This is a genomic window from Ruegeria sp. AA3, from assembly GCF_056542905.1.
On record NZ_JBQGAQ010000010.1, the window covers coordinates 57,248 to 113,757 of the forward strand.

Consider the following 56,510-nt stretch of genomic DNA (forward strand, 5'->3'; position numbering starts at 1 on the left):
TTGACTTATGATGACCGCTTTTTGCGCCGCAAGGTTCTTACCTGCGAAAGCGGCGAGCAGATCCTCATCGATCTGGCACAAACGACCTCATTGAACCACGGCGGCGCGTTAATCTTGGATGACGGCCGCGAAGTAGAAATACAAGCTGCACGCGAAGCTTTGCTGGAGGTAACTGCCCCGGACCTGACGCGCATCGCATGGCATATCGGCAATCGCCATACGCCTTGTCAGATCGAAAAGGATCGCCTGATGATCCAGGTCGATCACGTTATCCGAGACATGCTTCTCAGAATAGGGGCTACCGTGCGAAAGGTGCACGAGCCGTTTACCCCCGAAGGCGGGGCCTATGGCCACGGCAGGACCCATGGCCACACCCACTGACGCCGATGTCCTGACACTGACCCAATGGTTGTCACCCGCCTATCCTGTGGGGGGGTTTGCCTACTCTCACGGGCTTGAGGCAGCGATTGACCGGGGAACTGTCGCGAATTCTCAGGATACCGAAGCCTGGATTTCAGATGTGCTGGAATATGGCTCTGGGTGGAATGATGCTCTGTTCGTTGTGGCGGCCTTCAATGCGCTGGACAAAGATGAATTGATCAACGTCGATGTCACGGCGAGGGCTTTTTGCGCGACATCCGAAAGGCTCATGGAAACCAATTTGCTGGGACAGGCCTTCGGGAATGTCACCAAAGGTGTCTGGGGATTGGACCTTAAGCGGTTCACTTACCCCGTCTCGATTGGTCGGTCTGCAAGACTACAAAACCTTCCATTGCTGCTGACGACCAAGATGTTTCTGCAAGCATTCGCAAGCAACCTTGTCGCATGTGCGACGCGCCTTGTGCCACTGGGACAGACTGATGCTCAAAGGCTGATCCGCCAACTGACGCCGCTGTGTTCCCAGATTGCTGAAAGAGCACAAAAGGCAAGTTTGGACGAGTTAAGCTCTACCACGTTTTTGGCGGACATCGCGTCCATGAAACACGAAACACAATATTCGAGGATATTTCGCACATGACGAGTATGCACGGCCCGCTTCGCGTAGGTATTGGTGGTCCGGTAGGCGCCGGAAAAACCACTTTAACCGCCGCCTTGTCTGAGGCGTTGCGCGATGTCTGCTCGGTGGGCGTTATAACCAACGACATTTATACGCAGGAAGATGCCGAAGCGCTAATGCGCATGCAGGTCCTGCCGCGGGACAGGATCATCGGCGTCGAAACGGGTGGTTGCCCGCATACAGCAATTCGCGAAGACGCCTCGATCAATTTGGCCGCTGTCGCGGAAATGCAGACACGCCATCCGGATCTCGACGTTGTTTTGATTGAAAGCGGAGGCGACAATCTATCGGCCACATTCAGCCCGGAACTGGCGGATCTGACCATCTACGTGATTGATGTCGCCGCAGGCGAAGAAATCCCCAGGAAAGGCGGGCCGGCGATTACGAAATCGGACATCCTTGTTATCAACAAGACCGACCTTGCGCCGCATGTTGGCGCTTCGCTGCAGGTTATGGAACGTGATGCGCAAAGAATGCGTAAAGGACGGCCCTTCTTGTTCTCGTCACTTCGCCACAGAAGCGGGGTCGACGAAATTGTGGATCTGCTCGTGAAAGGGGGAGGTTTAAAGATTTCGGAAGCGAATTTGTCCCAGGGACGAAGAGGCCAAGATTGCTCGCCAATTAGCCCAATCCCAAGTCCTTAAAACCAGTGCTTTGTTAAGGCGACTTGGACAGCGTCATCAAAAACGCAACTAAGTCTGCAATCTCTTGCTCAGACAAATTCAATTGCGAGAGAATGGCTTCACCGTCGGCGTGCAGCCTTTCCGTATTGATTTTGCTGTAATGCCGGATGACTGCGTTCAGATCACTTAGGCTGCCGTCATGCATGTACGGAGCGGTTTCAGACACTCCCCGCAAGCTGGGCGTGCGGAAGGTTCCAAAATCAGAATGGTTCCTTCGTACATTTCGAACCGCCCAAGCACCTTGTCTCTTCGGATCATCATTCCAGTTGCCGTCCAGTGTGTAGGGGCTTGAGAATAAAAAGTTCAGCCCAGCGAACCGCCCTTCGTCAACCTCGATTTCATTCAGAAAATATGGCACTCCAGCGTCGTGGAACTCGTTGTTGGAAAATCTCGGACCATTGTGGCACAACACACAGTTTCCACGCCCTATGAACAGCTGAAGACCTCGCTGTGCAGCTTCGGGGTAGCTCGCAGCCGCTGCTAGATCTTGATTCTCCAATGCATCGCGGAAATCGTCAAACTGTGTCCGGTCCGTAGCCAAAGTTTCCAAGTAGGCGGATAGAGTTTTGGCAATGTTCACCAGCACAAGCTCTGAATCTTGAACCTGAATGTCGCCAAACGTGGCTTCAAATTCATCAATGTAGGTACTTTCTGAGATAGCAGTTTTTAGGCTATCGGCACTGTGGGCCATCTCTTGTTTTTCAATGATCGGATGCAGGCTAGCTGCCCAAAGGTTATCGCTTTTGCCACCCCAACCATACCAGCGGAGTCCGGCCAGGTTCCGCAGCGATGGAGTGTTTCGATCTAACAGTACACGGCCGAGCGCACGCGCCTCTGGCGTTGTAAATGCCTGTTCAGGATCATGACAACTTGCACAAGAAAATGCACCGTCGACGGACAACACCGGATCGTTGAATAAGGCCTCTCCAAGCGCGATCGCTCTGGCATTGTTCGAAACCCTATTGCTTGGGTCCGAATGGAAGGATGGTGGCCAAGGCCCAAAGGAAAGCGTTTGTTCAATTTCGTCTACAGATAACAAGACCTCTGCACGCACTGCACCTGTCAGGGCTATTAACGCAGCTGTAAACCACAGTTTCATTTCAGCGTAATTTCTGACGTATAGAAAATTGATTGGCCATTGATGTCGACATCGGCCTGCAGCTCCCACAAACCCGGCATGTGAAACAGCATATCATCAACGCGGAACGCTCCGCCGCCCAAGGCGGTAACTTTGGGGGTATAGTTCATACCATGTCGATGTGCGGGCATGGTTGCATCCACACGCATCTGGCCCACGTCAGTTTCACTACAAATAGAAACCAGTACGGAAAACGGTCGAGCCAACGGGATTTCATCGACGGACAGATAAACCTCGGGTGCGTTTTGAACTTCCGAATTCATACGTTGCCCAGTTACGTCACAAGCAAAAGCCGTGCTGGACCAAATCATAAACCAGACAGCGCTGCGGATCATTCTGATGCCAGCAAACGTTCTGCGTTGGCATAGGCGATGTTGTCCGCAATCTGGTCCGGCAGCAAATCCAGCCATTCACGCGAAAAATCGGCATGAGGTCCTACGTAATACCAACGTTCCGGCGCAAATGTGTCCGTGCCGACCATGAAACGATCCGGATGGGCTTCGAAAGCCGCCTTCCAATCCGGGTCGATACGGCCTCGTGAGGTCATGTCGGAACGAAACGCCAGATCGGCCCAAAGCCTGGGATAGGTGTCCAGCGCGTCAACAACGCTCGCTGGATCATCAAAGCCAGAGTGCGCCCACAAGACCCGAGCTTCAGGCCAGGTTTCGAAGATCAGGTCAACTGCCTCTCGATCACCATGGTGATGCAGGATGAGGTTCCGCTCTTTGGCTAGTGCAATCATACGTTGGATGACCGGCGTTTTGATATCGTCGCCGTAAGCGTGAAACTCACCGATGGCTTCGTACTTGTTCATTGCCAGATTTGCTTCCAGATACTCGATTACGGTTTCATCGTGCATCCAGGTGCTGATTTCACCGCGACGCCGGTAAGGGCGCAGTGCCGGAACAACAATGTCCGGTGCCGCGGCCAACAACAGCTGAGTACCATTGTCATCAGAGCTGGAGACCAGGGCTTTACGAACGCCCGCATCTCGAAGGATTTTGGCCACCTGTTCGGGAGGAACCAGTTTGACGGCATCGTGGCTGTAATGAATATGCGCGTCAAAGATCGGGCGCTCTTCTGCGATAGCACTACTGCAAATCAGCGCGGCACCAAATATGAAGATATGTTTCAGCACCTCAAGCCTCCTCAATATCGTTCAGACTTTGGCAAGCTTCACATCGAACTTCACGTGCAAGAAAGGTTCAGTGATCTTACCAGAAAGCTCCATGCCATCAGGAAATTCTGAAACTGGCCTTTCAATATAGGTCATCACCAGATCATCCCGAACACCAAACACTGTATCCTGATCCAAATAAGGATCGTCGTCGGGGAAAATCTCAGTGACCAAAGAACGGAAGCCAGGAGCTTTGACGATATAGTGCAGGTGCGAAGGTCGCCAGGGATGGCGGCCGCAGGCGCGCAGGATATCCCCGACCGGCCCATCTGACGGTACCGTGTATTCAACTGGCTTGACGGTCGTGAATGCATACTTACCGTCGTCACCGGTAGTCATCAGGCCGTGAAAAGAATAGGTGTCCTGTTCTTCGTCCTGGCTTGCATACATTCCATTCGGTGCGGTTTGCCAGATATCCAGCTCAGCACCGGAAATCGGATTACCATCGATGTCCCGGATCACGCCTTCAGCAAGCAGCACAGGCCCACCGTAGTGGCGCTTCATATCCCCGCCGAATGGCAGAGGCGGCGCGCCAGAGACATGGAAAGGGCCAAGTACGGACGAACTTGTTGCATCAGAACTTGAATGCAACATATCCACCAATGACGACAGGCCCAGCACATCCGAGGCGAGCACGAACTCATGCCTGTCCTCTGATTCCACGGCAGCGCATCCCTCCAGAAACGCAATCCCGGCGCGCCATTCGTCATGTGTCAAGTTGGTTTCTCGCGCGAAGTCGTGGAGGTGTTTGACCAGTGACCCCATGATTTCTCTCATCCGCGGATCGGTGTCCTTGGACAGGTATCCCATGAACACGTCGGTGATATTGTCTTTGGTGACAGAGCGCATCTGGGCCTCCTTAAATCAGGGCAAGGCTGAGGATCGGGAACTCGATCAGAATAAACAGAACGATCAGCATCACGAACGCAAAGGGAAGTGCGCCCATAAACACATCCTTGAGCGATATTCGGTCATCGTTGATCGTCGATTTGATGACGAAGCAAGATATGCCCAAAGGCGGGGTCAAAAGCCCGATTTCGGCGCCGACCACAGTGATTATGCCAAACCAGATCAACGACATGTCCAGGGCTTCGGCCATGGGCAGGAACAGCGGGACGACGATCAGAATGATGGACGCCGTATCGAGCAAAGTTCCCAGAAAAAGCATCAAGAGAACGTAGAGCAGCATGATCGACCAAAAGGACGCGGAATTTCCCGCGAGCAAATCCTGCAACTGATTGGGCAGCCCGGCCAGCCCCAGCATGCGACTATAGATCGAAGCCGCCGTAATCAGGAACAAGATCGCCGCTGTAATGTGACCGGTTTCCAGCAACGCGTCCCAGAACGCTCTTGGTGTCATGGACTTGCGCACGACGGCGATCACGAGCGCAACCAGTGCCCCGGCGGCACCCGCCTCGACAGCGGTTAGCCATCCTGTGTAAATGCCACCGAGCACTACCGTGATAATGAACAATGTGGGCAGGGTCTTGGATGCGATCTCGCGTCTGGACATCCATTCGGTGTCTTCAACGACCCGGCCGCCCACAAATGCAGGTGTGAAGCGGCCCATCAACCAGATCGCGCCCACATAAGCTATCGCCAGCATGATACCGGGTATTACCCCCGCCAGAAACATGTCCCCTACGGACTGCTCAGCGACAAAGGAATAGATGATCAGCATCGCCGAGGGTGGAATAATCATCCCCAAAACCGACGACCCGGCCACCACGCCAACAGCAAAACGTGGATTATATGCCTGCGCCATCATCTGCGGGACCGAGACCTTGGTGAACACTGATGCGGACGCAATGGACGACCCGGTAACGGCCGCAAACACGGCATTGGCTCCGACGGTCGCCATTCCGATACCGCCTTTGACCTTGCGGAACCGCATGGTCATGACTTCGTAAATGTCCCTGCCTAGTCCCGCTTTTGAAACGATGAGCCCCATAAAGGTAAACAACGGGATGGTCGCGAAACTGTATTCCATCGCGCTGTCGCCCACCGCAACCTTCAGCAGATTGAGCGCAAGCGTGAAGTTATCTCGCATCAGCCAGATCGACACGAAGGAGACCACGCCCAAAGCAATCGGAATGTAGACGCCAGCGTAGATCAGGAAGACGATTGCAACGACCGAGATCAGGCCAATCTCAATCGGCGTCATTCTGCGGCCTCGTCATGTTCAGGGGTGCGGACAAGCTGCGGGCGGTCCTGCGCCGTGACGACCTTAAGCAGGAAGATCACGCAGGCAAGCGCAGTACCGCACGCGATGACCAGTTTGACCGGCCACCATGGCAATGTGAAAAGACCGGGTACCCCGAAGTAGTCCTGCGTCTCCCACATATGCAGGAACTCTGGGAAGGTCACATACGCAATCAAGGCCATGAAGATTGCAGATATGGCGTTGATGATGCACCTCAGGCTGGCTGTCACACCCGGGCGGCGATGGTGCAGCAGGTTCAGGAACCCGTCTGAGCGCGTCAGCCGATCCACTCTGACGACGTCGGCCAACTGCAAGAAAACGATCATCACGACCGAAAACTGGACCATCTCGTAGGTCCCGCGCAGAGGGGCTGAAAACAGGCCACGCGCGATGACGTCAATATTCAGAATGACCACCAACGCAAGGACAACGATAGTACCCAAAGCGTTGGCAGCGATTGCAAGCGAATTGGCGACCCGAGACAAGCCAGCAACTGCGGTCTTCAGCATGAAAGGCCCCTTTCGTGGATCGCCAACCGGTTATTTAGCCGTCCAGTCACGCACACCGGTAAATCCGGCATCCTGAAGCTTGCCGAGGTAAGCGGCCAGCATCTCTGTGCCCTGCTCGCCGTTATCGTTCAGCGTCGCGGCCCATTCCTGCGCGACATTCGGCATGGCGTTTGCCCAAGCGGCACGGTCTTCGTCCGAAACCTCAACGATTGTTCCACCCGCTTCTACATACGCATCCCGCGAAGCAGCGGCGCGGTCCATCGCGATGCCGGCGACATGGTCACGGTAGTCGATGGCGACGGCCTTTAACACTTCTTTGACTTCGTCCGGGAGGCTAGCCCAGTAGTCGGCATTGACGGTGATGGTCTTGGAATTCACTGCTCCCAGATCAGCCTTGAGCATGTACGGCGCTACTTCCGCGATCTTAAACGTCTTTGCGGCTTCGGGCCAAAGCATGCCGCAGTCGACCAGGCCGGTTTGAAGCATGTTGTAGAAATCGGTTAGTCCCCCGCGTACACCAGCGGCATCCTTGATCCCTTCAAGATAACGCAGGTTCAGGCCTGCTCCCGCGATTTTGCGGCCCTCAAGATCGGCAACCGAAGAAACAGGTTCCGTGCAGAAGATTTGATAGGTGTCGAGCACAACGCCGGTAGCAAGATAAACTTGGTTCTGTGCGGCGAACTCGTTTTGCATCGCCGGGTATTCACGAGCGATTTCATCAACAGCCTTGGCGACGGCGCGGGAATCCGATGCCACAAAAGGTGTCGAGCCCGATATTCCTTGGCTGGGAAGCTTCGAAGAATGGAAGATTGTGGTAACGATGCCAATGTCTCCTAATCCCAGCTGAATACCTTCCAGAACACCCTTGGGCTTGACGATCGAACCGCCGTAGTTCTCTTGCCAGCTCATCTTGTAGTTGCCGGAATCGGCCAACCGCTTGTCCACTTCTGGAATGAAGAAGTTGGTGAATTCTTTCACCCACAACGCGCGGTCGGGATAGCCATCAATTACGACAGCAGAGATGGTCTCTTCTGCCGCGAGGGGCATCGCCATGGCGCCCGCCAGAGCAGCGCCCACTAGGCTGCGTTTGGTCCAGTTTTTCATTTCTCTCCTCCCAGAAAGTTGGGTCTTTTGTCTTTATTTGTTTGTTTTGACCCAGTTGACGGTCAGGTCAGTGCCTGCCGCTTCGAACAGTTTTGCAATGGCGCAATACTTGGCTGACTCCTCGCCCACGAGTGTCAGCTCCTCCTGACTGGCGGGTGTCTCACAATTCACGGTGAGTTCGATTTCCGGAAACGGAACATCAATCTCCTCTTCCATCAGGACACCGCGCCGATCCAGCCTGCATTTCGCGTCGATTGTCACAGCGCCGAGGTCGACCCCCAACCGATGTGCGTTCTTGTGCCCGATGACATTCGTACAGGCGATCAGCGCGGCCATGGCGGTTTCCGTCGGAGAGGGCCCTTGATTGGTGCCGCCGCGCTCGACGGGTTCGTCGATTGTGACGTTCAGATCGCGGATGGGAATTTCGGTGCGCGCATGTGTCGGGCACTGGGCCGTTGTCCGATAGGTCACGACGGGTTTTACATTCATGGCCATTGCGTCACCTCCTCATGCATAAGTGCAGACCTTTTCGAAGGGAAAACGTGGAAGCTTCTGGAACAATCCGGTCTCGTCCGCGTAGCCCAGATTGCAAAGAAAATTGGACTTGAGCGTCGTACCCGCGAAGAACTCCTCATCGACGATCTTGTTCAAAAAACCTGACATGGCGCCGACGTCCAACCCGACCGCCCGGGCCGCAATCATGAAGTAAGCGCCCTGAAGCGTGCCATTTCGAAAGGCCGTGTCTGCCACGTAGTCGGGCTTGTTTTCGAACAATGGCCGACGGTCTTCGTGCGGGAAAAGAAAGGGCAGTTCCTTCCAGAAGTCCATGTCATAGGCAATGATCGCCGTGACCGGAGCATCCATCATCTTTGGCACATTCTTCGGCTTTAAAGACTTTGCAAGCCGCTCTTTCCCTTCAGAACTTTTCACGAAAACGAAGCGCGCGGGCAACGTATTCATGCTGGTCGCGCCGTTGATCGTGATGTCGTAGATCTCTTCAAGTATTTCGTCAGAAACAGGCTTGTTGGTCCACGCGTAGTGCGATCTGGATTCGCGCAGGATCAAGGCGATCGCGTCATCCGACAAGCGTGGAATGCGCGCGCGCAGATCGCGGTGATCTTGCTGCGCCTTAGCGCGAAGTGCCTCCAGCTCTGCTCCGGTTGGTGCGCTCATGCTGCAGCCACCTTGGACTTGGCGTCCTTTTCGTCAATGATTGGGCTGGCGCAGATTCCGATGCCTTCAATCTCGACCTCAACGGTTTCGCCGGGCTTCAGCCAACGGGGATTGGGCTTTTTGGCGTGTCCGACACCGGGCGGCGTACCCAGCGCAATCAGATCCCCCGGCTCCAGAGTAGTATATTCCGAAATCGTCGCGATGACCTGACAAACCCCCCAAATCATGTTGGCGGTATTCGAGCTTTGAAGGATTTCATCACCCACACGGCTTTCGATCTTCAGACCTGATGCCCCTTCGGGCAACTCATCCGGCGTTACGGTGAAAGGGCCGATCGCGCCCGTGTCATCAAAGTTTTTGCCGGGTGTCCACTGAACGGTTTTGCGCTGATAGTCCCGCAGCGAACCATCGTTGAATACAGTGTAGCCAAAGACATAATCCAGTGCGTCCTGCTCCGAGATATGGCGGCCGCGTTTTCCAACGATCAGCATAAGTTCGGCTTCGTAGTCGAGCTTCTGGGAACAGGCAGGCCGTACCATAGGTTGCCCTGCCGCCATGATCGAATTCTTCCCGCGCATGAACAGCGTCGGATATTCCGGGATGTCATACCCGCCTTCCTTGATGTGGTCCGTGTAGTTCAACCCCATGCAAATAATCGTTCCGGGAGCAGCAACGGGCAATGCCGGAGTGATGGAAGACACGGGCACACTGTCTGCCGCGTCAATTTTGCTGGCAAGTGAGTCGGCCAGTTCAGGCTTGGCTATCAAACCCATCAAATCCGAACCGACGGCAGGGTCCAAAGCCGTTAGATTCACTGCGTTTTTACCGTCTACAGCAAAAACCGCCGTGCCTTCCGAAGTCTCTCCCACCAGGTATTTCATTTTCACCATCCATGTCAGTTCGCTTGATTTTTGCCGACTATTTTGCCATATGTCAAATAATATCGATATTTTTGGAGATAGCAAATGGTTACTTGGGCAGACTACAAATCAGAAGCAAAAAGCCGCGGTGCGCTTGCTTTGGAGCTTTACGTCGCGCTCAGCACGCCAGCCAAAGCGCCGAATGATGTAAAGGCGTCACTGCCAGATCACTTGGCGTATCAGACGCAGCTGGAACGTTTGGGGCAGCTGGCTTTTGCAGGCCCCATGTCGGATGAAACTGGAGAGCATATGCAGGGGATGGGACTGATCATCTATCGCGCCGACAGCCTTGAATCCGCCCGGAAGCTGGCCGAAGACGATCCTATGCACAAAAGTGGGGCACGTAGTTTTGTACTTCGGCGCTGGTTGATCAACGAAGGCTCGCTGAACATTTCAGTTGGTCTATCGACTGGAACGAGTGCCTTCAGTTAAGTGCACTCAAGAGTATTTGCCGCGAAATAGGAACAGTCGGATATGGACGCCATGCTTGATACTGAGGGCAAAGAGACATCAGCCACTCATGGAGCGTATCGAAAGCTGCGCGAATTAATCCTGACCGGCGAATTACCTCCGGGTCAAAAACTCAAGATCGAACAGCTTCGCGGGCTTTTGGACACTGGCGCTAGTCCAGTTCGGGAAGCGCTTAGCCTTTTGACTTCGGACATGTTGGTCGAGCGGATTGATCAGCGCGGATTTCGGGCAGCGCCAGTCAGCAAGTGTAACTTTGAGGAAATCCTTCTGCTTCGATGCAACCTTGAAGAAACCGCATTGCGCGCTTCCATCACCAATGCGGATGCGGCCTGGGAAGACCGGCTTGTCTTGCGTCACCATCATATGAAAAAGGCCAGCCAGAACGGGGCACAAGACTTTGAGGACGCTCACAAGGCGTTTCATATGGCCTTGTTGGACAATTCGAAACTGCCGTTGCTGCTGCGGTATTGCTCGCAGCTTTACGACCTGAACATTCGCTACCGCTATCTGGCAGCCGGCGGGTCGAGTTACAAAAAACGAGACATCGCCGCCGAACATCAGCAAATCTTGGACGCCGCATTAAATCACGACGCAGACGGCGCAACTCGGCACCTAATCGATCACTACCGCCGAACAGGTGAGTACCTTAGCAGCCAGATGGAGCCCTGAAATGCAGCAGAATTGGTTTCTGGGTGATCTACTAAACCAATTGCTGGACCGCCCTGACAAAAGGCGTGGCAAGGATGACAAACGGTCCATTTCCGAACTATGTGAGGCGCTTTTATCTGCGGAAGGTGAAGTTTCAGGATTCACGCTCGCGTCTACGATCCTTGAGCGCTACCACACTCTGAATGATGCAGAGAAACTAGACTTTTTTGTCTATTTGAATGACCAACTTGAGTTGGACGCAAAACAGCTTTCTGAAGCAGCCCGCCTCTACGCCAGCGACCAAAGTGTCAAACTTTATCAAAGGCTTAGTGAAGTTTCAGAGCCACGGCGGCAAGAGTTATTGCGACGGCTGAACCAGCCGTCTGGTGCGACACAGGAACTTGTAGCCATGCGCGTTGATCTGCTGCGCTTTCTCAAATCCAAACCGGAACTCAAGCGAACGGATATCGATTTCGTCCATTTATTGCGCAGCTGGTTCAACCGAGGCTTTCTGGTCCTCAAGCAAATTAGCTGGGACACCCCTGCCCGCGTTCTGGATAAGATCGTCGCCTATGAAGCGGTGCACCAGATCAACGATCTGGACGACTTACGGCGACGGCTCTACCCACCGGACCGTCGATGTTTTGCGTTCTTCCACCCCTCGATGCCAGATGAGCCACTGATTTTTGTTGAGGTCGCTCTGACCGCTGAAATCCCGAATGCAATAGATACGCTTCTATCCGAAGCACGAGAACCGATCGAAACCGAGCAGGCAAAGGTCGCGGCGTTCTATTCCATTTCAAACTGCCAAAAGGGTTTGGCGGGCATCAGCTTTGGGAATCTATTGATAAAGCAGGTTGTGACCGAGCTTTCGCGGGAGCTTCGCGGGCTTGATACCTTTGTGACATTGTCGCCGATACCGGGGCTAAACCGGTGGCTGTCTCGTGAAACAGACAACCCGGAACACGGGCATGCCGCCGAGGCCGTGCTTGCAGAAACAGCAACACCGCAGGACGTGCGCGCGATGGCCGCCCGGTACTTGATTTTCGCCAAGCGCGAAGATGGAATGCCGCTTGACCCTGTGGCGCGCTTTCACTTGGGAAATGGTGCCGAGCTTCATGAACTGCATGCCCAGGCAGATCAGTCGCCAAACGGACGCGCCCAGTCCGGAGGTGCGATGGTCAATTACCTTTACGATTTGAACAAAACAGAACGTTACCACGAAGAATTCGCGACACGTGCCACGATCCAAGCCTCGCGTTCAATTCGCGCGGCTTCAACTGCGACGCTTGCAGTAAAGCCTAGGGAAAATACAGCGTGACTAATACACTTTACGACAGTTTGTTTGCCCGCCATGAGGGCAACACGGCTCCATTCCTGCAACTCGATAATGGCCAGGTGGTTACTTATGATGCGTTTCTGCAGCGCACCGCGCAAATCGCGCATGTCTTGCAGAACAGCGGAGTTTCCCCCGGCGACCGCATCGTTGTGCAAGCGCCCAAGCAGGCTGACACGATTGCGCTCTATGCCGCTTCGGTTCAGGCAGGTGCTGTCTACCTGCCCCTAAACACCGCCTATACCATGGCAGAGTTGGACTATTTCATCTCTGATGCGCAACCTGCGTTAATCGTTTGCGACAGCAACGACAAAGTTGAATTCGAGCAATTGGCAACCCGGTCCGGCGCAAAGCTGCTGACCTTGGGTAGCAAAAATTCAAGCCTGAGCCGCGATGCGGACGCACAACCTTGTGCATTCGAAACCGTGGATCGCGCGCCAGAAGACCTCGCGGCGCTTCTTTACACTTCAGGTACCACGGGCCGGTCCAAGGGCGCGATGCTCAGCCACCGAAACCTGCTGTCCAATGCCCAAGCCCTTGTGGATATGTGGGGTATCACCGACGCTGATCGCTTAATTCACGCGTTGCCCATCTTTCATACGCACGGGCTTTTCGTGGCGATGAACACATCACTACTCGCCGGTTCCAAAGTGCGGCTAATGAAAAATTTCGACACTGATATGATCTTGGAAGAACTGCCGAATTCAACCCTTCTGATGGGTGTCCCCACTTTCTATACCCGGTTGCTGGCGGATGATGGTTTCACCGACGAGATCACAGAGAACATGCGTCTGTTCATTTCCGGTTCAGCCCCTTTGCTGGCAGAGACCCATGTGGCGTTCGAAACGCGCACCGGCCACCGTATCCTTGAGCGCTATGGTATGACCGAAACGAACATGAACACCTCTAACCCTTATAGAGGTGAGCGTCGCGCGGGAACTGTTGGTATGGCCCTACCCGGCACCGAGGTGATCGTAACCAACCCTAAAACTGGAGAACCGCTACCCCAGGGCGATGTCGGAATGATCGAAGTGCGTGGCCCCAATGTTTTTCAGGGCTATTGGCAAATGCCCGAAAAAACGGCTGAAGAGCTTCGAGAAAATGGATTTTTCATCACCGGAGATCTGGGCCAATACAGCGAGGATGGCTACCTGTCGATAGTAGGTCGGTCAAAGGACCTGATCATTACCGGTGGTTACAACGTCTACCCCAAAGAAATTGAAGACGTTTTGAACGATGTCGATGGTGTTCAGGAATCGGCGGTCTTCGGGGTTCCCGACGACGAATTTGGAGAAGCAATTATTGCTGCTTTGGTTGCCGAGCCTGGAGCACAGCTTCAGGTGGAACAGATCGAGTCGATCATCAGAAACAAGCTGTCGCGATTCAAACATCCTCGTCGCTACGAACTCGTCCAGGAGTTGCCGCGAAACACTATGGGAAAAGTTCAAAAGAACGTGCTGCGCGAACGGTACGCGAACAAGGAACTATCACCGGCGGCATCTTAGGAAGCCTATCCAGACGCTCAATCAAATCAAGACCTTCAGATCGGATACTACCCACCCTTCAGACTGCCAAACTCATCAGGAGATCCACAATGACTCGCATGACCGCAAAAGACTTCGACCAGGAACTTCTGGACCTGTATGACTTTTACGCGCACGGCAAGATCACCAAGCGCCAATTCCTGGACCGCGCAGGCAAGTTCGCGGTCGGCGGCGTGACAGCGGTCGCGCTGCTGAACATGCTCAGCCCGAACTACGCGATGGCTCAGCAAGTGTCGTTCAACGATCCTGATATCCACGCGGACTACATCACCTACCCTTCACCGAATGGAACCGGTGATGTTCGCGGCTACCTTGTCCGACCCGCCGGCGTTGAAGAGCCCCTGCCCGCGGTATTGGTAATCCACGAAAACCGCGGCCTTAACCCCTACATCGAAGATGTGGCGCGCCGATTGGCGAAGGCCGGGTTTATGGCACTGGCCCCCGATGGTCTGACGTCAGTGGGAGGATACCCAGGCAACGACGCGGATGGGCGCGAGCTGCAAAAGACAGTGGACCGGGTCGAATTGATGAACGATTTCTTCAATGGATTTGAATATCTATTGAACCGAGATGATTGCACTGGAAAGGTCGGCGCTGTTGGTTTCTGCTACGGCGGCGGTGTGGTCAGCGCAATTGCTGTGGCCTATCCCGAACTGGCCGCTGGTGTCCCGTTCTACGGGCGCCAGCCAGCGGCCGAGGATGTGGCCAAAATTCAAGCGCCGTTGCTTGTTCAGATGGGTGAGCTCGACGAACGCATCAACGCGGGCTGGCCAGACTTTGAGGCCGCCCTGCAGGCCAACGACAAGGTATACGAGGCCTATATTTACGAAAACACCAACCACGGTTTTCATAACGACAGCACGCCACGCTATGACGAGGAGATGGCAAACCTGGCCTGGGACCGCACAATTGAATGGTTCAAAACCTATCTGGAGTAATTGGGGTGTGCTGCGAAGCCATTCTTGCGTTGATATCGCTTTGCCGACGCCCACAATGCACTGAGAGTATTTCCCGGGAAGCCCAAGCATTCTAACTTACTTAGTAAGATAGAACGCTATGAGCCCTTGGCCCTTCCAGTCCGATGGATGCCTTTGAGACAGGGGCTATCAACCGCCAAATGACTGTCGACGATGACGACCATCCGCCGCTCATTGGATACTATCGTGGCCACTAGTGCTTCTCTTCGCGGCATTGACGAGGGCACCGCCGCGAAGGTGGCCAGAAAGTTCCGAAAGGTAATGTAAGCGGACATACGGCGTCGTATGAACGAATGTCGGAAATGGGCCGTCAGCGCTTGCCATCAGGGCATAAAGCCGGGTCGCCTGCTAGATGATCCAGAAGCGCGCGTACCCGAGTTGTAATGCGCCTGTTCTGCGGAAACAGCGCAGCGACGACATATGGCGACACTCGGTTTTCGGGAAAAAGCTCGACCAGATCGCCGGAGTGCAATGCGTCGGCGACGGTGTAGGCGGGGCACCGTGCGATGGCTGCGCCTTGTGCAGCAAGGCGCGCTGATGCCGCGGGGGCGTTCATTCGGAAGCGCCCATTGACATGGACGGCCTCTTCATGACCGCTGATACTGAACCTCCACACCGTGGGCTCAGTCATGTTGCCATCGAGGATGCATTCATGCGATGCAAGAGCTCGCGGATGGCTCGGGCGCCCTGCGCGCTCCAGATAGGCCGGTGAGGCACAGACAACCAGGGGCATGCGGCCCAATTGCCGAACCTTGAGCGAGCTGTCCCGCATGGGGCCAATCCTGACAGCGAGGTCGAGGCCCTCCTCAACAATTGACGCTCTGCGATCAGAGAACTTTAGATCAAGCTCCACATTGGGATGTTTCTCGGCAAACTTGGCGAGTGAAGGGATCAAACGCAATACGCCAAACCCCGTTGGCGCCGAAATATGGATTACGCCGCGCAACGAGGTCTGCTCATTTCTGACCCGGTCTTCGAGCTCGTCAAACCCGTCTAGAAGTGGCTCGCACAGCGTCAGGTATGTTGCCCCGACATCTGTCAAAGAGACGCTACGCGTCGTGCGATTGAGCAGCTGCACACCAAGCGCGTTTTCCAGATCAGCGACGTATTTGCTGACCAAACGCGCAGACCGCCCCATGCGCTGCGCTGCAACGGTAAAAGACGCATTCTTTGCGACCAGCGCAAAGGCCCGCATGCGATCGATTTTGTCCACTTATTGCGCCCTTTCAGGGCTTAAACTTGGGCAACAATAGGCGATTATCATCATTGGGTGCAACCTATATTGGTCATTCAGCAGCTCAAATTTACTGGAGATACACATGTCCAACGCCGTTCGCATTCATCATTTCGCAAAATCAGGCCACGCACATCGCGCCTTGGTCTTTGCAAAACTCGCTGGGATTGCACATGATGCCGTTCCTGTTGATCTGGCCGCTGGTGCGCATAAATCACCTGAATTTCTTGCCATGAACCCGAATGGGCAAGTCCCGGTTCTAGAGGATGGCGAGGTTGTTGTGTCCGACTCGAACGCGATCCTTGTCTATCTTGCGCGGACCTATGCACCTGATTGGATGCCAACTGATCCGGTCGGAGAAGCCAATGTGCAGCGCTGGCTCACGTTGGCGGCTGGAGAGATTGCATTTGGGACCTGTGCTGCACGGTTGATTACCGTTTTTGGCGCGCCGCTGGATCCAGAGTTCGCCGCTGCGACTGCCGAAAAAGCAATGCAAAAACTGGAACACGGGCTCACTGGCAGCGATTGGCTTGTGGGCGCACGGCCCACGATCGCTGATGTGGCGAGCTATTCTTATACGGCACACGCACCGGAAGGGAATGTCTCTCTCGAGCCCTACCCGAACATCCGCGCTTGGCTCGCTCGGTTCGAGGCGTTGCCTGGTTTTGAACCCATGCCGGCAACCGCTGTTGGTCTTGTTGCAGAGTGAAAGGGCAAACCCATGACGACCGAAGCCCAACGGCATCCTTTGCCACCGTTCTCATTAGAAACCGCCATTCAAAAGGTGCGCCTCGCTGAGGACGGCTGGAACGGCCGGGATCCGGCCAAGGTCGCGCTGGCCTACACGCCGGACAGCAAGTGGCGCAACCGGATCGAGTTTCCCCAAGGGCGCGATCAGATTGAGGAGTTCTTGACCCGGAAGTGGGCCAAGGAACTGGACTACCGTCTGATCAAAGAGCTTTGGGCACATGACGGCAATCGCATCGCGGTCCGCTACGCCTATGAGTACCACGATGACAGCGGAAACTGGTTCCGGGCCTATGGCAATGAAAATTGGGAGTTCGACAAGGATGGCTACATGGAACGCCGGTTTGCCAGCATCAATGAGCACCCCATCCAAGAGGCGGATCGAAAGTTCCGCTGGCCGTTGGGGCGCCGTCCGGATGACCACCCCGGTCTGAGCGATTTAGGGCTCTGACGCGGCGAACGTGAATGGATCAAGCGATGGCACAGATACATAAATCGCACAGAGGTGAGTTGATGCTGCAAGAGCGGCGTCACACTCCCAAAGAGCTGAGCGATGCGATTCCGCACTACATCGAAAGCGACATGCCGAAACAGCATGCGGATTTCTTTTCGGGTCTGTCCAATTTGCCGCTCGCAACGCTTGATCGTCAGGGGCGCCCATGGGTCAGCCTTCTAGTCACACAGTCAGACAACGACCCATCCGTTGGCATTCAGATTGATGGCCGGAACAGCACACATGTGGTGGCGGAAACCAATCCGCATGACCCGTTCTTGCGCGCTGTGGACCAAGATCCAGCATCGGGCCTTGAGGCGCGGCTTTTTGCCGGGGTTGGGATCGACTTCGCCAATCGCCGACGAAACAAAATCGCGGGTTCCATACGTGCCGCAAGTGTCGAGGGCGGAGGGAAGATCAAGTTACAGCTCTTGTCTGATCAGCACCTGGGGAACTGCCCCAAGTACATCACTGTCCGTAACCTGGTGCACGACAAGCGCAGTCCTGAAATTGTCCATGACAGCTTTGACGCGCCCATATCTGCGTTGCCTGATGAGGCCAAATCCGTTGTGGCGCGCGCAAGTACTGTGTTTCTGGCGACAAAACACACAAGTGATGACACCGCTGCAGGTGTTCAGACCGATATGGGCGTCAACCATCGCGGTGGCGCGCCCGGCTTTATCCGCCTCTATGAAGAGGACGATGGGGCACAGGTCACGACCTATTTGATGCTGCCCGATCATTCTGGCAATCGCTTCTACCAGTCGCTGGGCAATATCGAAACGGACCCGCAGGTTGGGCTGGTCTTTCCAGACTTTGCAACGGGTGGGATCCTCTACATCACGGGGGACGCCGAAAATCTGCTTGGGGATGACGCAGACGCTTTGATGCCGCGCTTGAGCCTGCTGACACGTATCAAGGTGACGGGCGCGGTTTTCGTGCGCGGAGGCCTGAACCTCAAGTTGGCATCACCAGAGCAGCTCTCCCCCTACAATCCGCCGGTCAAATACTTGCGCGCAGAGTTGGAGCAGATGGGGCACGCAATCGAGGCGCACGCCGCCGCAATCCCATTGACCGCCAAGCTTGTCGCAACAAAACCGCTGTCCAGCACAATCAGTACCTTCGAATTCGCGCTGTCTAAACCGATCAAAGCCCCGTTGCCGGGCGGATTTGGCGTCTTTGGCTTCTCAGACCTCGTGGACGCCGGATATAGCCACATGAATGAGGCAAACCCTCAGCTTGTGAACGAGGACTACGTCCGCACATGGACGCTTTCCAGCGCGCCTAAGTTTGACAAAGAGAGTAACGCCTTTCGCACGACCAATCGGGTAAGTGTTACGGTCAAACGCAAACCAGGCGGTCTGATGTCCAATGTTCTGCACTCCAACGCGGAAAAGCTGATCGCGCACAAACTTCCAGTTCAGTTCAAGGGTACCGGCGCGGGCTTTTCCTGTTTTTCCGAAGCGGTCGAGGGCAGCCGCCCAAACCTCCCAGAAAAGATGCTTTGGATCGCGGGCGGTGTTGGCATCACCCCATTTATGGCGATGTGGGACGGGATCAAACGAGTGGCAACGGCTTACCCGCAGCACCGGTCAATCGATATCGTGCTTCTGTTTTCCGGCCGGGACGATGACATCGCAGTTCTGCAGCACTTTGCGGAGCAAAACGGCTCTGTTTCGGATCAGGTGACACTACGTATTGTCGCGTTTCAAAGCGCGGGCGAAAACCCATTGGCTGCGAAATCTGCACGCGATGGTTTGGACGCAACATTCACCGATCAGCCGCTCAAGCTTGAGGAGCGACGCATGCATAGCGCAGACATTCAATCGGTCACGCATCTCGGAATGCGAGATGTGTATATGTGCGGTCCTGAAGCTATGATGACCAGCACGGACGCGGCACTCAAAGAGTTGGGCATTGAGGAAGCAAAACGTCATCGCGAGACATTTGTGTTTTGATAGGGGGACAAAAAACCTGATGATGACTTTTCAGGACAGGATCATCAACTCTGTGGTTGGGTTTAGGAAAGGCGTTCACCGACTCGAAACCGGACTCCTTAGTGCTGTCCCGGACCAATGACCGCTAAGTAGGTTGCACTCGCAGAAACTGAACGCTTCGCTCAAGGTCCGGTTTGGGCCGCGAGAAACAGCAAACCGACACCCAAAAAAGTTGGAACTAAGTTCTATCTCCAGCAACTGATCTGCAGCTCAGGATCTATTCTCATTTTCTAATAGGAGAATTTTTTGGGATACCTTCCAGTGTCGAGCGTCCACCTTGTTTCTGGTCCAACTGTGACGGTTGGGTCGCCCCCATCCGCGTTCGCCACGTGGCAGATCAGCAGGAACAGGCGCCTTCGGCGTCTGATCTGCAAATCAGCCCTGATTTTCCCAAAAGGAAGTCAGGATCAATGAAATCGGTCTAAGTGCTGGATGAAGGAAGTGAGGCGAAAATGGCAAGGTTCTGTCGCTGGTGGCAGAACTATGTGTCGCCTGACACAAGTTGTCGGGCGACACATAGTTCTGCCATTCAACGACAGCTAAGTCATTGATATTGAATCATTCAGTTTTCATGGGCGCACGAGTTTTGCCATTTGCGACTCAAAGGCTTTCCATCGCGTTGGAGCAGCCGAAAGAGTCTATTCCGGTTTTTGATCGTCCTCATCCGCACAGATCACATCTAAATCACTCAAGATTTCGGCCAGTTCTTCTCTGACAAGCTTTAGCCGTGCTACTGATAGCGCTTCGCTCCGTCCGGCCAATTCGAGCACGACTGCAAAAACTGTGTCTGAATGTTTCATCAATGCGATCAGGTTCTCGCCTGTTGGTCCGTATGAGCCAGATATCCAGTTCTTAGCCGTTCGTTCACTTGCTCCAGTCCACCGCATCGTTGATTTTGTAGCTCGCCCTGCCCCACCCAGTTCTTGAGAGAGAGCGTCGCTGATCGCCTCCCTGTATTCTGACGCCGATACGCGCTCGTCGCACTTTCGATGAAACGTGTTGCCCTTTTTATGAAACATGTTTCCGGACCTCTCCCTTTAGGATTGAGAAAGGAATCGCAGAGTTCCCGTATAGGTTTGCAAATTTGAGTGGTGGGAGCCGCAGCATTGAGTTGGCCGAAGAACAAGACAGACAGGGAAAACCGCCAGAACGCTGCACAGTGCGTTCGCATGTCGACAGAGCATCAGCGCTACTCGACCGAAAACCAGGCCGACGCCATCCAGCGCTATGCCGATGAACGCGGCTACAGAATTATTCGAACCTATTCTGATGCAGGCAAAAGCGGATTGAGAATTCAAGGCCGCGCAGGCCTATCGCAATTGATCGACGACATCGAAGCTGGCCAGACCGAATTCGGAACTGTTCTCGTTTACGATGTCAGCCGTTGGGGGCGCTTCCAGGACGCGGATGAAAGCGCCTACTACGAGTATATCTGCAAACGGGCGGGCATTTCGGTCGAGTACTGCGCGGAGCAGTTCGAGAATGATGGCAGCCCAATGTCCACCATCGTCAAAGGTTTAAAGCGGGCAATGGCAGGCGAATACAGTCGCGAGCTTTCGCAAAAAGTCTTTGCGGGGCAGCAGCGGCTGATCGAGTTGGGCTATCGACAAGGCGGCGCAGCTGGGTTCGGGTTGCGGCGAATGCTGATTGATGAAGCAGGACGTACCAAGGGCATTCTTTCGCGAGGTGAACACAAGAGTATTCAGACCGACCGAGTAACACTTGTTCCGGGTCCTGCCGATGAAATCGCAATAGTGAATCAGATCTTCTTGAGGTTTGTGAACGACGGTTGGTCTGACGCTGAGATTGCGTCAGACTTGAACCAGCGCGGAATTCGAACTGATCTGGATCGGGATTGGTCACCGGCGGTTGTGCGTCAAATTCTGACCAACGAAAAATACATCGGGAATAATCTCTGGAACCGCAATTCCTTCAAACTCAAGAAACGCCATGTCCGGAACGATCCGGAAAATTGGGTCCGCGCTGTTGGTGCCTTTGAAGCAATCGTTGACGCCAACCTGTTCGACGCTGCCGGAGCAATTATTGCAGCCCGCTCCCATGTATTGTCCGACGAAGAAATGCTAGATCGGCTAAAGGAGGTTTTGGAGGAAAACGGGTACCTCTCGGGCTTTGTCATCAATGAAGCGCCAAAGCTTCCATCCAGCGGGGCCCATCAGAACAGATTTGGGAGCCTGTTGCGTGCTTACAGCCTCGTCGGCTTCAAATCTGACAGAGATTACCGGTACATTGAGATCAACAAACGATTGCGCAGCCTGCATTCCGACATCATCCGGGACATCATCGCCGGAGTCGAAGCCGTTGGCGGAGATGTCGCCCGTGACCCCAATACAGATACCCTCATCATCAATGACGAGTTCACCGTTTCAATTGTCATTGCGCGCTGTCTTCAGACAGGCGCAGGTGCGTATCGCTGGAACATTCGTTTGAACACCGGCCAGCTCCCCGACATGTCCATCGTCGTCAGGATGGGGCAGTCAAACAGAACGCCGCTCGACTACTACTTGCTGCCCACCTTTGACATGACCAAATCAAAGCTGCGCTTGGCGGAAAACAACGGTTTGTCCCTTGATGCATTCCGCTTCGATAACCTGGCTAATTTCTTCGACATGGCCGCACGTACGCCAATACTGGGGGCAGCGTGATGGACCATGCGCCGGTCGGACGCGCTGTTCTTGTTCCTGTCGATGCAATTACCGTCGTCAACCCAAGACTTAGGAACAAAAAGGTTTTCGACGAGATTACTGCGAACATCGCGGAGCTTGGGTTGAAAAGACCCATAACGGTTGCTGCGCGTGAGACTGAGGACGGAAGTGAGCCAGCATACGAATTGGTCTGCGGCCAGGGCCGTCTTGAGGCATTCAAGGTTCTTGGCCAATCTGGAATACCGGCGATCGTCATAGATGCCAGCAGCGAAGATTGCCTTGTTATGAGCCTGGTGGAAAACCTGGCGCGCAGGCACCACCATTCGCTGGACTTGCTCAGAGACATTGGGCGCCTCAAAGAAAGGGGTTACTCTGAAACTGAAATCGCCGCCAAGACTCAGCTGTCCAAGAAGTATGTCCACGGCGTCATTAAACTTCTGGAAAGTCACGAACACCGCCTTCTGCGTGCAGTGGAGAGCGGTAAGATTCCGGTCAGTGTTGCCGTTGACATTGCGGACGCGGATGACGTCGGCGTGCAACGTGTTCTGAGGCAAGCTTATGAAAAAAAGCTTCTGCGCGGCGGCAGACTCCTGGCGGCCAAGCGTCTGGTTGAGGCGCGCCAGAAGCATGGCAAGGGCCGCGCGCCCACTGGCGAACGACCGCGTAAAAGCCTGTCGGTCGAAAGTCTGCTCAAGACTTATGAAAACGATGTCGAGAAAAAGAAGGTGTTGCTGAGAAAAGCAAATGCAACGCGCAGCGAACTGCTCTTTCTGACAGAAGCGCTTAAGACCCTGATGACTGACGAAAACTTCGTCACATTGCTTCGCGCCGAAGGCTTGATCAGCCTGCCAAAGCAGGTTGCAGATCGCCTGGCAAAATCCGAGGAGGTGTCCGCATGACGGTGACCAGGAAAGAACGGACGGTTGTAGCTGCTTTTGAACAGGAGCTGGTGACACTCTCATTCGAGAACATCGCGCCGCTCTATGTGCTCACGCCGCAAAAGAAGGCCAGCATCAAGTTCAAACAGATCATCACATCTATTCAGGACGTCGGTCTTGTTGAACCTATTGTTGTGGCCCGCGACCCATACAACGCTGGTCAATATACTTTGCTTGATGGGCATCTGCGCCTTGAGGTTTTGAAAGACCAGGGTCAGACACATGCGCGATGTCTTGTTTCCACGGACGACGAAGCCTTCACCTACAACAAACGCATCTCTCGTCTCGCGACCATTCAAGAGCACAAGATGATCCTGAGAGCCCTCTCACTTGGCGTACCAGAGGCCCGTTTGGCGAGCGCGCTAAATGTCAACATCAAGACCCTGAAGCAGAAACGCCAGCTTCTGGATGGTATTTGCGATGAGGCGGCGGAACTACTGAAAGACAAACAAGTGGCTTTGACCGGGTTTCAGATTCTGAAAAAGATGAAGCCAATCCGCCAGATTGAAGCGGCGCAACTGATGGTCGCCATGAATAAGTTCACGATCAACTATGCCCGATCGCTTCTGGCCGCGACACCCGAGCGCCAGTTGGTGTCAGCGGCAACACCGAAAAAGATCAAAGGCATTTCGCGCGAACAGCTGGAGCTGATGGAGCGCGAGTCTGCCAATCTGGAACGCGAGGTCCGCCTTGTCGAAGACAGCTACGGTGCGGATCATCTCGATCTGGTCCTGACACGCGGGTTCATCGCGAAACTGATGCGCAGCGAGCAGATCACACGCTACCTTTCGCTGCACCATGACGCGTTCTTACCCGTGTTTGAAAAGATCACAGAAAACGAGGCCTTCACTTCCTGAACCCTCACGGCTGATTGGAATTGATTTTGGGGACCCGGACCCATCAAGCGCGGGGACCGCTGGAGACGCCGCACGGTGGGGCGGATCAAGCGCGGCGATGGGGAGGACGGCGAACCCGTCGGAGCCCATCATTCCGGGCCAGACGCCCGGCAGGTTTCTCGAAAGTCCGCGCGTGTTTCCCGATACAGAGGCACGCGCAGACAACTTTTGGCTGAAACGCATCTTCGTAACGTACCGCGAACATCGCTGAACCGGTTTTATGTGAAGCGATCTCTGGTTGAGTGATGGCCGTTCAATGGAACAAGTACGAAAGGTTGCCTCGCGGACACAGCCGTCTTTTGCTGACGCCGCTATTGCTGACGCAGAAAACACTCGCTGGCGCGGCATGGCTCTCACTATGAAGCAGCATGTGTCACCAGAACGGTCAACAGTAGCCACTCTGAGGGGTGATAATCGAACCGCCCTTTCGCTGCGCGCGAATTCGACCAACGAGGAGTGGACAGCGTTGCCGTTCACTGCAACAACGCGAATGACGGCTATCGTTTCTTAACTCTTCTCAGATTAAATTCTGTTCCATCCCGCCTTCGTCGACCCTCAAATCAGATAGCATCCGATTTGCCCATGACAAAGCTCCTGACGACAGCAAGAACACTTCAGGAACGACAAGCCACTCACCGACCCAAACACCGCCAGAGCGCTCATATTGGTGCAGAGTCAGTTCCCCGATTTGCTCCGACCTTTGGCGCCCCAATCTTGCTACAGCCTCGGCAAATTCACTGGCCCGTTGGTTGCGTTTATGATGCATTGAGGATGAAGCACCCTTACCGTTTTCATGGCATTCGCGGATCTCACCGATATCACTGGATGAAAGCAGGTTGATGTTGTGGGCTATTTTGCAGATCGTCGCACACAGCGCGCCGAGGGCAGTGACAATATCGGCCACGCCGTCACGCGCGTTTTGCCAATGAGGTTCTGCAACGCCCAGACCAAGCGCCTCTGCCATACGCACCTTTATCTCTGTCCCTGTTCCATCGCTATAATTTGACAAATCCCCTAACGGTCCACCGACCTGAACGAACACCCCACGCTTTTCCGCTTCGGTGATCACCTCGCGACGACGTAGAAGCTCCGCGCGCCAAACTTCAAACTTGATCCGGAGCAGCATCGGGATCGCGTGTTGCCCGTTGGTGCGCCCGATTATTCGCGTGTTGGGGTGCTCCTTGATCAAGCCCGTCAGGGAAAAAACGAGCTGATCGAGGTCGCTCAATACAGTCGCCAGACCGAGCTTCATTTGCATCGCAAGCGCTGTGTCCATGATATCTTGTGTCGTACTATTGAAATGGACGAACTTGGCGAGATCCTTGCCGACGTGTTCGCGCAGTTGCTCGACCAATCCCACAATGGGTCGCCCGACAAGCGCCATGTCCTGCCGCAAGCGCTCCTGATCGAGCTGTCCGATGCCAAACCCGTCGAGCGCAACAACAGCTTCATTCGGCACGAGACCCGCATCACTTTGCGTGCGCGCCAATGTTTGTTCGACTTTGATCCAGGCAGAGATTGTCGAGGATTCAGACCAGATGTGTCGCATATCTGTGCTGGAAAAGCTGTCTTGCATGAGCTGCCATTCAAGCATCGCCTAACCCTCCCTGCGCCAGTTTGCGTTCTTTCATGATGCCGCGAATGCGGAAGGCAATCGCCCCGGCACCAAGGATGAGGAAGGCAAGTGCGATCGGGCGCTCGACAAAGATAAGCGCACCACCATCCGACATCAGCAGTGATTGCCGGAACGTTTCTTCTGCTCCTTTGGCCAGAACAAATGAGATCACGAAGGCCGCAATGTTGAAATCATTTTTGCGCATCAGCCAGCCGACGAACCCGGCGCAGGTCATCACCGTCACATCGAACATGGACCCACGCGCCGAGTAGGCTGCTACGAATGCGGTCATGAAGATTAGTGGATAGAGCACATTGGTCGGGATTTTCAGGATCAGTCGGGCGACTTGCGTGGCACCGAAGTATCCGATCAGACCATAGGCGAGGATGCCGAGCATCCCGCAGGCAAAGAGCTTGTAGACCAGTTCCTTGTCGGTCAGGAACAGCGTCGGGCCGACTTGAATGCCATGGATCAGGAACACGCCCAACAGGATCGCGCCGATGGTCGAGCCGGGAATTCCCAATGTCAGCAGCGGAGCCATCGATGGACCGGATACCGCGTTGTTGGCGGCTTCTGGCGCGGCGACACCTTCTAATGCGCCCTTGCCCCATTGTTCAGGGTTCTTCGCGCGGCGCTTGCCTTCCCCATAAGAGATGAACGCCGCAATCGCAGACCCCAGCCCCGGCAGCACACCAATGCCAGCACCGATGAACCCGCCCCGGACGGCATGGGGCAGACAGGGTTTGTATTCTTCCCATGTCAGATCATTGCCGTCAGCGGAGCTTTCGTTTTCCTTGGTCTCGCCAGTTGCTTTGCGGCGTTCTTCAAGTTGCGCAAAGACTTCACCCAAGACAAAGACACCAATCATCAGCGGTACGAGGCCGATCCCGTTGGAGAGATCGAACGAGCCGAATGTGTAACGCTCTTCGCTGGAAATCGGATCGAGCCCCACCATTGCCACCAATATACCCAGGAGCGCGGAGGCCAGACCCTTGACAATGGATTTTCCGATTACTGAGCCGATAACAACAAAGGCCGCAAAGTAGATCGCAAAGGTCTCTGGGGGTCCGAGTTTCAGCGCAATTGCGGCGATGAACCCCACGCCGACAACCAACAGAACGTCGCCCATGAGATCGCCGATCACGGAGGAGATCGTGGCAACCTTCATTGCCTTGCCCGCCTTACCAGCGCGGGCCAGCGGATAGCCGTCAATCTGCGTCGCAGCACTCGCGGCAGTGCCAGGCGTATTGAATAGGATCGCCGCGATGGAGCCGCCATATCGCCCGGATTTTCCGATCACATAAAGAAAGGCGAGCGCGAAGAGGGGTGACATATAGAATGTGATGGGCAACAGCATCGCGATTGCAGCTGATGCCGTCAGACCCGGCGTTGCGCCCACTATCATGCCAACTGCAGCGGCAAGAACAATGGCAAAGAGCAGCATTGGGTCAGTGATAACCGAAAGAAGGGCGGGAAAAATTTCCATGAGATTTACCCCTGTATCCAGCTGAGCAGGTCAAACACTTCGCCATAGGGCGGGAAGACACCAAGCAGCACAAAAAAGATGAGGTGGAAAACCAGCGGGCAGATGACAACAGAGATCGCAAGACCAATCCAGCTCCGCACACCGAACATATAAAGCACAATGGGAGCCACGATGGCGGTTGGCAGCAAATACCCGAACCAGCGGAATGATTGTTGGTAGATCAACGCAATGATGAACAGCGCGATGATCTGAACGGTCGCACCGTTATCTGAACCGGCAGCGACAACGTCTCCGGTCTGACGTGATGCACCTACCAGCAAGAGGCCAGACAAGCCCAAAAGCGCGACAGAGGCTGCAAAGGGCACGATCCCGGCCCAGGTGTCTCCAGGCGATGCAGCGGGCACCTGCCAGGCGCCCCAGATGGCCACTAATGAAACGACGGCCAGCACGAATCCTTCGGCATAAGCGCGCATGTCTTCCTCCCTGAATAATGCGTGGACAGAAAGAAGCCGGGAGATCATCGATACCCCGGCCATGAGGACTTAGTTGGTCAAACTTTCTACCAATGGGGTGGCGTCCTCTTTCATAGAGCTCAGCGTTGCTCTGGCGTCTGCGCCGTTCTGATAGACCGGACCAGTGCCGCGCGACGCCAGCAATTCAGCAAATTCAGGTTTTGCTGCGATCTGTTCCAGCGCTGTTTCCATTGCCGCGACCACTTCAGCAGGCGTGCCCTTCGGGGCGAAAACAATCACCGGCGAGGAAACTGCGGCAAACGGTATGCCCAATTCTCCAAAGGCAGGCACATCCGTCATGATGCCGTCGCGTTCTTGACTGTTGACGGCCAGTGCGCGCAGTTGGTCTTCGAAACCGGCAAGCTGCTGTACGCCCAAGAAGCCGAAGTCGGCTTGCTCACCGATGAGAGCAGCACGGGTCGGGCCACCACCTTTGAATGGAACGTCTTGCGCTTCAATGCCGTTATTGGCCAGAAAGCCCAGACCGCCCACATGGTGGAAACCTCCGCGGCCTGAATGCGCCCAACGAAGCGAGCCAGGATCAGCTTTAGCCGCGTCGATCACGTCTTGAACAGACTGGAATGGGCTGTTTTTCGGGACCATCAGCGAGGTTTGCAATTGGCCGACCTGTGCGACGAACTCAAAGCTGTCCAGCGCATCAATGTCAGTGTCGCGGGTCATGGTGGATAGCAAGAATGAGCCACCAGACGTCATCATCATAGTATAGCCGTCGGACCGGGCGCCGACGACAGAATTGGCACCATTCAAGCCACCCGAGCCAGGTTTGTTCACAACAACAACCGGCACATCCAAAATGCCTTCGGCTGCTGCTGAGATAGCGCGGGCATAGGCATCAGTGCCACCGCCTGCCTTGTAGGGCACAACCAGGTTGATCGGGCGTTTGGGCCAGTCAGCCGCAAAGCTGGCTGTGGCAGATGCCGCAAGGGCGATGCCTGCCAGTACGGCAGGAATGAGTGTTCTGCGTTTCATAGTATCCTCCCTAATTCCTCTCCTGATCTCACCTAGCAGATGTTGGCGATTGCGAAAAATGCAAAGATGTTTAATTTACTTGCAAAAAGTGTAAGTGACGGTGGCGAACATGAACATCAAAGCGCTTCGTGCATTCAGAGCAACGCTGTCCGAGGGATCACTCGCTGCAGCAGCAAATATACTGCACCTTTCGCAACCAGCGGTCAGCCGGTTGATTTCTGGACTCGAGGGGGAGTTGCGGCTTAATCTTTTTGATCGAAGCGGCCGAAACCTCACTCCAACACCCGAGGGACTTGCATTTTATCGCGAAGCTGGTCGCATCCTCGACAACCTGGATGAGATCCCCGGCATCGCAGCCGAGATTCGCGCAGGCCGCACCCAGAACCTTCGCATCGTCGCCATGCCGCGCGTCGCTCGCGCGCTCGCCTCCCCCGCTGTTGGCCAATTCATAAGAGCAAACCCTGATATCAACGTAAGCCTTGATGTGCGAGCGCGCAGAGAAGCTGGCAAATGGTTGGCCGGCAGGGAATATGACGTGGGCATTGGTGCGCTGCCCGTCGAACACCCTGACATCCAAACCGAGCTGTTATTGCGCGTAAGAGCGCAAGCCGTCGTACCAATTGATCATCCGCTTGCCGATCTGATGGAAGTTTCCATTGACGATCTGGCTGAAGTTCCTGTTGTCCGCCTCATGCACGGACTGCTATTGCGCGATCAATTGGACGATATGTTTCGATCCGCAGGGATACTCCCAATACAGACTTGCGAAGTCGCATCTTCTTCGCTGGCATGTGCTCTCGTAGCAGATGGCGGTGGTGTCACAATAGCAGATGAACTCGTGGCCGCCGATGTAGATCAGACCCGTGTTCGGACAGTTCCAATATCGCCTGAACGCTGGATGTCGTTTGGGCTTCTCTTTCCACTGCATTCAGAACCAAACGAAGCGCGCGACCAGTTCGTTGAAGTATTAAAATCGCATGTCGCAACACTCGCGGCATCGAGCCAGTCGATAGAGGTAGTTAGTTAGCGATTTAACTAGTCCCACTGAGCATTCACTTGGAAACTCGACTTTCAGAGAGCCCAGCATCCAGGAAGCTGTCATTGGTGGACAATGCAGCATCGGGCTCGAACTGAACCACTGCCGCGTTGCGACCGTAGGTCTGGTCTGGATTGGCGAACGGCAAGTGCCGCCCGCCAACATGGTTCAAATGTCGATTTGCTCGGCGATGCTCAACGCATCTTCAAGTTCGACACCAAGATATTTGACAGTGCTGTCAACCTTTGTGTGTCCGAGCAACAGTTGAACCGCCCTGAGATTTCCGGTCTTGCGGTAGATCTCCGCCGCCTTAGTCCGGCGCAACGAATGGGTGCCGTAGCCGCTGGGTTCTAACCCAATCGCAGCCACCCAATCCCGCACAAGTCGGCCATATTGGCGGGTTGAGATATGGGGGCGGCCATGAAACCGGCTGGGAAACATGAAGCGGTAGCCGATCATTTCCGGCGACTTGATCCATGCGGCAATGGTATCCCGCGTGTTTTCAGAGACTTCGAACTGAACGGGTCGCCAGGTTTTGCTCTGGATCAAAGACACCCTCTCTCGAACGCGGTCGGCTCTGATCAAATCGCTGACGGACAGTTTCGCCAAGTCGCATCCGCGAAGCTTGCTATCAATCGCCACGTTGAACAGCGTGAGATCACGCAGTTTCCTGGCCAATTCGAGCCGCGCGCGGATTGCCCACACTTGTTTCGGCAACAGCGGCCTTTTCTGGCCGACGATCCGGCCTTTGTTCCAGGCTCTTCGTTTCGGGGTGACAGCCGGCAGCTGGACTCTTGACATATTGGGCCCTCCAATCCTCCCGCCAGGCCCAGACATCAGCACCGCGCTGACACCTGAATTTTACTGTTGGTTTGATTGGCCGTTGTCCGATTGCTTAATCTCCGGGAAACGCTGTAGGTTCATTGGGCTGGTCTGAGCCCCAATGTACCGGATGCTGTACCTCGAGCATGTGACCGCTATGCGCTGTAAGCGACTAAACCGTCTTATGTTCGCTGGATCATGACATAGGCTATGCAGCAGGAGCTCTTCACTCTGATTTGGTTGTCAGTAAGTGGGTTTTGATCCGTTGAAAACCGTATCCGATATGGGTTCGCTGGATAAACCCAATGGCGGTGACATCGCCTAGTTCAAGCGCGGCGTTGATCTCATTAAGTTCCGCGACCAGCGCCCGTGCCATTTCCGAGTCTCTTTGTTTGCTGACCAGGTACCAGGTACTGGCTGCCTGACAATAAGTCTGCCACCAAAATGACCTTAACGCACCATTGCCGATCAGGCCGGTAATCAGCAAGTGCAGGCGATGATTGATCTCGATGTATTTCCGGAAATCGAATGCATTGCACAACGCTTTCGCCTCCTGCAGCAAGGTCTGTCCGATCTCGCAATCAGACTCGGTGATGCTGCTGGGAGACATGGTGCCAATCAGCGGGGCAAGCTCCAGCCGCATGTCATAGACATGACGGATTTGCGCGGCTGACAGTGCGACCACGACCGTGCCCACACCATTACGGGTATCCACCAGCCCCAGATGACTGATCCGACTGATCGCATCGCGTATCGGAGTTCTGCTGACACCAAATTCGGCAGCCAATTCAGCCTCTTTCAGTTGCTTGCCTGGGGGGTAGTCTAGAAAACAAATCCGCTGCAAAATTTCGGTCTGGATGGCTTCGGCCGTACTATTGATTCCTGTAGCGGTGGTTTTCTGAGAGAGGGGCATACAGATCTCCTTTGTTTAAGGTGCATACATCAGTGTAAATTCAGGAGCAACTATTGGTAAATAATTGGATTTGACTCACTACCTGTGTACAGCTTAAGCGTTTGAGATGTTTCTCCAGCCCCCAATCCAGGAAGTACACATGCTCAACGAAGCCAAAACCCGCACTTTCACCCTTCAGGCCCGGATGAAGGACTTGGGTATCCAGCGCGCGGTTTTCACGGACGAAAGTTCCATCGCTTATCTCTCGGGATTTTGGGGTTATTTGGGCATCGAATTTGGCCGCCCAACCATGTTGGTCGTAAATGCAGATGAGGCGCCCATTGTGATCACGCCTCTGATGGAAAGCGAATTGGTCGCTGCGATGACCTGGGTCGAAGACGTACGCACATGGGAAGACATGGGGCAGCGCACTTGGGGACGAGCCCTTGCGGGTGCTTTGGGCGACAAGCCGGAAGAGATCTGGGTAGAGCGGAACAGCATCCCAGCAATTGTGCGCAACTACCTGGATGAAACCTATCCCGGTGTGCCGGTCAAGGACATCTCGCCGGTCCTGGGTGCCATGCGGATGATCAAAACCCCGTTTGAAATTCAGGTGATGAAAGAGGCAGGTCAAATTGCAGGCGCGATGATGAAAGCCGCGCATCGCAGCCTACAAGAGGGGGCTCAGGAGTATGAAAGCGCGCTGGCCGTGATCGATGCCGGGTCGCGCAAGGCGGCAACATTTCTGACGGACAAGGGCTGGGACAGGTTCGTCTCGCCGATGATTCACAACTTGCAAATCCTGCAAAGCGGTAAAGATACATCTATGGTGCACCGCCGTGCCTCGGTCCGCCGATATCAGCGGGCTGATCCGGTCTATTTCTGCTTTTGCAACATGGCGCAATTCAAGCAATACAAATTGGGCTTTGACCGGATGTTCCACATTGGCGAAGTGCGCGACGACGCCGCTCGCGTGCAACAAGCCGCCATCGATGCCCAACAGGCAGGAATCGCGGCTATTCGCCCTGGAATCGAAGCACAGGATGTGGCCGCAGCTGCAAACGAGGTTTACGCCGAACGTGGGTATGAAACCGGCTATCGCACAGGGCGGTCGATTGGTGTGGCCTATCTTGAGGCACCGGAGTTGAAAACCGGCGACACCACCATTTTGCAGCCCGGCATGACCTTTGCGGTGGACGGGGGTATTTCTATTGACGGGGTGACTGCCGGGCGCATTGGCGATTCCGTCGTGGTGACCGAGACGGGATTTGACTACATCACGGAATACCCCCGCACATTGCTGGTCACGGACAGTTAAAAATGAGCCGCTCGTTTCGACTTGCTGTTGGGCAATCGCCAGCAGAATTGGCCACGGTGAAGGATCGTCTGGATTGGTTGTCGGGTGTGATGCCTGCGGTCGCCGCCGAAGATGCCGACCTTTTGGTCCTGCCCGAGCTATTTGCCAGTGGCTACTACATCGGTGAGCAAGTAGTCGCGCGCGCCGAACCTGCTGACGGTCCCATTGCCCATGCTATTGCAGCACTTGCTAAAACCCACGGTGTCGCAATCCACTATGGGTTCCCCGAAGTTGATGGAGGATTGATTTTCAATGCAGCGCAATGCATCGGGCCGGATGGCGCGCGTTTGGGCGGTCACCGCAAACTAGCCATTCCGCCGAGTTTCGAACGGGATCATTTCACACCCGGCGGAGGGTGCGCGCTTTTCACTTATCGCGATGTGCGAATAGCGACACTGATTTGCTATGACGCCGAATTCCCGGAAACCGCGCGGGATGTGGCTTCAAGGGGGGCCGAGCTCGTTCTGGTTCCAACCGCACTTGGCGCTCAGTGGGAATGGGTAGCACAACGCATGATCCCGACGCGAGCTTATGAAAACGGTGTCTTTCTTGCCTATGCGAACAGCGCTGGCAGCGAAAATGGCATGATCTTTTTAGGTCAAAGTTTTATCGCAACCCCGGACGGCCGGGAACTGGCGCGCGCAAATGCGCAGGCCCAGATAATCTTCGGTACATTGCAACTAGACAAAGTATCAGTTGCCCAAGCGCGGCTTCCATATTTAACTGATCGTGAAGCGCTGAAATTGGACATCCGATAGGCTGCACCAAATAGCTGCAAAGTCCCGCGACCTGTGAATTGCTACCGCAATCCTTGCCGCGACGTGCATCAATGACCGCACTTTCCGCCGCCGCGCAGCATCATCATCCAAGAACGTACAGCGATTTTCACGCTGCGTTCGCGCGCAGCGAGATTTCAAGACTTCCGGTGTGGGCTCCTTTGAGACATTCGCTGTGTCTCGCATAAGTGTCAGGTATTAAGCTCTCGGAGGGTAAGCCTTAGCTAAAAGCCATTGGACATTGCAGAACGGGTGTTATGCGCGGTGGTCTCTCGTTGAATGCTTCATCTGCCCTCATGGTTGCTAGGGTCAGAACCCATTGATTTCCGCTTGGCTGCGTGATTCACGGTTCGAAAATCGAGCGGTGACCATGTCTGATCTTTTCTGGCTGACGGATGCGCAGATGGCGCGTCTTGAGCCTTTCTTCCCCAAGTCCCACGGCAAACCACGCGTTGATGATCGACGTGTGTTGAGCGGCATTATCTTCATTAATCGCAATGGGTTGAGATGGCGCGATGCCCCTTCGGCTTATGGCCCACACAAGACGCTCTATAACCGTTGGAAGCGGTGGAGCGACAAAGGCATCTTCGCCCGGATGATGGCCGGTCTGGCTGCCGAACACGGTGAAGAGAAGACTGTGATGATCGATGCCACCTACCTGAAGGCCCACCGTACCGCAACCAGTTTGGGCGTCAAAAAAGGGGGCGTGGACGCCTGATCGGTCGCACCAAGGGCGGCATGAACACCAAGTTGCATGCCATCTGCGACAGTCGGGGACGTCCGCTCAACCTGTTCATCACCGCCGGTCAGGTCAGCGATTACATTGGTGCGCGGGCACTGCTGAGCAGCCTGCCGGATGTCGATTGGCTGCTCGGGGATCGTGGCTATGACGCCGATTGGTTCCGGGATACGTTGAAAGACAAAGGGATACGCGCCTGCATCCCTGGCCGGAAGCAGCGGAAGAAACCGGTTAAGTGCGACAAGCGTCGTTACAAACGGCGCAACCGGATCGAGATCATGTTCGGCAGGTTGAAGGATTGGCGGCGTGTGGCAACCCGCTACGACAGGTGCCCGAAGGTTTTCCTGTCCGCAATCGCCCTCGCAGCACTCGTTATATATTGGCTATGAGTCCTGACCCTAGCTCATATACCTTCGACAGTGGCATTTCAGGCCGTGGCATTTTCCTTAACGATGTACCGCAACAAATTATTACCCTCGGCCATGAGGTCGAGGCGATCTTTGTTCTTTTTCACCACGGCTGCCCACGCCATTTGATCGTGTATGAAATCGTCAATGATCGCTATGCGTTGTCCATGGCCCATTTCCTTGGTTTTGCTTTTCAGCGCCAACAACTCGTCAATATGCCCAATGAGGTTATTCGATCGGACCAATTGCAATCGCGTTGCTGACATTTGCCGCCGGTGCCGTCTGCATAACAGCTTTGGCGAGCGCCTTCATGCGTTTGAGCAGCTAGCCATACAACTAAAGGTTTGTAGAACAAATATGACCATCCAGCAGGTGGCACAACCAGCGGCTACGATTGTCCAATTTGTATTGAACTTTGAGGTTATATCTTTTCCTCAGTAGAGGCGTGCTATGAGAACGAAGTGGGTATGCGACCGGTGTTACTAAATTTCGCCAAGGTTCTTTAGTATGGGACAGTCGGGACGATGATCACCGGCACATTCCTCAATCAAATGAGTAAGTGTTGTATGCATGGCCCTCAAGTCGGCGATTTTGGCGTCAATTTCTTTAAGGTTCTGTTTGGCTATTTCTTTAACGTCTGCGCTTGCGCGTTCTTTGTCCTCGTACAACGCCAGTAATGAACGGCAATCCTCAATAGTGAAGCCCAAGGAACGGGCCCGCCCGATGAAGGCCAGTTTATGCAGTTCCTTTTCGTCGAAATGGCGATACCCATTCAGGCCGCGCCTGGGTTTGATGAATCCGATATCCTCGTAATAGCGGATGGTTTTGGCAGGCAGACCCGAACGTTCTGCTACATCTCCGATATTCACAGCGGTTCTCCTATACTATCCAGCATGCACTGAACGCAGCGTTTGCTCGGTGTTCTGCGAGATCTGTTCTCGCCCAACTTTGATCGGCTTAACCCAGCGCAACCGCAGCGCATTGGTCAGGACAAATACACTGGAGAGAGCCATGGCACCTGCGGCCAAAACCGGCGACAGCAGCGGGCCGCCAAACGGATAAAGCACCCCTGCCGCAACCGGTATGAGCAGTGTGTTGTAGCCGAACGCCCAGAACAGGTTTTGGCGGATGTTACGCATGGTGCGCTGACTAATATCGAAGGCATTGACCACGCCCGTCAGGTCGCCTGACATCAGAACGACGTCAGCCGCTTCGATGGCAATGTCAGTGCCTGTCCCGATCGCAATTCCTACGTCAGCTGCCGCCAAAGCAGGCGCATCATTGATGCCATCACCCACAAAGGCCAGTTTTCCGCCATTTGAACGCAAATCCTGTAACGCGGATACTTTACCCTCGGGCAGAACTTCAGCCACGACATGATCGATGCCAAGCTGCGCTGCAATGGATTTGGCAGCAGCGGCATTGTCACCGGTGATCATCGCTACTTTCAGGCCCAGCCCGTGCAGAGCTTCGATTGCGTCCGGCGTGGTGGTTTTGATTGGGTCCGCCACAGCGATTACGGCCGCGATAGCCCCGTCTACGGCAGCATAAAGTGGAGTCTTTCCGTTGATTGCGAGTTCAGCGCCCCGATCAGACAACGCGCCCATTTCAACCCCTTCGCGACTCATCAGGCGGTCGGCCCCGATCAGGATATTATGGCCTTCGACTGAGGCGCTTACCCCGTAACCGGTGATCGACGTGAAGTCTTCTGGCTTGGAAAGCTCCAGACCACGGGTTTCTGCCGCGCGCACGATGGCTGTGGCGATTGGATGTTCGGATGTGACCTCAACGGCAGCAACAAGGTGCAGAACCTCGTCTTCGGTCATTCCTTCGGCCACAATCAGGTCGGTCAGCTCCGGACGCCCTTCGGTCAGGGTGCCCGTCTTGTCCACCGCAACAACGGTGGTTTCCTGCAGCATTTGCAAGGCATCGCCCTTTCGGAACAGGACGCCCATCTCGGCAGCGCGGCCAGTGCCGACCATGATGGAAGTAGGTGTGGCCAACCCCATGGCGCAGGGGCAAGCAATGATCAGTACCGCAACCCCGGCCACCAACGCCAGGCTAAGCGCGGGATCGGGTCCGAACAACATCCATACCAGCACTGTCACAACGGCCACTCCGATCACTACCGGCACAAACCACAGCGTGATGCGGTCGACCAGGCCTTGAATCGGAAGCTTGGCACCCTGTGCTTGTTCGACCATCTGAATGATCTGGGCCAACATAGTGTCTGCGCCGATCTTTTCAGCACGGTACGTCAATGCACCCGCGCCATTTACGGTCCCCCCGACCACAGTTGCGCCCTCGGTTTTTTCGACGGGAACCGGCTCTCCGGTGATCATGCTTTCATCGACATATGACGCGCCGGTCATTACGGCACCATCCACCGCGATTTTTTCGCCCGGTCGAGCGTGCACAATATCCCCTACAACGATCTGCTCAATCGGTAGCTCGACAACCGATCCGTCGCGCTCAACTCGTGCTGTTTTTGCCTGCAGACCGACCAGTTTTCGGATCGCTTCACCCGTTCGGCCCTTGGCGCGCGCCTCGAGGAACCGCCCAAGCAATATAAGAACCACGATTACCGCTGCGGCCTCGTAGTAGACATTTGCGGTTCCGGCAGGAAGAATATGCGGCGCAAAGGTCGAGATCAGTGAGAACCCATATGCCGCCGAAGTGCCCAGGGCCACCAGAGAGTTCATGTCCGGCGCGCCTTTGACCAAGGAAGGGAATCCCTTGGTGTAGAACTGCAAGCCCGGCCCAAAAAGAACGATCGTGGTCAGAAGGAATTGCAGGTAATAGCTGTTCTGGATGCCGATGGTGCTCGCTATCAGGTGGTGCATGCCCGGAATAACATGCGAGCCCATTTCGAGAATGAATACCGGCAAAGCGAGCAAAGCGGCGAAGCTTGTTCGCCGCGCCAGATGGCTGATCTCTGCCGCTTTGCGGTCTTGTGGTTCGGTCTGCGTTGCGGATCGCAGGCTCGCCGGATAGCCGGCAGATGCCGCAAGCGCCGCTATGGCTTCGGGTGTTGTGACACCCTCAGCAAAACGCACAGTTGCACTTTCAGTGGCCAGATTGACCGACGCGGACAAGACGCCGCCATCGGCTTCCAGGGCTCGTTCAACGCGCCCTACACAGGATGCGCAGGACATGTTCTGAATATCCAGCGTGACCTCTGCGGTCCGCGCCGGATATCCGGCGCGGTTTAACGCATCAGCAATGGCCGCTTTATCGGCTGGATCGCGGAAATCGACCTGAACGCTTTCACTGGCGAGATTAACCGAAGCGGAATCTACCCCTGGCACAGCTTTCAGCGCGCGCTCGACGCGCCCAACGCAGGAAGCACAGCTCATACCCTGAACCTGGAACCGCGCATGTGAATTTTCAGTCATATTGTCACCACGTATGTTCTGCTGACGGGCAACATAAGGGTTCCAGCAAGTGGAAGGTCAAGGGATGAGGCTGACTTTCTTTCTCATCATTCATGACGACGCTAAGTATCCCGGATATGAGCTGCGGGCACCGCAAGTCAGTTATAGACAAAGCCATTGACACAGTAAGTTCCTCCGCAAAGTTGGACTTTGACATGAAAAACCGCAGGGTACGTGTCTTAAGCGCTAATCAACTTGATCATATCCTTGCAGCTCTGAGTCCGAGGGATGCGAAGCCACGGTCGCAACAGAAGTTTAGGAGCGCACATGCTGTCGTCCCTTAGTTCTATCTTGCGTCTCTGACTGCCTCGATTAGCCGGGTCATTTCATCTTCGGCGATCAGCCCCGGGGCAAGCGCATCTCCAATCACAAACGAAGGGGTGCCACTGAAGCCAAGCTGCCGGGCCAATTCCATGGACACCTGAATATGCGCGTCGACTTCCGGCGCCTCCATGTCTGCGCGCAATTGATCCTCGTCCAGGCCAAGTTCCCGAACAACTTTCATAACACTGGCCTCAGTGGCGCGACCGTTCAGAGCCATAAGCGCCCAATGAAATTCTTCATATTTTCCCTGATTTCGTGAGGCAAGCGCGGCGCGTGCCGCGAAGTCGGAACCTTCTCCGAGTATGGGCCATTCTCGATAAACAACTCGTACATCGGAATCGCCTGCGATCACGTTTTTCACGACCGGGGCAGCGCGTTTACAATATGGGCAGTTATAGTCAAAAAACTCGACCACGGTTACATTGCCTTCCGGGTTTCCTATGACAGGCGCATTCGGATCCTGTTCGAGCAATTCACGCTGATTTTCCAAGACGCTTCCAATTGCGTCGGCTTTTGCCTGATCCTCGCGCTGTTGAAGCAGTTGAATCGCCTGCATGATGATCTCAGGGTTTTCCAAAATGGCTTCGAGAGCCAGCCGTTTTACATCGGAGTCAGACAGCTCGTCGGCGCGTGCCATAGGAATGCCAATCGACATGGCGATAGCGACTAAGCCTGCAAGTATTCGTTTCACATCAGTTTCCTTCCGTTTGTTCTGCTTCGGTGCGTTGCTCTTGCAGCTTGCGTTCCCGATCCGGCCAACTCTCCTTGATGAAGGCGAGGATGTCCCAGATATCCTGATCCGACAGAGTGTCCCCGAAGCCTGGCATGCCGCTTTTGACGTCAGCGACACCCATCTGTTTCAAAGTTTGGTCCCCGCCAAACTTTGTATAGTCGAACAACAGCTTGTCGCCGTGATGCCAGGTGTGCCCGGTTCGGTCATGCGGGGGCGCCCGCAAGACGCCATCCGGATCAGGTGTTTGCCAATCCTGCTGACCCTCCAAATTTGCCCCGTGGCATGACGCGCAGTTTTCGGCGTACAAAACTGCACCACGTGCCGAATCCGCCGATGCACTGTTCTGCGCACGCCCACTCAGTCCCCAGCCAGCGACCGCGACAATGATCACCACGGCAGCCAGTGACAGCCATTTCGCTGAGCTCCTGTTCATCACGCTACGCTCAGCCAGGTCTTCATACCAGCGGCCTGATGCGACAGCATGTGGCAATGAAACAGCCAGTCCCCCGGGTTATCCGCAACGAACGCAATCTCCCGGGTTTCTATCCGGTCAACCAGGATTGTGTCCCGCAGCGGCCCCAGGCTGCCGTTCGGCAGAACTTCCTGGAAGTGCGTCCCGTGCAAGTGCATAGCGTGCGGGAAGACGGTGTCGTTCTGCATCTGAATCCGGACTATGTCGCCACGCGAAACGGCAGCAAGCGGGTTTTCGGGCAACCCGGCGACACCGTTGAATGTCCAGATCTGCCCTTCCTGAACCAGTTCATTGGTGCTCATGACTTGGCCGTTAAAAGTGCCTTGACGCAGTCCGCCCATCGCCCCGCCTTCCATCACCAATGGAACTGTCAAAGCGTCAGAAACATCTTCGAGAAAGGGAACAGGGTTGGGTGGCAGGGCTTCGATCACACCGCGGTTAGCAGATGTACCGCTTCCCGAAACCGGGATCTCAGCGATGACAAACGATTCATCGCGTTCGTGAAGAGTTATTTGAACGGCTTCGTTCGATTCCGCTGTGACATCAACAATTAAGTCTGCTCGCTGTGCAGGCCCGAAAACAAGGGTTTCAAAATCCTCTGGCTGCCTTACGGGCATGCCATCATAAGCGACCAGCTTCCCGTTTGCGCCACCTACTGAGACATACATGATCCGATCAGTTGCCACGTTGACCATTCGAATACGCAAACGTTGGTTCGTCAAAACTTCTGTCATGGGCGATATGTGCGCGTGAACGTAATTTCCCATTCGGCCTGCATGCGTCCAGTCATGCATCGCGCCAAAATCATTGACGATTTGGGCGTCCTGACCCAACCTCCAGTCATCCAGCAGGATCGCAATGTCATGATCCGTGTCCGGCGGGTCCGTTTCTTCGACGATGAACGCGCCGTAAAGGCCTCTGGCCACTTGTTCCGTCGACTGGTTATGAGAGTGGTACCAGAAGGTTCCCGCATCCTTCAGAGGCAATTCATACTGGAACTCGCCGCCTGTTTGTACGGCCTCCTGTGTAAGACCCGGCACCCCGTCCATGTTGTTCGGAACCCGCAGTCCATGCCAATGGATTGCCGTAGGCTGAGGCAGTGAGTTCAGAAGCGTCCGGCGAACCGTTTCACCCTGCCGGGCACGAATTTCGGGGCCCGGAACACCGCCATCATATCCCCATATCTCGGTTTCAGGATAGCTGTCGGGCGCAACACGCACCAATCCTGAACGCGCCTCGATTATTCGGGGGGCGGTAGCCGCCCTCCCGATAGTCGGCACTGCGATTAGTGCCGATGTGCCTGCAACGAATTGCCTGCGATTGAGCTTCATGAGGACTTCCCTCCAAAGAAAATTTGATCTCTCACTCGATTACCCCCCGTCGTGCACATCCAGCAGATAGGTCGCCATCGCCTTCCGGTCATCGTCTGTCAGAAAGCTGGTGCCATAGTTTACGACCTCTCCCATGGCGCCGCCGAATACATCGCCATCAGGCATGACACCGGTGCGCAACGCGTAGGCCAAATCATCTACCGTCCAACCACGCTTTTGCAGTGTCTCAAAGTCGATGGCCGGTGCCTTGTCACCGCCCGGCAGGGAGTCACTTCCTTTGAAGTGTTCCGTGTCCGAATTTCTTGCGCCAGCCAGGTTCCTCCCGGTGTGGCAGGCCGCACAATGCGTGGCGCCTTCGACCAGTAGCCGGCCCCGATTCCACACTTCGTCATTGCCCGGCACGGGATCAGTGCGGGGTGGTTCCAGAAAAGCCGCGCGCCACAGCTTCAGGCCCCATCTCTGATTGAAGGGGAACGCCATTTCCTGCTCTTTCGACGGTTCCGGTACCGGTGGAACCGTTTGCCAGGCTGCCCAGAGATCCGCGATGTCCTGATCTGTGAAGTTGGCATAGAACGGATAAGGAAAGGCTGGGTAATAGGGTTCGCCGTCAGGCGACACGCCCTGACGCACCGCGCGGGCAAATTCCTCGACCGTCCAATCACCGATACCGTGGTCAGGATCGGTGGTCAGATTCGGTGAATAGAGCGTGCCGAACGGGGTATCCAACTCCACCCCACCGGCCAAGGGCGCACCCCCTTTAGCAAAATCTGTGTGGCAAGCGATACAGCCACTTGCCCTTGCCAGATACGCCCCACGGTTAACGTCACCCTGAATATCGAGAGCTTGTAGGGGCTGACCAATCGGCCAAGCCATCACGGCAACAAGTCCCGCTGCCGCCGTTACGGCGGCAGCAATGCCCAATCGGAATATCGGTCTCATGACGCATTCCTATTCCGACCGAAATCGCGTGTGACACGCCGAGCATGTCTGGCTCAACATCATGAACACACCATCTGCCGGCATTTCAGAAAGTTGTTCCTGGTTAGGACTGCCGCCCATCATCCCGGCACCCATCATAGAACCACCACCTATCATGGATGCGCCGCCCATCATGCCCGAACCATGGCCCGATCCGGACGCCATCAACCCGTTGTCCGCCGCAAGCGCAAGGCCTTCAGAGTAGGTTGCCAATTGTCTGGCCAATTCTGCAAAGGATCCCCAATCCTGCCAGATCTCCGATTTGGCCTCCGAGGGTTTGCCATCAGATCCCTCTGGAAACAGTTTTGTCATGCTCTCACCCGCGTGACGCCCGATCTTCTCGGCTTCGCTTCGCACGGTTTCCGCATTGTAAGGAGTTTTACCCTGCATCATCGGCGTAAGGATCTTCATGCTGCCCTTCATCGCGGACATACCATCCATGCGTTCTTTGACGATGCCGGTTGCGCCACCATGCGCCAGGGCGGCTGCCGCAATCAGTGAAACCAGGACAACGCCTGTGGTCATTTTTAGAATGTTCATTGTTTTGTCCTTGTCGTCTGCTTCGACGCGCCCATGTTGAGCGCAATTCGACTGGTCAGATCAGGACACGCGGCGGTGGTGGTTCAAACGCCGCGATACCGAGAACACGGTATTGGGCTCGAGGGATCGAGTATCTTTGTTCAGTATCTTGAGGGCCAGGCGGTGTTGGACCCATCGAAAATAGACCAACAGCGTTGCAAATCGTTCCGCCGTGACAATGTCCAGGATGACCCTGCTTGACATGCTCAACGTCCGCAGAGACCGTTTGTTCAATCACGTGCTGTGAACCACTGCCATGTGCATGAGCAGAATCGGCCGTCCCAAGCAGCCCGCCAAAGGCCAGCACCATTGACAGGATGATGTAACGAATTGCACTACCCATTCGGCTCGTCACCTTCAGAAAATCCCGTTTTCCTGCTGCAACTCTCTTATATATGCCACGATGCCTTTCACATCCGCACGGGTCAAGCCATCGACCGGCGGCATATTGCCGAACTTCCAATGGTGTGCCCGAACTCCTTTCTGGACTGCCACATAAAATGACTCGTCCGAATGGTGGCTTGGTTCATAGATTTTATGCACCAATGGAGGCGCGAGCCCTTCCAGGCCAGTTGCATTCGCGCCATGGCACGCCGCACATTTGGCGTCGAATGCCACTTTGCCGACGGCAGCAGACTCGCCCAGCTGCTCTGGCAAATTGACGTTTTGGATTGGGTCTCCTGGCTCCAGCACCGACGTATCAGGTGGCGTCATCGAATGGCCAGTTGGTTGCTGATCGAGATTGTAGACGATAGCGGCGGCACCTGCGATCGCTACTCCGCCTATCAAGAGTGTAAGTTTATCCATCTCAGTTTTTCACGTCGTTGTCAGTTACCGAATTTAAGCACCTGTCCTGAAAAGTCATCTTGACCAAGGTCAGATCAATTTTACCTGCGTGCCCACAGTGGCCAGTTCGAACAATTCCGCAATCTGCTCGTTGTATAAACCAATGCAGCCGTTGGAGGATCTTCTCCCGATCTTGCGCGTGTCGTTGGTGCCGTGGATGCGGTAGTATTGCCAGCTCAAATAGAGCGCATGTGTCCCCAGAGGGTTCTCAGGACCCGGGCCTACATAGTCAGGCCATGCTGGATTGCGCTCTTTCATTGCCGGCGTTGGTCGCCAAGATGGCCCTTCGACCTTGCGAATAACTGTGGTATAGCCCAGCCTTGTAAGGTCTTCCGTGAGCGGTACGCTGGTTGGATACATCCGATAGACGCTTTCGTCTTCTGACCAATATTGCAGGACCTTGGACTGTGTATCGGACAGGATTACCCCGTTTTTCAAGGTATCAAAGTGGTCCTGCCATTTAGCAACGCGGAATGAGGAAACATTGCGGCGCGTCCCCTCAGTTGCCGTTGATTGGGCCCAAACGGCCGGTGCTGGAAAAAGTGTCGTCGCAGCAAACGCGGCAATCACTCCACGTCGCGTAACAACCTTACCTTCTTTGCTCCGTTTCATGCCTGCCATCCCAAAGTTTATTCTTTTATTCCGACTCAAATAATTCGTATGCCCGGTTCCTGCGCTGGAAGGTCAACACGCAAATGACATTTCATATGGGGCGCCTCGTCTGAATTGTCGTTGCCGTTGGCGCAGTGATATTTCCTTAGAAGGCGGACCCAAACCATCAAGTCGTTGTGGAAAAGCAATTTTTCTTGGACGTAATTCCAGGCTGCTTTAAGCAAAACCTGACTTTCTTGAATCGACCGAGCACAAAAAAGCAACGCTAACAATTGCTTAGTTCTTAGTGAATTGATGTGATCACCCGTCGATGCGAGGGTATCAGGTACTACAAATGACAAACACAATGGACTAAACACCATGTGCTTCAAGAAAGCTTTCCAAGCACTGGCCGCACTTATGCTCGTCGGCGCCTGCACTGAAACAACGTCAATACCTGCAGATGGCGAGCCCAGAACGCTTTCCCGAGTTCCTGACGCCGTTGCCCAGATTGCTGCTCCGGGCCAGGACCTGAACGCCGTGAAAATCATGCCTGAGGACGGTTGCTATTGGTATCGCTACGTGGGACCGGTTGAAACGACCTACCTGCCACTCAGGACTATAGAAGGGCGCCCAATCTGCACGCGCGCCTGACAAGCACCTATCAGCTGGTCGCGGTCAAATGCCGCTCGGGAGGGTAGAGATGCGCCGTGGCACCTGGCCTGACACGGTCATACAGTCCGATGATATGTGGCATCGCCATCCTTACGCAGCCGGAACTTGCACGACCTCCTATAGATCTTGGATAGGGTGTTCCGTGAATTCGCAAGTATGTGTCGCGACCGCCTTCGAACAGATAAAACGCCCTTGATCCCAATGGGTTTGTCGGCCCACCGGGCACACCATCTGCGAATTGCGCATATTCATCAGGGTCGCGCTCAATCATTTCGGCAGTAGGAGTCCAACGCGGCCACTTGGCCTTTCGCTTGATTGTGTAGACGCCGGGCTCGTAAAGATTGCCTCGGGCAATGGCTACGCCGTAGCGCATTGCCGTGCCACCGTCTTCGATGAAATATAGATATCGGGCGACCGCATCGACATGAATGTCACCCGGAACAAGCGCCCGGTTGGTTTGCACACGCTGAGGCAGGAAACGTGGGTGCAGCCCCCAGGGATTGGATGTCGCGGGATCAAAATTTGGCGGCGTTACCCTGGCGTCCCATGCCGCCCATTGAGAAGAAGTAGATGCTGTTGTGCGTGTCGAAAACAACGGCTGAGAAAGCATCGCCAAAGAAGTTACCAGAAAGTGTCTTCTGTTCATCATAAATCCCATCAAACCTGGTTGCTTATGACCCATTGCCTAATATCGCAGGCCGCAAGATGTTAAGGTATCAAATAATTGTCTAATCATATATCTCTTGTGAACATTTCACCGACCGACTGGTGCTATATTTCAACGGTAAGTTTGAACGACTTTATTGCACAAATTGGGGTTTGGTCGGACTTCCCCTTTCCCCGGACAGAATTATTCTACGGCCTCTGTGATGGTTATGCCGAGCGTGGTGTAGCGATTGAGAACGGCAACTCGGGCTTGGATCTCTGCAACCTGGCGGTCGAAGTCCCTCACCATGAGGCTCTGGCCCAATAGCTTCACACAATGCATCTTGGTCTCGACACGACTTCGGCGGTGGCATCCACTCCACCTTCGCCAAATGGCGCGGCCGAAGTATCGGGAGGCTTTGACGGCCTCATTCCGGGCGATAGCGCCTGGGCTTGTAGGCTTCCACGGTTTGGCGCTCTTGCGCGGAGGAATGACAGCATGAGCGCCGCGCGCTATCGCATCATGGCATTTTCGTGTGTCGTAGGCCCCATCTGCGGTCACTGACCCGATGTCCTAGTCGAGTGGGATTTGGTCGAGAAGCCCAGGCAGCATAGGCGCATCACCAACATTGCTGGTGGTGAACTCAACCGCCCGGACTTCCAGCGTCTTCTCGTCGATCCCTATGTGTATCTTGCTCCAGATGCGGTGTTTGGGGCCACCGTGCTTACGAGCGTTCCACTCACCTTCACCCTCAGCCTTGATGCCCGTACTGTCAATGAGGAGGTTCAATGGTCCTCCGCCGCCACGATATGGCAGGCTCACATTCAGTGTCTTCTGGCGGCGGCACAACGTGCTGAAGTCCGGCACTGCCCAGCCCAGTCTCGCCAGCCGTAAGCGGTTTTCGACGAACCACGTTGTTTGCCGCAGCGGCAGGCCAAACAGGACTTTCAGGGTCAGACAGGTCTGGATTCCGCATCGCTGAACTCCTGCCGTCGACCATGCTTACCTGTTGGCGGCGGGGACCAAGGGTTGCTGCCTTCCAGCTATCATGCTGATTTCATGGAGTGAATCCTCAATTCCATTTGTGCAACAACGCCGTCCGCACCTCGACGGTTAGCCGAGGGCGCAGCGAAAGTGCGGTCGCGGTCCGGGTGAAATCGACACCAGCGAATGACCGGATCGGTGACCTTCGCCGCGCCGCAACATTAAACGTGCCGCAGTTGCGATCTGATGCTGCGTCAGCGAAGCTCGAAAAGTGAAGGTCGGGAAAGTCCCGCATTTCGGTTGTACCGAAACGGCCCCCCGAATGTCAGGTTTCGCAACCTCCAGGTGTTTGGTGCCGCCGTAACAAACGGCGAACTTCGCAGTATGGGCGTTATGTGAAGCGATCTCTGGTTGAGTAGTGGCCATTCAGTGGAATGATTGCGAATGGTTGTCTCGCGGACAAAGTGTGAATTCGCTGCGTTTGCACCAAGGTCTGCAATCTCGAGTAACCGGCCGCACGTGTGCGGCCGATCTTTCGATTTTACCGATCTGTGAGGAGATTTTCAGGTTGGTTCCGCTTCACCGGGGGGTGGGACGTTCAGCCGGTTTCACCAAATCCTTTCGGTACTGGCAGATCAGGCAAGGTAAAATAGAATTTTACGCAGCGTCCAATTATCGAAGTCAATCTTATAACAAACCCGTGATTGCTTATGTGAGCAGTGTTCAGAGAGTGGCCAATCTGAACACGTGTCACCTCGGCCAATGTACTTGATTTGAAGGGATGCGATCATGAAAAAACTCGTTCTCGTTGCTGCACTTGGCTTAACTGCGTGCACTCAGTATCCGATGCAGAAACCGCTTGCAGTGGACGGCACAAGAAATGCGAGCTTTGCTTCGGACGAGGCACATTGCACCGCACTGGCTGTTAGCTATCAATCCGGTAAAAGGGGAATGGACACCACATTCGGCGCAATCGACGGTGCACTCACCGGCGCCATGATCGGAGATGGTTATGATGCTCTTGGCGGGGCGGTCGCCGGCGGGATACTTGGCTCTGTCAAAGGTCAATACAATGACGAATTGGTCAAACGCCAGGTTCTGATTAACTGCATGCAGGCCCGTGGGCACAGCGTCATTGGATAACAGGTTGCGATGTCAGATTGTCGCTGCAATCCGCAAATGTCAGGCTATTTTTGTGAGCCCTGAAAGCGTGCCGCAGGGCATTTGATCTGGTTCTGTGCGACACTTGAACATCTGGTCCCTCTTATCTTCCAATCGGTCGTCAATCGAAACCATATCGCGGAGTTTCAAAATGAAAAATACTGCTCGAAATCTACTGGCCGGGATCAGCGGTATCTGCGCTGTATCAGCAATGACGGTGCCTGCCGATGCTTGCACTCGGTTACTCTACAAAACGGGATCGGACAGTTTCATCACAGCCAGAAGTATGGACTGGTTCGAGGATGTCGGTTCAGATTTCTGGGCGTTCCCAAAGGGCATGGAGCGGGACGGAGGTCTGGGCGCAGGTTCGATTGAGTGGGTGTCAAAATACGGATCAATCACCTTGTCAGGCTATGACATTGGCACTGTCGACGGCATGAACGAAGCCGGGCTTGTGGCTAACCTGCTTTATCTGGCCGAAGCCGACTATGGTTTAGCAGATTGTAAACCAACGCTGTCCGTTGGTGCCTGGGCGCAATATGCACTCGACAATTATGCTACGGTCGCGGAGGCGGTTGAAGGTTTGTCGGCACAGCCCTTCACAATGGTGGCTCCACGTCTTCCCAACGGCCACGAAGCCGGGCTACATCTTTCTCTGTCTGACAAAACCGGGGATTCCGCGATCTTCGAATATGTAAATGGCGAACTCATCGTGCATCATGGTGAGGAGTATCGCGTCATGACAAACTCTCCAACCTACGATGAGCAGCTCGCTTTGACCGCTTATTGGGATCAGGTCGGTGGCCTGTCTATGTTGCCGGGCACAAACCGAGCGGCAGATCGGTTTACGCGGGCAGATTTTTATCTTGATACAGTGCCCGAGTTCGAGGATCGCCGAATGGCCACCGCAGCCGCGTTTTCGATCATCCGCAATGTCTCGGTTCCCCTCGGAATTACTGACCCGGATGCACCAAACCTCGCAACGACAGTTTGGCGCTCCGTCGCAGATCACGAAAGTGGAAGGTACTATTTTGAGTCCGCTATCAGCCCCAATGTGTATTGGGTCGACATGAACCAGCTTGATTTGTCAGAGGGTAGTGAGCCTCAAAAGCTGGAGCTAAAGGGACATCCGATTTTGGCGGGCGACGTATCAGATAGATTTGAACCTGCTGAACCGTTCAATTGGCTTGCACCGTAAGTGCGCGCTTTCTGGTGCCTAAAAAGTTCCCTCGACGTCGGCTCGATGACCAAGACTGGGAATAGGTGTTGAGAATTGAGCCGACGGGTGGAATAGAAATGCAGCTGAATAGATGTTGGATCTGAGGGTGGCCTTTCGCACCGTTAGTATTATTGGCCGCTGGTTACGCATTTCGTCAATCTGAAGCGTTCCAGAATTCGCGCTGGCCGCGAACGGCTGCAATGCGTGTTGCGACGGCAGCATTGCGACTAGCTGCTGGATGTCTTCTGAAGCATGGCAGTCCACGAAGCTGGCACTGGAATTCCTGATACTGACCGCTAGCCGGTCCGCCGAAGTTCGATTGGCGCGTTGGGAGGAAATCGAACTACCAAGCGGCGACACGGCGACATGTGCGACATGGACAGTTCCTGCGGAACGGGCGAAACAGAAGCGTCCTCACCGCGTTCCATTGCCCGCACGCTCGGTTGAAATCCTGCGCGCTGCCAAAACCCTGGATAATGGCAGCGGGTTTATCTTCCCAAGCATTCGCGGGCGCACACTGTCGGACATGACGCTTTCAAAACTGGTTAAGGAACTTGGCTATGACGCTGACGTACACGGGTTCCGAACATCATTCCGCACTTGGGTACAGGAACAAACGGAGTATCCCCGCGAGGTGGCGGAAGCTGCATTGGGTCATAAACTCGGGGATGCGGCTGAACAGGCTTACGCCAGATCAGACTACTATGAAAAGCGACGCCGATTGATGTTGGACTGGGCTCACTTCTTAGAAAGCCCGACAACGAAGTGAATGGCTAAAGGGAACTGTAAATCGTGTTCAATTCGGATCGTTGGATATCAATCACTCAGATAAGAGATGAACTCACTGTCCTTGTGGAAGGCGAGGAAACTGAAGACAAAGGCTCTTTTGATCCGGATGAACAAGGAAACAATCTCACTTGGGACTTCTGCGAAAAGGCCAAATCGGTGCGATTGCATCGGCAAGACGGCACAACAATAAATGCGCCAAAGGACATACTCGAACGGCCGGATAGTTTCATGTCGTCGAGCACGAATGACCACGTCTGCCTCGATGACGGAAGGCTTGGATCAGGAAACAAAAGAGAAGAAATATTCGTTCAGGAAGATGCGGATGGAAATCTTCGTGAATGTCACCTCGAATATGGCGCCAATCTTGGATTGCTTAAGAGCGGAAATCCTAAGGGAAGACCCAAAGGCGCGCGCAACAAAGCGACACTGGCGGCCGAAGCAATGATGGACGGTGACGCCAAAGCTATTACGCAAAAAGCGATAGAGTTGGCAAAAGCCGGTGACATGACCGCAATACGGTTGTGCCTTGAGCGCATTCTGCCACCCCGAAAGTGTCGCCCGCTCAAAGTCGTCCTGCCAAAGATAAACGGCCCTGAAGACATTTTGAATGCCGTGAATTCCGTTCTAAAAGCAGTTGCTTCAGGTCAGATCACAACCGATGAAGCAGACGCGCTTCTGCGTTCGATAGAAGCCGCCCGAAAAGCTATCGAGACAGAACAACTTCATCTTGAATTGGATGAGCTGCAATCAAGACTGGAATTGCTCGGTGGCTGATACCCCTAAAGGCAGGCTAGCAAGATATCGAAAGCATCTGGCCATACCCCGCGATATGTACCTCGCCGCCGTAGAACGTCAGGAAGCCAGAGCATGGGCAAAATGGACTGACCCGTCGAAAGACACAGAATTCAGAGAAGAACTGCAAGCGATTTATGATCGACTATCGGCTGAAGGCGTTCCTAACAAGGGAGATAGGCCTAAATTTCCTCCCGTTCGCGATCCCGATCCGGCTCTTTTCGACGGCGAAGAAGAAATCCGAAAAGACGACATGATAATTGCCACCTACCTCACGGACAACCCAGCTGAACGCAACAAACCGATGGCGCGGGGCACAACTCATGACGAGCTGCTGGAGTTCTGGAAAAGCAGCCCCGACGGGCAGAGATATTTCCAACAACGAGAAAGCTACATTTCTGAAGCCATTATTAAAGCAAAAGCCAAAGTGCTGGGAGGCGCCTGATGCCAACCATTCCACCGCCAATTATCCAAATTTATCAATTTTCGGGGGACCAATCGCTACTCAAAGTACATCAATGGGCTTGGGACCATGGCTGAGAAAGGGGCGTCGTTTCAAACCCTCTGCGTTCCGTCTGCGTTCCGTCGGTGTCGCACATGTCGCCGTGTCGCACGCCACTTTTGACCGCTGAAGGCTGTAAAGCGGACATCTGACAAAATCACTCAGATGACCGCATCGAGCCCAAACTGGACCTTGCTTCTTGGCGCAGCATACTCCGCAATGGGCGGACACCGGACATTCGCTGCGCAGTGAATCAATGTCAGCTATGTGCAGAAAGCCAGTTTTGGATAGACACGGCCTCAATTGTATCAGATCGACAAGACCAGCCACCCGCTGTTAAGCCTCTCTCCTACTATCCGTGTTTTACGACCAAAACCTCGTTGAGCCTCACCGCAATTTTAAAACTTCAGATTTGCTTCAGTTTTCAACAGCTCGCAAAACCACAACTTGGTCTTAGCCTATTCGTTGCAGCAAGAATTGTGCGGTTCTGTCGCTCGTATCTGTGGAACAAATCTCAACGAGCATGTCCCGTGCCATTTCATGCTCTCCGTGTTCCAACGCAAACATTGCGGCACTGAATTCCACACTTGTAGAAACGCGAGCCTGTTTTTGAGATGCGGGCAGTGCATCCAAAACTTCGTAGACTGTAGCCGGTGTTTCCCGCCCTTTTACCATGATTCCCGGTATGCGACGCAGCGACAATTTGCTTGTTAAAGTTGATGCCACCTCGTCCGAGATTAACATGGGGGTATCAAAGTCTCGGGTCATGCTTTCGAGACGGGCACAGAAGTTTACCGGATCACCGATAACATCACATTTCAACCTTTCGCTGTTGCCAACAGTGCCCAGGATCAACTCACCAGTATGCACAGCCAACCCCATATCGATACCCGGCCGATTGTCAGTTGACCGCCCGCGTTCGAGCAGAGCTTGTTGGGCGGAAATTCCCGCTTGAACGGCGTCGTCAACCGTTCCTGAAAAAAGGGCAAGCACACCGTCGCCCTCAAGTCCGCCAATGAATCCGCCGGCCTCACGAAACACCGTATCAAGAATGTTGATGTATTCATTAAGCAGGTCAAAGGCCTGCTTGGGCCCGAGATTTGCAGCGTGGCTAGAAAAGGAGCGCATATCCGCAAACACGACCTGCATCTCGATTTCTACTGCATGCCCTTCTTCGACATCGACGACACGCTGTTTTCCCAGCACTGAAAGAAACTCTCGGGGAACAAACCGCAGGCTTGCCGCGTGCGATGCCCGCAGTTCCTGATCCTTTGTACGCAAATCACGTGCGCGACCCCAGGCAATCAACGCTTCCTTTGCGGTGAGGATCAGATCATCTTCACTCCAAGGCTTTCCGATGTATCGGTAAAGGTTCGCTCTGTTGACTGCTTCGCCAACGGAGTCCGCGGTCGCTTGCCCTGTCAGCAACACATTATGAGCATCCGGGAGCATTGCGTGCGTTTTTTCAAGAAACTCCTCACCCCGCATACCTGGCATAAGTTGATCTGAAATGACTATTGGCACCGGAACGTTGTCATCGATGAGCTCTTGCAGCACTTCGAGACCTTCCTCGCCGGATTCGGCTATCTCGATAGCAACTCCCTGCAAATTGTTGCGCAGCTGCTCTTGAAGGCTGGTCAGAATGATTTTTTCATCGTCGACGCACAAAATGGTGGGCGTTGCGTCCAGATTGCTGGTGATGTGCGCGATTTCATCCATCAGCCGTCCCTTTCGGCAAATTGCTCGCTGCATCTACGGGCAGTCGGACGGTGAACGCTGTTCGGCCAGGAACGCTGTCTACTTCAATCGTTCCTCCGTGGCGCCGCACTATGTCGGCACTGATGGACAATCCAAGCCCGGTGCCTTCGCCAATCTGCTTGGTCGTGTAGAAGGGCTCGAAAATGCGTGCGGCTGCATCTGGCGGAATTCCGCAGCCTGTGTCTTCGATGGATACCAACAACTCATCTGAGGTGCTGGTCGCCTTGATCTTCAACACTCCATTACAATTCATCGCCTGCAATGCGTTGTGAACAAGGTTCGTCCAAACCTGATTCAACGCATCGTGATCCGCAAGGATTGTGGTGTCACCTTCGAATGATCGCTCAATCTGAACTCCCCGCTTTATGAGGTTTTGGTAGAGCATCAACACTGTATCTAGACTCTCACCGACCGAAGCCGAGGAAACATGGCCATCATTTCCGGGGTGAGCATACTTCTTTAAAGCGAAAACAATTTTTGAAGACCTAGCTGCCGCTGTTTTGATCGTTTGGCAATTTCGGTTCAGGCTGGAGAATGCGCGCAGCTGGGAGAACACCAGCGGCCAGCGTTCACTACGCAGGACCGGCAGATGTTCAGTCCCGAGGGTTGACACGCCTAGTTCGACCAACTGAGCCGCTTTTTCCTGACTGTCGTTAAACCCGTGTTCTTGCAATTCACTGGCCAGTGTATTGCGAAGACTGCGTTCCTCTCTGGTCGTCAGCTCGACATTCACCGCTGCGATCCCTCGCAGCATATCGGTCAGGCCCGACAACTCGGCCTCGTTGCCTGTTTCGTTGAGTTCTGGCAGACCTGACAGGATGATACTGATCGACCTGTCCAGGTTATCGTTCGAGGCGCGGATTGCACCCAGAGGGGTATTCAATTCATGCGCAACGCCAGCGACTAGCTCACCAATTGCCGCCATTTTCTCGCTTTGGACCAGCGCATTTTGAGATTGTGCAAGCTCCTTATTCCTCTGGACCAGCTCAACCTCCATTCGCTGTCGAAGCTGCATGAAGATGCTGATCAGCGCGAAAATCGCCAACGACACTGCAAGGAAATTCATGGTGAAGAGATAAAGTGGAAGTTTGAGGAGTGCTTCGTTCTCAAACAGGTCAAGAGGCGGAGGAATTTGAAACTCAATGTAAAGCGAGACAAAGGTCAACAATACAAAGAAGATGAGCCAGCGGAATGAGTGTGTCCGCTCGTCAAAAGACTGAGCCGCGCTCAGGCACAACATGGACCACAACATTGTTGCTCCTGATGCAACCAATCCGCCTAACATCCACTGAAACAAGAACGGCAAGAGAATACTGACAAATATCTGGATATTCCGTGCCAGAGCAAAGTTCTTGGTTCGGGCAAGAAATGCAAAGTTAATTGCTGTAATCAACACGTAGCCAAACGGTATTGCGCTTTGCATATGCAGGTTTAGAACGGTCGCCACCACGCCCCAGAGCAGGCCGCCGCCAGACATCACAACGCCCGTCGCAATCAAGAACCGATGCTTTAGACGTTCTTCGTCTGTATTTTCGGGCGCATCAGCGATGGCTCCTAAATCTGCGAGTAGGCTTTTCAACCAGATAATCTCCCCTGTTCCGCGATGTTTCTCCAACACGTTGCCCGAGTTAGGTGCAAGCGTCCAGAAAAAGCACCAAAACGGAGAAGGCTGCACCTCACCTTTGCCGCATACGCTAAGCAGCCTTCCTGGAGTTGGCCAATTGGTCTGCTTTCTGCGAGGAACGGTCGTTGTTAAAAAAGGCCCGGGCGGCAGCTCTGGGCCGGGAGTTGTCGGTGACCTTTCAGGGGTCAATGGCAGCATTGTCCGCGACTCGGACCTTAGACGAATTTTCACGAATGGCCGCTGCTGGTGAAAGCCGTCGTTCGGGCTGAAAATTTCAAATCGACGGCTCCGAACGGCTGATAAACGCGATACAGCAGACACTCACCAAAATTCAGCGAAGGGCTGCTCTGAGCCCGAAGCAGACTCTAGTTCACGACACCCGACCAACTCACGTTCAATAATTTGTCCGCGAGCCGAGATGGTCTGCAAGCTGATCAAAAACCAACCTAATCCTTCGCGCTGTTTGTAACTCAGAGTGTGTGGCCAACCAGATAGGAAATTTGAATGGCTCGCGTTCGGGCAGAACACGCTCCACACCGGGTGTAAGGGCCACCACATCGTCTGACATAACACCAATGCCGAAGCCTTGGCGCACAAGCTCCCATGACACTATCCCGCTCTGCGATCCAATCCGAAAATTCTTGCGGGTTACTTCGATGTCAGCCGGATTGAGAAATCCAATCATCGTGTCAACATCGCCAAAGCCGACGAAATCCAGCTTAGCAAGTTCGTCTTCATTTCGTGGTCGCCCAACCTGTTCGAGGTATGAAGGGGCAGCGTAAAAATGTGCCGTCGCTTCTGCCACGAGCTTTGCAATTAGGTCCGGCTGTGTCGGGCGCACATGCCGAATTGCGATATCTGCCTCGCGCCGCTGTATGTCTCGTATGTCATTTGCTGCGACAACGTCGATCTCAAGCCGCGGTGCCGCGAGCCTGATCTGTTTGAGAATAGGCGGTAGCTGATAGGCTGACATCACGTCGGAAGCAGTGATCCTGACTTGCCCTTCAACTGCTTGTGACTGGCTTGTTGCGGTCAGAGAAATTCTGTTCGCGACATTTGCCATTTCACTGACATGCACCAAAAGCTCAGCACCGGCTGTTGTCAGATTAAGTGACTTCCCAACCCTTTCAAACAAGGTGACGCCAAGCGCCTGTTCCAGCGCGGCGACCTGACGACCGACGGTTGGCTGGGTCTGCTCAAGCACGCGCGCCGCGGCGGAAAACGAGCCTTCTTCTGCCGTTGCAAGAAAGGACCGAGCCTGGTTCCAATCGAAATTGATAGCCTTCCAATTCATGCATTAATGCATAACAGTTCTGCAATATCTGGCAATTTAATAAATCGGCGTTTTAAGATATTGGCTGCGGTGACACCAAAGGAAAAGAAAAACGATATGGCTGCATTGTCCAAAGATGCCGCATTTTGGAGCAAGATTTCGCGCAAATATGCGGCTGATCCTATCCGAAATATGGAAGGGTATCTGAACACGCTCAAACGTACAAAGTCCTACTTGAAAGCCGAAGACAGCGTGCTGGAAATCGGGTGTGGGACGGGGTCAACCGCGTTGCTACTGGCACCACATGTGGCTCAAGTCACTGCCTCCGATCTCGCACCGGGGATGATCGAAATCGCCAACGAGAAACTCGCTGAAGAAGAGCTGGAGAATGTAACGTTCAAAGTGGCCGAGGTTCTGCAGCACGATCCTAACGACGGTTCTTACGACGCTGTCCTCGCACATAATCTACTGCACCTTGTACCCGATATGGGCCATGCACTCGAACACATTGCAACCCTTACAAAACCCGGTGGGGTATTCATTTCCAAGACCGTTTGCGCTCCAGAGAGTGGAGGGTTCAAATATGGCATAATCAGCCGAATAGCGATCCCGATTATGCAGGTGCTCGGGAAAGCTCCGTTCGTAAATTTTGTATCCGTAGCTGAACTCCAGCACGCCATTGAACTTGCGGGCTTCGATATCGTCGAGACAGCGGACCAAGCCGGGTTATTGCCGAGCCGGTACATTGTCGCGAGAAAGCTGTGAAACAGTATTTGCGCCATAATTACTTTGCATGCAAGGGACAGCTCGGGCCATCAAATGAGTATAATGATGAAAGATGGGATTTCATTTGCACGCCTTTCGGAAATCGATCCGAATGACATTGCGGTTCATATGTCCGACCCCCGGGTAGCAGAGCATATGCCGCTTTTGACGTTCAAATGGAGTGTTGACGTCGCAAGAGAGTTTATCGCCAAGAAGGAAGGTTGCTGGGCACGGGACGGTCTTGGACATTGGGCATTTTTGTCAGGCGGTCGGTATGTTGGTTGGGGGGGCTTTCAAAAAGAAGATGACGAATGGGATTTTGGGTTGGTTTTGCGGCCCGACGCCATTGGCCTTGGGAAACGGATTTCCAAAAAGGCAATCGACTTTGCGATTGCTGACAAACGTATCCCCTTTGTCACGTTTCTGCTGCCACCAAGTAGAAAAAATCTGGGTGCGCTCCGGAAACTCGGTGCCAAACACATCGGCGAGATCGA

The 56,510-nt window shown here is 54.4% G+C and carries 59 protein-coding genes and 1 pseudogene (2 of these 60 running past the window's edge); 26 read left to right on the forward strand and 34 right to left on the reverse strand.

The annotated features are described in order from the left end of the window. The 3 genes in view from ACR0JR_RS16485 to ureG are tightly spaced (each overlapping or abutting the next) and all read left to right on the forward strand, a layout consistent with a single transcriptional unit that may run on beyond the window. Positions 1-381, forward strand: the 3' portion of a protein-coding gene (locus tag ACR0JR_RS16485; RefSeq protein WP_480457071.1) for an urease accessory protein UreE. Its footprint begins 72 nt before the window's first position; 381 of the gene's 453 nt are visible here — the last part of the coding sequence; its start codon lies beyond the left edge, outside the window; it ends in the stop codon at positions 379-381. Continuing rightward, a complete protein-coding gene (locus tag ACR0JR_RS16490; protein ID WP_480457072.1) occupies positions 365-1,018 on the forward strand; it encodes an urease accessory protein UreF in 654 nt (217 codons plus the stop codon). Before ACR0JR_RS16485 ends, ACR0JR_RS16490 begins: the two co-directional genes overlap by 17 nt. Next, positions 1,015-1,701, forward strand: a complete 687-nt coding sequence (gene ureG, locus ACR0JR_RS16495; RefSeq protein ID WP_480457073.1) for an urease accessory protein UreG — start codon at positions 1,015-1,017, stop codon at positions 1,699-1,701. Before ACR0JR_RS16490 ends, ureG begins: the two co-directional genes overlap by 4 nt. A 13-nt stretch (positions 1,702-1,714) precedes the next feature. Here ureG and ACR0JR_RS16500 read toward each other — a convergent pair whose 3' ends face one another. From ACR0JR_RS16500 to ACR0JR_RS16545, 10 genes are read right to left on the reverse strand one after another with little or no spacing between them, the layout of a single operon-like run. Then, on the reverse strand, positions 1,715-2,839 hold the full coding sequence (locus ACR0JR_RS16500; protein ID WP_480457074.1) for a cytochrome-c peroxidase: 1,125 nt from the start codon (positions 2,837-2,839) through the stop codon (positions 1,715-1,717). Continuing rightward, complete coding sequence (locus ACR0JR_RS16505) at positions 2,836-3,213, reverse strand: hypothetical protein (RefSeq protein WP_480457075.1); 378 nt, start codon at positions 3,211-3,213, stop codon at positions 2,836-2,838. Before ACR0JR_RS16505 ends, ACR0JR_RS16500 begins: the two co-directional genes overlap by 4 nt. Continuing rightward, positions 3,210-4,016, reverse strand: coding sequence for an amidohydrolase family protein (locus tag ACR0JR_RS16510; RefSeq protein ID WP_480457076.1), 807 nt, complete (start codon positions 4,014-4,016; stop codon positions 3,210-3,212). Before ACR0JR_RS16510 ends, ACR0JR_RS16505 begins: the two co-directional genes overlap by 4 nt. Positions 4,017-4,037: 21 nt before the next feature. Continuing rightward, positions 4,038-4,904 carry a dioxygenase family protein gene (locus ACR0JR_RS16515; protein WP_010437379.1) on the reverse strand — a complete coding sequence of 289 codons (867 nt, stop codon included), beginning with the start codon at positions 4,902-4,904 and terminating at the stop codon, positions 4,038-4,040. A 10-nt stretch (positions 4,905-4,914) separates the two neighbouring features. Then, complete coding sequence (locus ACR0JR_RS16520) at positions 4,915-6,219, reverse strand: TRAP transporter large permease subunit (protein WP_170771305.1); 1,305 nt, start codon at positions 6,217-6,219, stop codon at positions 4,915-4,917. Further along, on the reverse strand, positions 6,216-6,767 hold the full coding sequence (locus tag ACR0JR_RS16525; protein ID WP_480457077.1) for a TRAP transporter small permease subunit: 552 nt from the start codon (positions 6,765-6,767) through the stop codon (positions 6,216-6,218). The genes ACR0JR_RS16520 and ACR0JR_RS16525 overlap by 4 nt, the downstream gene beginning before the upstream one ends. A 30-nt stretch (positions 6,768-6,797) precedes the next feature. Beyond that, positions 6,798-7,871 (reverse strand): C4-dicarboxylate TRAP transporter substrate-binding protein, encoded by a 1,074-nt coding sequence (locus ACR0JR_RS16530; RefSeq protein ID WP_480457078.1) that lies wholly within the window; start codon positions 7,869-7,871, stop codon positions 6,798-6,800. Between the two features lie 33 nt (positions 7,872-7,904). Beyond that, complete coding sequence (locus ACR0JR_RS16535) at positions 7,905-8,366, reverse strand: OsmC family protein (RefSeq protein WP_480457079.1); 462 nt, start codon at positions 8,364-8,366, stop codon at positions 7,905-7,907. Between the two features lie 12 nt (positions 8,367-8,378). Beyond that, positions 8,379-9,044 (reverse strand): malonic semialdehyde reductase, encoded by a 666-nt coding sequence (locus ACR0JR_RS16540; protein ID WP_480457080.1) that lies wholly within the window; start codon positions 9,042-9,044, stop codon positions 8,379-8,381. Further along, a complete protein-coding gene (locus tag ACR0JR_RS16545; protein WP_480457082.1) occupies positions 9,041-9,925 on the reverse strand; it encodes a fumarylacetoacetate hydrolase family protein in 885 nt (294 codons plus the stop codon). Before ACR0JR_RS16545 ends, ACR0JR_RS16540 begins: the two co-directional genes overlap by 4 nt. 84 nt (positions 9,926-10,009) lie before the next feature. On the opposite strand from ACR0JR_RS16545, the gene ACR0JR_RS16550 reads away from it, so the two are divergent. The 5 genes from ACR0JR_RS16550 to yghX all read left to right on the forward strand — a co-directional run bounded on the left by ACR0JR_RS16550 (position 10,010) and on the right by yghX (position 14,901). Next, positions 10,010-10,396 carry a YciI family protein gene (locus ACR0JR_RS16550; protein WP_480457083.1) on the forward strand — a complete coding sequence of 129 codons (387 nt, stop codon included), beginning with the start codon at positions 10,010-10,012 and terminating at the stop codon, positions 10,394-10,396. A 51-nt stretch (positions 10,397-10,447) separates the two neighbouring features. Beyond that, complete coding sequence (locus tag ACR0JR_RS16555) at positions 10,448-11,104, forward strand: GntR family transcriptional regulator (RefSeq protein ID WP_238528745.1); 657 nt, start codon at positions 10,448-10,450, stop codon at positions 11,102-11,104. Between the two features lies 1 nt (position 11,105). Next, positions 11,106-12,404 carry a malonyl-CoA decarboxylase gene (locus ACR0JR_RS16560; protein WP_480457084.1) on the forward strand — a complete coding sequence of 433 codons (1,299 nt, stop codon included), beginning with the start codon at positions 11,106-11,108 and terminating at the stop codon, positions 12,402-12,404. Further along, positions 12,401-13,924 (forward strand): malonate--CoA ligase, encoded by a 1,524-nt coding sequence (locus tag ACR0JR_RS16565; protein WP_480457085.1) that lies wholly within the window; start codon positions 12,401-12,403, stop codon positions 13,922-13,924. The genes ACR0JR_RS16560 and ACR0JR_RS16565 overlap by 4 nt, the downstream gene beginning before the upstream one ends. Before the next feature lie 89 nt (positions 13,925-14,013). Further along, positions 14,014-14,901, forward strand: a complete 888-nt coding sequence (yghX, locus tag ACR0JR_RS16570; protein ID WP_170724761.1) for a YghX family hydrolase — start codon at positions 14,014-14,016, stop codon at positions 14,899-14,901. A gap of 349 nt (positions 14,902-15,250) precedes the next feature. Here yghX and ACR0JR_RS16575 read toward each other — a convergent pair whose 3' ends face one another. Then, entirely contained in the window at positions 15,251-16,153 is a 903-nt protein-coding gene (locus tag ACR0JR_RS16575; RefSeq protein ID WP_480457086.1) for a LysR family transcriptional regulator, read from the reverse strand. A 106-nt stretch (positions 16,154-16,259) separates the two neighbouring features. Between ACR0JR_RS16575 and ACR0JR_RS16580 the strand changes: the two genes are divergently transcribed. Genes ACR0JR_RS16580 through ACR0JR_RS16590 form a run of 3 tightly spaced genes read left to right on the forward strand, consistent with a single transcriptional unit; the run spans position 16,260 to position 19,372 of the window. Further along, positions 16,260-16,883 (forward strand): glutathione S-transferase family protein, encoded by a 624-nt coding sequence (locus ACR0JR_RS16580; RefSeq protein WP_480457087.1) that lies wholly within the window; start codon positions 16,260-16,262, stop codon positions 16,881-16,883. Positions 16,884-16,895: 12 nt separating this feature from the next. Then, positions 16,896-17,372: a nuclear transport factor 2 family protein gene (locus tag ACR0JR_RS16585; protein WP_010437354.1), complete on the forward strand. Its 477-nt coding sequence runs from the start codon at positions 16,896-16,898 to the stop codon at positions 17,370-17,372. A gap of 26 nt (positions 17,373-17,398) precedes the next feature. Continuing rightward, a complete protein-coding gene (locus tag ACR0JR_RS16590; protein ID WP_480457088.1) occupies positions 17,399-19,372 on the forward strand; it encodes a pyridoxamine 5'-phosphate oxidase family protein in 1,974 nt (657 codons plus the stop codon). Positions 19,373-20,049: 677 nt separating this feature from the next. On the opposite strand, the gene ACR0JR_RS16595 is transcribed toward ACR0JR_RS16590, so the two are convergent. Continuing rightward, positions 20,050-20,430, reverse strand: a complete 381-nt coding sequence (locus ACR0JR_RS16595; RefSeq protein ID WP_480457089.1) for a hypothetical protein — start codon at positions 20,428-20,430, stop codon at positions 20,050-20,052. 150 nt (positions 20,431-20,580) lie between these two features. Here ACR0JR_RS16595 and ACR0JR_RS16600 point away from each other — a divergent pair, with 150 nt between their 5' ends. The 3 genes from ACR0JR_RS16600 to ACR0JR_RS16610 are packed head-to-tail and all read left to right on the forward strand — an operon-like array spanning position 20,581 to position 23,869. Next, a complete protein-coding gene (locus tag ACR0JR_RS16600; RefSeq protein WP_480457090.1) occupies positions 20,581-22,074 on the forward strand; it encodes a recombinase family protein in 1,494 nt (497 codons plus the stop codon). Further along, positions 22,074-22,973: a plasmid partitioning protein RepB C-terminal domain-containing protein gene (locus ACR0JR_RS16605; protein ID WP_480457091.1), complete on the forward strand. Its 900-nt coding sequence runs from the start codon at positions 22,074-22,076 to the stop codon at positions 22,971-22,973. The genes ACR0JR_RS16600 and ACR0JR_RS16605 overlap by 1 nt, the downstream gene beginning before the upstream one ends. Further along, positions 22,970-23,869, forward strand: a complete 900-nt coding sequence (locus ACR0JR_RS16610) for a plasmid partitioning protein RepB C-terminal domain-containing protein (protein WP_480457092.1) — start codon at positions 22,970-22,972, stop codon at positions 23,867-23,869. Before ACR0JR_RS16605 ends, ACR0JR_RS16610 begins: the two co-directional genes overlap by 4 nt. A 556-nt stretch (positions 23,870-24,425) precedes the next feature. On the opposite strand, the gene ACR0JR_RS16615 is transcribed toward ACR0JR_RS16610, so the two are convergent. The 4 genes from ACR0JR_RS16615 to ACR0JR_RS16630 form a co-directional block, all read right to left on the reverse strand. Then, a complete protein-coding gene (locus tag ACR0JR_RS16615; RefSeq protein ID WP_480457093.1) occupies positions 24,426-25,502 on the reverse strand; it encodes a lyase family protein in 1,077 nt (358 codons plus the stop codon). After that, a complete protein-coding gene (locus ACR0JR_RS16620) occupies positions 25,495-27,009 on the reverse strand; it encodes a tripartite tricarboxylate transporter permease (RefSeq protein ID WP_480457094.1) in 1,515 nt (504 codons plus the stop codon). The genes ACR0JR_RS16615 and ACR0JR_RS16620 overlap by 8 nt, the downstream gene beginning before the upstream one ends. A 5-nt stretch (positions 27,010-27,014) precedes the next feature. Further along, on the reverse strand, positions 27,015-27,482 hold the full coding sequence (locus tag ACR0JR_RS16625) for a tripartite tricarboxylate transporter TctB family protein (RefSeq protein ID WP_170782066.1): 468 nt from the start codon (positions 27,480-27,482) through the stop codon (positions 27,015-27,017). 69 nt (positions 27,483-27,551) lie between these two features. Further along, complete coding sequence (locus tag ACR0JR_RS16630) at positions 27,552-28,511, reverse strand: tripartite tricarboxylate transporter substrate binding protein (protein ID WP_480457095.1); 960 nt, start codon at positions 28,509-28,511, stop codon at positions 27,552-27,554. Between the two features lie 109 nt (positions 28,512-28,620). Between ACR0JR_RS16630 and ACR0JR_RS16635 the strand changes: the two genes are divergently transcribed. Continuing rightward, the gene (locus ACR0JR_RS16635; protein ID WP_319546293.1) at positions 28,621-29,538 is read left to right on the forward strand and encodes a LysR family transcriptional regulator; all 918 of its coding nucleotides are present in this window, start codon (positions 28,621-28,623) and stop codon (positions 29,536-29,538) included. Positions 29,539-29,715: 177 nt separating this feature from the next. Here ACR0JR_RS16635 and ACR0JR_RS16640 read toward each other — a convergent pair whose 3' ends face one another. After that, on the reverse strand, positions 29,716-30,348 hold the full coding sequence (locus tag ACR0JR_RS16640) for a tyrosine-type recombinase/integrase (protein ID WP_480457096.1): 633 nt from the start codon (positions 30,346-30,348) through the stop codon (positions 29,716-29,718). A gap of 247 nt (positions 30,349-30,595) precedes the next feature. Then, on the reverse strand, positions 30,596-31,282 hold the full coding sequence (locus tag ACR0JR_RS16645; protein WP_170782062.1) for a GntR family transcriptional regulator: 687 nt from the start codon (positions 31,280-31,282) through the stop codon (positions 30,596-30,598). A gap of 139 nt (positions 31,283-31,421) precedes the next feature. Here ACR0JR_RS16645 and ACR0JR_RS16650 point away from each other — a divergent pair, with 139 nt between their 5' ends. The 3 genes from ACR0JR_RS16650 to ACR0JR_RS16660 all read left to right on the forward strand — a co-directional run bounded on the left by ACR0JR_RS16650 (position 31,422) and on the right by ACR0JR_RS16660 (position 34,522). Continuing rightward, positions 31,422-32,579, forward strand: coding sequence for a M24 family metallopeptidase (locus ACR0JR_RS16650; RefSeq protein ID WP_480457097.1), 1,158 nt, complete (start codon positions 31,422-31,424; stop codon positions 32,577-32,579). A 2-nt stretch (positions 32,580-32,581) separates the two neighbouring features. After that, a complete protein-coding gene (locus ACR0JR_RS16655) occupies positions 32,582-33,376 on the forward strand; it encodes a carbon-nitrogen hydrolase family protein (protein WP_480457098.1) in 795 nt (264 codons plus the stop codon). A 388-nt stretch (positions 33,377-33,764) separates the two neighbouring features. Beyond that, positions 33,765-34,522 (forward strand): IS5 family transposase gene (locus ACR0JR_RS16660; protein ID WP_480457099.1). Its coding sequence is split into 2 segments (ribosomal slippage): positions 33,765-34,101 and positions 34,101-34,522, totalling 759 coding nucleotides; the frame shifts between segments, so codons are not numbered across the junction. 38 nt (positions 34,523-34,560) lie between these two features. On the opposite strand, the gene ACR0JR_RS16665 is transcribed toward ACR0JR_RS16660, so the two are convergent. The 11 genes from ACR0JR_RS16665 to ACR0JR_RS16715 form a co-directional block, all read right to left on the reverse strand. Beyond that, positions 34,561-34,806, reverse strand: coding sequence for a DNA polymerase beta superfamily protein (locus ACR0JR_RS16665; RefSeq protein WP_480457100.1), 246 nt, complete (start codon positions 34,804-34,806; stop codon positions 34,561-34,563). A gap of 216 nt (positions 34,807-35,022) precedes the next feature. After that, complete coding sequence (cueR, locus tag ACR0JR_RS16670; RefSeq protein WP_010437349.1) at positions 35,023-35,409, reverse strand: Cu(I)-responsive transcriptional regulator; 387 nt, start codon at positions 35,407-35,409, stop codon at positions 35,023-35,025. Between the two features lie 15 nt (positions 35,410-35,424). Further along, positions 35,425-37,935, reverse strand: coding sequence for a heavy metal translocating P-type ATPase (locus ACR0JR_RS16675; protein WP_480457101.1), 2,511 nt, complete (start codon positions 37,933-37,935; stop codon positions 35,425-35,427). Between the two features lie 325 nt (positions 37,936-38,260). Further along, entirely contained in the window at positions 38,261-38,989 is a 729-nt protein-coding gene (locus ACR0JR_RS16680) for a DsbA family protein (protein WP_480457102.1), read from the reverse strand. Between the two features lies 1 nt (position 38,990). After that, positions 38,991-39,464: a c-type cytochrome gene (locus ACR0JR_RS16685; protein ID WP_480457103.1), complete on the reverse strand. Its 474-nt coding sequence runs from the start codon at positions 39,462-39,464 to the stop codon at positions 38,991-38,993. After that, complete coding sequence (locus ACR0JR_RS16690; RefSeq protein ID WP_480457104.1) at positions 39,464-40,834, reverse strand: multicopper oxidase family protein; 1,371 nt, start codon at positions 40,832-40,834, stop codon at positions 39,464-39,466. The genes ACR0JR_RS16685 and ACR0JR_RS16690 overlap by 1 nt, the downstream gene beginning before the upstream one ends. A gap of 39 nt (positions 40,835-40,873) precedes the next feature. Beyond that, positions 40,874-41,773 carry a c-type cytochrome gene (locus ACR0JR_RS16695; RefSeq protein WP_480457105.1) on the reverse strand — a complete coding sequence of 300 codons (900 nt, stop codon included), beginning with the start codon at positions 41,771-41,773 and terminating at the stop codon, positions 40,874-40,876. A 9-nt stretch (positions 41,774-41,782) separates the two neighbouring features. Next, complete coding sequence (locus ACR0JR_RS16700) at positions 41,783-42,352, reverse strand: c-type cytochrome (RefSeq protein WP_480457106.1); 570 nt, start codon at positions 42,350-42,352, stop codon at positions 41,783-41,785. Positions 42,353-42,412: 60 nt separating this feature from the next. Further along, positions 42,413-42,595, reverse strand: coding sequence for a hypothetical protein (locus ACR0JR_RS16705; RefSeq protein WP_480457107.1), 183 nt, complete (start codon positions 42,593-42,595; stop codon positions 42,413-42,415). Positions 42,596-42,748: 153 nt separating this feature from the next. Next, positions 42,749-43,198 (reverse strand): c-type cytochrome, encoded by a 450-nt coding sequence (locus tag ACR0JR_RS16710; protein ID WP_480457108.1) that lies wholly within the window; start codon positions 43,196-43,198, stop codon positions 42,749-42,751. A gap of 69 nt (positions 43,199-43,267) precedes the next feature. Beyond that, positions 43,268-43,858: a L,D-transpeptidase gene (locus ACR0JR_RS16715; protein ID WP_480457109.1), complete on the reverse strand. Its 591-nt coding sequence runs from the start codon at positions 43,856-43,858 to the stop codon at positions 43,268-43,270. A 351-nt stretch (positions 43,859-44,209) separates the two neighbouring features. Here ACR0JR_RS16715 and ACR0JR_RS16720 point away from each other — a divergent pair, with 351 nt between their 5' ends. Further along, positions 44,210-44,482, forward strand: a complete 273-nt coding sequence (locus tag ACR0JR_RS16720) for a hypothetical protein (protein WP_480457110.1) — start codon at positions 44,210-44,212, stop codon at positions 44,480-44,482. Positions 44,483-44,492: 10 nt separating this feature from the next. Here ACR0JR_RS16720 and ACR0JR_RS16725 read toward each other — a convergent pair whose 3' ends face one another. Beyond that, positions 44,493-45,152: a L,D-transpeptidase gene (locus ACR0JR_RS16725; RefSeq protein WP_480457111.1), complete on the reverse strand. Its 660-nt coding sequence runs from the start codon at positions 45,150-45,152 to the stop codon at positions 44,493-44,495. Positions 45,153-45,353: 201 nt separating this feature from the next. After that, a pseudogene (locus tag ACR0JR_RS16730) lies at positions 45,354-46,174 on the reverse strand (IS5 family transposase); the annotation flags it as partial. 748 nt (positions 46,175-46,922) lie between these two features. Between ACR0JR_RS16730 and ACR0JR_RS16735 the strand changes: the two are divergent. The 5 genes from ACR0JR_RS16735 to ACR0JR_RS16755 all read left to right on the forward strand — a co-directional run bounded on the left by ACR0JR_RS16735 (position 46,923) and on the right by ACR0JR_RS16755 (position 50,539). Then, positions 46,923-47,276, forward strand: a complete 354-nt coding sequence (locus ACR0JR_RS16735) for a hypothetical protein (protein ID WP_480457112.1) — start codon at positions 46,923-46,925, stop codon at positions 47,274-47,276. A gap of 169 nt (positions 47,277-47,445) precedes the next feature. Then, entirely contained in the window at positions 47,446-48,492 is a 1,047-nt protein-coding gene (locus ACR0JR_RS16740; RefSeq protein ID WP_480457113.1) for a linear amide C-N hydrolase, read from the forward strand. A gap of 259 nt (positions 48,493-48,751) precedes the next feature. Then, on the forward strand, positions 48,752-49,282 hold the full coding sequence (locus ACR0JR_RS16745) for a tyrosine-type recombinase/integrase (RefSeq protein ID WP_480457114.1): 531 nt from the start codon (positions 48,752-48,754) through the stop codon (positions 49,280-49,282). Between the two features lie 83 nt (positions 49,283-49,365). Then, positions 49,366-50,076 carry a DUF5681 domain-containing protein gene (locus ACR0JR_RS16750; protein ID WP_480457115.1) on the forward strand — a complete coding sequence of 237 codons (711 nt, stop codon included), beginning with the start codon at positions 49,366-49,368 and terminating at the stop codon, positions 50,074-50,076. A gap of 55 nt (positions 50,077-50,131) precedes the next feature. Then, the gene (locus ACR0JR_RS16755) at positions 50,132-50,539 is read left to right on the forward strand and encodes a hypothetical protein (protein WP_480457116.1); all 408 of its coding nucleotides are present in this window, start codon (positions 50,132-50,134) and stop codon (positions 50,537-50,539) included. A gap of 510 nt (positions 50,540-51,049) precedes the next feature. Here ACR0JR_RS16755 and ACR0JR_RS16760 read toward each other — a convergent pair. From ACR0JR_RS16760 to ACR0JR_RS16770, 3 genes are all read right to left on the reverse strand, one after another. Continuing rightward, a complete protein-coding gene (locus ACR0JR_RS16760; protein WP_480457117.1) occupies positions 51,050-52,315 on the reverse strand; it encodes a response regulator in 1,266 nt (421 codons plus the stop codon). Beyond that, positions 52,308-53,933 (reverse strand): sensor histidine kinase, encoded by a 1,626-nt coding sequence (locus ACR0JR_RS16765; RefSeq protein WP_480457118.1) that lies wholly within the window; start codon positions 53,931-53,933, stop codon positions 52,308-52,310. The genes ACR0JR_RS16760 and ACR0JR_RS16765 overlap by 8 nt, the downstream gene beginning before the upstream one ends. Positions 53,934-54,372: 439 nt before the next feature. Next, positions 54,373-55,272 (reverse strand): LysR family transcriptional regulator, encoded by a 900-nt coding sequence (locus ACR0JR_RS16770; protein WP_170774759.1) that lies wholly within the window; start codon positions 55,270-55,272, stop codon positions 54,373-54,375. Positions 55,273-55,368: 96 nt separating this feature from the next. Between ACR0JR_RS16770 and ACR0JR_RS16775 the strand changes: the two genes are divergently transcribed. Then, a complete protein-coding gene (locus ACR0JR_RS16775; protein ID WP_480457119.1) occupies positions 55,369-56,016 on the forward strand; it encodes a class I SAM-dependent methyltransferase in 648 nt (215 codons plus the stop codon). Positions 56,017-56,070: 54 nt separating this feature from the next. Continuing rightward, on the forward strand, positions 56,071-56,510 hold the 5' portion of the coding sequence (locus ACR0JR_RS16780; RefSeq protein ID WP_480457120.1) for a GNAT family N-acetyltransferase. The gene runs 46 nt beyond the window's last position; 440 of the gene's 486 nt are visible here — the first part of the coding sequence; the start codon lies at positions 56,071-56,073; its stop codon lies beyond the right edge, outside the window.

Bases quoted from the DNA above. Each gene is read 5' to 3' on its own strand.
- yghX (WP_170724761.1), top strand. From the start codon at position 14,014: ATGACTCGCATGACCGCAAAAGACTTCGACCAGGAACTTCTGGACCTG.
- ACR0JR_RS16580 (WP_480457087.1), top strand. From the start codon at position 16,260: ATGTCCAACGCCGTTCGCATTCATCATTTCGCAAAATCAGGCCACGCA.
- ACR0JR_RS16635 (WP_319546293.1), top strand. From the start codon at position 28,621: ATGAACATCAAAGCGCTTCGTGCATTCAGAGCAACGCTGTCCGAGGGA.
- ACR0JR_RS16755 (WP_480457116.1), top strand. From the start codon at position 50,132: ATGTACCTCGCCGCCGTAGAACGTCAGGAAGCCAGAGCATGGGCAAAA.
- ACR0JR_RS16675 (WP_480457101.1), bottom strand. From the start codon at position 37,935: ATGACTGAAAATTCACATGCGCGGTTCCAGGTTCAGGGTATGAGCTGT.
- ACR0JR_RS16770 (WP_170774759.1), bottom strand. From the start codon at position 55,272: ATGAATTGGAAGGCTATCAATTTCGATTGGAACCAGGCTCGGTCCTTT.
- ACR0JR_RS16605 (WP_480457091.1), top strand. From the start codon at position 22,074: ATGGACCATGCGCCGGTCGGACGCGCTGTTCTTGTTCCTGTCGATGCA.
- ACR0JR_RS16740 (WP_480457113.1), top strand. From the start codon at position 47,446: ATGAAAAATACTGCTCGAAATCTACTGGCCGGGATCAGCGGTATCTGC.
- ACR0JR_RS16745 (WP_480457114.1), top strand. From the start codon at position 48,752: ATGTCTTCTGAAGCATGGCAGTCCACGAAGCTGGCACTGGAATTCCTG.
- ACR0JR_RS16620 (WP_480457094.1), bottom strand. From the start codon at position 27,009: ATGGAAATTTTTCCCGCCCTTCTTTCGGTTATCACTGACCCAATGCTG.
- ACR0JR_RS16525 (WP_480457077.1), bottom strand. From the start codon at position 6,767: ATGCTGAAGACCGCAGTTGCTGGCTTGTCTCGGGTCGCCAATTCGCTT.
- ACR0JR_RS16720 (WP_480457110.1), top strand. From the start codon at position 44,210: ATGTGCTTCAAGAAAGCTTTCCAAGCACTGGCCGCACTTATGCTCGTC.
- ACR0JR_RS16585 (WP_010437354.1), top strand. From the start codon at position 16,896: ATGACGACCGAAGCCCAACGGCATCCTTTGCCACCGTTCTCATTAGAA.
- ACR0JR_RS16595 (WP_480457089.1), bottom strand. From the start codon at position 20,430: ATGTTTCATAAAAAGGGCAACACGTTTCATCGAAAGTGCGACGAGCGC.
- ACR0JR_RS16695 (WP_480457105.1), bottom strand. From the start codon at position 41,773: ATGAGACCGATATTCCGATTGGGCATTGCTGCCGCCGTAACGGCGGCA.
- ACR0JR_RS16715 (WP_480457109.1), bottom strand. From the start codon at position 43,858: ATGGCAGGCATGAAACGGAGCAAAGAAGGTAAGGTTGTTACGCGACGT.
- ACR0JR_RS16665 (WP_480457100.1), bottom strand. From the start codon at position 34,806: ATGTCAGCAACGCGATTGCAATTGGTCCGATCGAATAACCTCATTGGG.
- ACR0JR_RS16630 (WP_480457095.1), bottom strand. From the start codon at position 28,511: ATGAAACGCAGAACACTCATTCCTGCCGTACTGGCAGGCATCGCCCTT.
- ACR0JR_RS16610 (WP_480457092.1), top strand. From the start codon at position 22,970: ATGACGGTGACCAGGAAAGAACGGACGGTTGTAGCTGCTTTTGAACAG.
- ACR0JR_RS16550 (WP_480457083.1), top strand. From the start codon at position 10,010: ATGGTTACTTGGGCAGACTACAAATCAGAAGCAAAAAGCCGCGGTGCG.
- ACR0JR_RS16505 (WP_480457075.1), bottom strand. From the start codon at position 3,213: ATGATCCGCAGCGCTGTCTGGTTTATGATTTGGTCCAGCACGGCTTTT.
- ACR0JR_RS16690 (WP_480457104.1), bottom strand. From the start codon at position 40,834: ATGAAGCTCAATCGCAGGCAATTCGTTGCAGGCACATCGGCACTAATC.
- ACR0JR_RS16515 (WP_010437379.1), bottom strand. From the start codon at position 4,904: ATGCGCTCTGTCACCAAAGACAATATCACCGACGTGTTCATGGGATAC.
- ACR0JR_RS16705 (WP_480457107.1), bottom strand. From the start codon at position 42,595: ATGTCAAGCAGGGTCATCCTGGACATTGTCACGGCGGAACGATTTGCA.
- ACR0JR_RS16710 (WP_480457108.1), bottom strand. From the start codon at position 43,198: ATGGATAAACTTACACTCTTGATAGGCGGAGTAGCGATCGCAGGTGCC.
- ACR0JR_RS16535 (WP_480457079.1), bottom strand. From the start codon at position 8,366: ATGGCCATGAATGTAAAACCCGTCGTGACCTATCGGACAACGGCCCAG.
- ACR0JR_RS16600 (WP_480457090.1), top strand. From the start codon at position 20,581: ATGTCGACAGAGCATCAGCGCTACTCGACCGAAAACCAGGCCGACGCC.
- ACR0JR_RS16490 (WP_480457072.1), top strand. From the start codon at position 365: ATGGCCACACCCACTGACGCCGATGTCCTGACACTGACCCAATGGTTG.
- ACR0JR_RS16700 (WP_480457106.1), bottom strand. From the start codon at position 42,352: ATGAACATTCTAAAAATGACCACAGGCGTTGTCCTGGTTTCACTGATT.
- ACR0JR_RS16545 (WP_480457082.1), bottom strand. From the start codon at position 9,925: ATGAAATACCTGGTGGGAGAGACTTCGGAAGGCACGGCGGTTTTTGCT.
- ACR0JR_RS16655 (WP_480457098.1), top strand. From the start codon at position 32,582: ATGAGCCGCTCGTTTCGACTTGCTGTTGGGCAATCGCCAGCAGAATTG.
- ACR0JR_RS16590 (WP_480457088.1), top strand. From the start codon at position 17,399: ATGGCACAGATACATAAATCGCACAGAGGTGAGTTGATGCTGCAAGAG.
- ACR0JR_RS16625 (WP_170782066.1), bottom strand. From the start codon at position 27,482: ATGCGCGCTTATGCCGAAGGATTCGTGCTGGCCGTCGTTTCATTAGTG.
- ACR0JR_RS16500 (WP_480457074.1), bottom strand. From the start codon at position 2,839: ATGAAACTGTGGTTTACAGCTGCGTTAATAGCCCTGACAGGTGCAGTG.
- ureG (WP_480457073.1), top strand. From the start codon at position 1,015: ATGACGAGTATGCACGGCCCGCTTCGCGTAGGTATTGGTGGTCCGGTA.
- ACR0JR_RS16645 (WP_170782062.1), bottom strand. From the start codon at position 31,282: ATGCCCCTCTCTCAGAAAACCACCGCTACAGGAATCAATAGTACGGCC.
- ACR0JR_RS16540 (WP_480457080.1), bottom strand. From the start codon at position 9,044: ATGAGCGCACCAACCGGAGCAGAGCTGGAGGCACTTCGCGCTAAGGCG.
- ACR0JR_RS16650 (WP_480457097.1), top strand. From the start codon at position 31,422: ATGCTCAACGAAGCCAAAACCCGCACTTTCACCCTTCAGGCCCGGATG.
- ACR0JR_RS16760 (WP_480457117.1), bottom strand. From the start codon at position 52,315: ATGGATGAAATCGCGCACATCACCAGCAATCTGGACGCAACGCCCACC.
- ACR0JR_RS16560 (WP_480457084.1), top strand. From the start codon at position 11,106: ATGCAGCAGAATTGGTTTCTGGGTGATCTACTAAACCAATTGCTGGAC.
- ACR0JR_RS16775 (WP_480457119.1), top strand. From the start codon at position 55,369: ATGGCTGCATTGTCCAAAGATGCCGCATTTTGGAGCAAGATTTCGCGC.
- ACR0JR_RS16725 (WP_480457111.1), bottom strand. From the start codon at position 45,152: ATGATGAACAGAAGACACTTTCTGGTAACTTCTTTGGCGATGCTTTCT.
- ACR0JR_RS16555 (WP_238528745.1), top strand. From the start codon at position 10,448: ATGCTTGATACTGAGGGCAAAGAGACATCAGCCACTCATGGAGCGTAT.
- ACR0JR_RS16685 (WP_480457103.1), bottom strand. From the start codon at position 39,464: ATGAACAGGAGCTCAGCGAAATGGCTGTCACTGGCTGCCGTGGTGATC.
- ACR0JR_RS16615 (WP_480457093.1), bottom strand. From the start codon at position 25,502: ATGCTTGAATGGCAGCTCATGCAAGACAGCTTTTCCAGCACAGATATG.
- ACR0JR_RS16735 (WP_480457112.1), top strand. From the start codon at position 46,923: ATGAAAAAACTCGTTCTCGTTGCTGCACTTGGCTTAACTGCGTGCACT.
- ACR0JR_RS16520 (WP_170771305.1), bottom strand. From the start codon at position 6,219: ATGACGCCGATTGAGATTGGCCTGATCTCGGTCGTTGCAATCGTCTTC.
- ACR0JR_RS16640 (WP_480457096.1), bottom strand. From the start codon at position 30,348: ATGTCAAGAGTCCAGCTGCCGGCTGTCACCCCGAAACGAAGAGCCTGG.
- ACR0JR_RS16530 (WP_480457078.1), bottom strand. From the start codon at position 7,871: ATGAAAAACTGGACCAAACGCAGCCTAGTGGGCGCTGCTCTGGCGGGC.